Consider the following 44,177-nt stretch of genomic DNA (forward strand, 5'->3'; position numbering starts at 1 on the left):
CGTGGGCAAGAAGGGCGAGGTCAGCCTCCAGATGCGCGAGCTGGGCCGCATGTCCCCCGAGGAACGGCAAGTCGCCGGTCCCAAGCTCAACGCGCTCAAGGACGAGATCAACTCGGCGCTGGCCGCCAAGAAACAGGCGCTCTCGGATTTCGCGCTCGACGAACGTCTGCGCAGCGAATGGCTCGACGTGACCCTGCCCGCCCGGCCCCGCCGTCAGGGCAGCATCCACCCGGTGAGCCAGGTCACCGAAGAGGTCACCGCGATCTTTGCCGATATGGGCTTTGCCGTGGCCGAAGGCCCGCAGGTCGAAACCGACTGGTATAATTTCGACGCGCTGAACATCCCCGGCCATCACCCGGCCCGCGCCGAAATGGACACGTTCTACATGCACCGCGCCGAGGGCGACGACCGCCCGCCGCATGTGCTGCGCACCCATACCTCGCCGGTGCAGATCCGCTCGATGGAGGCCTCTGGCGCGCCCACGCGCATCATCTGCCCGGGCCGCGTCTATCGCGCCGATTACGATCAGACCCACACCCCCATGTTCCATCAGATCGAAGGCCTCGCCATCGATCGCGACATCTCCATGGCCAATCTGAAATGGGTGCTCGAGGAATTCTTCACCGCCTATTTCGGCACCGAGGTCAAAACCCGCTTCCGCGCCTCGCATTTCCCCTTCACCGAACCCTCCGCCGAGGTCGACATCCAGTGCAGCTTTGAAGGCGGCACCGTGAAAGTGGGCGAAGGCGACGATTGGCTCGAAGTGCTGGGCTCCGGCATGGTGCACCCGCATGTGCTCAAATCCGCCGGCGTCGATCCGGCGGAATGGCAGGGCTTTGCCTTCGGCATGGGCATCGACCGGATCGCCATGCTGAAATACGGCATCCCCGATCTGCGCGCCTTCTTCGACAGCGACCTGCGCTGGCTGCGCCACTACGGCTTTGCCGCGCTCGACGTGCCGACGCTGCACGGCGGGTTGTCGCGCTAGCACCCCCGGCCATCACCGCAGATCATCTGACGCCCCCAGGGCGCGCCCCGAAGGCCTGTCAGCCCATAAAGGCTTTCGTTACGCCCAAATTCCGCTAAACTACCCCGGCGGTCGGGCGGTTCCGGGCGTGTGTGTGGTGTCAGTTGTGAGGTGTGTATGACCTGGGGAGTGTTGAGTTCGAGCACATTTGGGGCAGCCTCGCCTGATGCGGACACAATTGGATATGATGAAGCCATCGAGAATTATTTCTATTCGGTCCTGACCGAGGACGAACAGAATGAATTGAATTCCGGGATGGGTGGCGTCCCTTGGACCAAGTTCAGCGATAAATTTGTAAAGGATCTGGGATGGCTCGCCGATCATGAGCGGCCAAAACGGTTTCGCTTGCAAAAAACCTATAAAGAGCTTTGCTCATTAATCTCTCTCGAAAACCGGCTTGCCGCTGTCGATAAACGGCTGAAAGACATCATCGAAGAGCTGGAGCCGGGGGTGCATCAATTCTGGCCCATCGAGTTGACCCAACCCAAGGATAAGCCCTACCCGGTGCCCTATTTCGGAATGGTGGTTCACAGCCATCTGAATTGTTTTCGGCTCGAAGAGTGCGATCCGGGCCATGCCGAGGACAAAAGCATCGGGGATCATATTCGGTATAGCATCAGAGGCAAATCGAGGGCCGACCTGAAAGGCGTCGCCATGTCGCGCACGGCCATCGGCTCGCACCATATCTGGCGCGAGAAATATTTGCACTCCCCTTGGTTTCTTCTCTCAGACAGGCTCGCTGCCCGCATTCAAGATGCCGGTCTCAAAATGCCCAAGCATTACCCGATGAAGGATGTCTGAAACGACACGCCCAACCATAGGAGGACCGCCGCGATGATCGAATGGGGCTCTTTGGAACTGCCGGAGTTGGACTATTGGGAAGGCGGGAGGGAAGTCGGTAAACATCACGCGGCAACCGGGCTGATCCACCGCCGCACCGGCGTGCGCGCGACTCATGCCACCTTACGGTATGAGGACAGAGGTCAAAACCGCGAGCTTCTTATCTATGCGCCGCCCGACGAAGAATGGCTGCTCCGGCTGCGCATCACGGGTGAAAATGGACTGCGCGGCCGTGTTGCAGCGCATCTCGGCCTTAGGAGTTTGCGCAACGAATTAACAGTAGATGAAAGGCTGGAAGCGATTTCGGCGTTTCTGCGTGACTTCGGCCAAGAGTATTTCTGCCAATTCATCCCCGAGCCCGGATTTGAAATGCCGGTCTGGACAGACGCGCGGCGTGACGCGGTCGTGATGATGATTTTCTGGCTGATGGAGGCAAGCATGCGCAACCCAAAACTGTCTGACCCTTACCCCTCCACCGTCACCTTCAAGGGCGATGTGCCCGATCTCTTCCTCGGCACCTATCGCAACCCGGCGTGGGAGCGCCTTTAGGCCATCCCCCCTCAAGGCACCGCAAAGCGGCCCGAAATGGAACTCACCCCCCGGTCCCCTCATTGACCCACATGAGGACATAGACACGGAGGGATCGAGATGAGCCTGTTCACCCATCGCAACCGGACGAAATCCGAACGCTCGCGCCGCACCTATGCGGCCTTTGAAATCGCCGATACGGTGATCGCCTTTCTCGCGGCCATCTGCTTTCTGATCGGCTCGGTGATGTTCATGTATGACGATTGGCACGGCGTCGCGCGCTGGCTCTTCGTGGCCGGCTCGGGCTTTTTCTGCCTCAAACCAACCCTGCGCCTCGTCCGCGAACTCCGCCTGGCGAGCATGGGCGACACCGATCATCTGGCGAAACGGTTTACGGTGTAGGGTCTCCCGGTCGCAAGCTTGCTATCAGCGCAATCCTCTCGCATCATAGGTGAATGAGTGTGTTTCGTTATCGTCACCATTACTTTGCCGAGTTACGTTTCTGGCCGCGTTATGCCGATATGTTCGCGATGCTCGACGGCAAGGCCCAAGGACTGCTTACCGCTGCCTCTCTCATGCTAGCAGCCTTCCTTCTTCTTTTCATAGACGACACCGTATTCCTGCATCTTGATTACGGTTTGCCCCTCTCTGAGGGCGAGAGTGCACAGAAATCGGGCCTGCTCTCATTTCTGGCGTTTTTCGGACTGTTATGCGTATCCGCGTCCACGCTCTTGCTGCTGCCCTTATCCGCCATCCGCGCCGATCCTGAGCGCCTGTTGACCGATAGAAAAATAGCCAAGTTCGAAGAATTTTTTGCCTCCGACACAGGCGAAATAGAACAGGAAGCGCGGATAGAGCAGTTCATCCGCCTTTACACCAGAACGGTCACAAGCCCGAGGGGCGACACCGGCCTGCCGCCGACCTTGTCACAGATGGGCCGCACGTGCGATGCAGCCGAGTTCGCGCTCTTCCGCTTTGTGCTTGAGATGGGACCTGTGGCCGACGCAGACGGGCCGCTGCCAGAGGCGGATCGCGCTGAATTCTTGACTACGGGATCCGAAGAACATCCTCTTTTTCTTCGCCGGGGCACAATTCACTCCTACCGTCGCGTCAAAGAAGAAGCGGATCAAATTTTCGGTCACCTGCGGGACACGGTCGAAGCGGCATTGCTGCGACGCCGGAACTGTTACCGACTGGCGCGCATACTCGTTCTCACCGCCTCATGCGCTATGTTCACAATTTTTTTGATCCAGGCAGTGGACGAACTAAGGCTTTCAATCTTATCGCCTGAGCCGGTCAATGAGACGATTTTGATTGCGCTGTAACACGCACTGTCGTCTTACCAACGCAATACCGACGTCTTACCGATGTGCGAATTTGCACCTCAGAACCGGTCGAGAAGTCTTTCTAGATAATTCCGCTCAATCTCGGGACGGTCGCCCTCGCCCGATCTGCGGCGGATTTCATCGAGCAATTCGCGGGCCCGGCGATAGACATCCTCGCCCTGAAGCAGATTGTCCTGGGTCCCGGTATGGCGGCCAAATCCCGGCTCGCGGCCAAGCGGATCGGCCCGTTGCTGCCCCGCCGCGCCCTCGGTTTCGCCCTGCCCGCCGGGCTGTTGGTTCTGCCGTTCCGCCATCGCCTCGCCGAGGCTGCGCATGCCTTCGCGCAGCGCCTCCATGGCCTGCGATTGCTGATCTATGGCCCCGGCCAAGTCGTTGTTGCGCAAGGCGTTTTCCGCCCCTTCCATGGCGTCACCCGCGCGGTCGAGCGCTTCGCGCGTGGCCTCATCCGCCGCCGATCCGCCGCCCGGCAGGTTGCCGCGTTGACGCTCCAGCTCACGGCGCAGCGCCTCTTGCCGTTCGGCCAGATTGCTCTCGCCCGAGGGCTGGCCTTCGCCCTGCCCCTGCTGGCTGCCCGGCGTCTGACCGCTGCCCTCGCCCCGGCCACCTTGGCCCTCATGGGACTGACCGCGCCCCTCGCCGCCACTGCGCCCTTCATTCTGCCCCGATTGGCCACTATTGGCCCCCGGATTGAACTGTTCCTGAAGGTCCCGAAACGCCTGATCCGACAGCCCCTGCTGCTCTCTCAACGTGTCCGCCAGACCCTCCATGGCCTCCTGTCCCTCGGACCCGCCCTGACCGCGTTCGGCCATCTGGAGATTTTCCATAAGCTCTTGGAATTCCTGCAAAGCCTGCTGCGCCTCGGCCATGCGACCCTGCTCCATCAGCTCCTGGATACGGTCCATCATATCCTGTAGATCCTGCTGGCTCAGCTCCATCGCATTGCGGTCCTGCTGCGGGCTGTCGAGCCCCTGATCCTCGTCGCGCTGGGCCTGCTGCATCTTCTGCCGGAGATAGTCCTGCGTGGCGTCGCGCAGCTCCTGCATGAGCTCGGCAATCTCGTCCTCGCTGGCCCCGTTGCGCATCGCCTCGCTGAGCCGTTCCTGCGCCTGCTGCATCCGCGCCAAGGCATCGCCGATATCGCCATCCTCGATGAGCACGGCAAGCTCCCACATCGCCTCGGCAATCTGGTCGCGCCGCTCGGCGGTAAAGGTGCCGCTTTCCATCGCCGTCTCCAGCCGCCGCAGGATGAACCGCAGCCGCAGATAGGCCGAGGCCGGGCGGAACAGCTTGTCCTCCGGCGCATGGGATATGGCCCGGATCACCTGCGCCACGCGACGGCCATTGTCCCGCGACCAGAGCAGATCGCGCCGCAGCTCGATCACCGCCGCCGCCACCGGATCAAAGAACCGCCGCGCCGGCAAGGGCATCTCATATGCCGCGCTCTGGCCTGTCTGCCCCGCCGCATCCTCGGCCTCGAGGGTCATCGTGACCGGCAGATGCGCCCAAGGGTGCTGTGACAGGTTCTCGACCAGCGTCTCGGAAAACTCGGCCCGGTCACCCGCGATAGGCAGCGGCAGGGTAAGCTCGATCGGCTCGCGCGCCTCGGGTGCTGTCGCGAGACCATAGCGCCGCTCGACCGCGTCCATATCGAGGCGGATGATCGCCTGACCACCGGTCACGCCATAATCGTCTACCGCCTTGAAAACCTGTTTCATTTGGCCGTCAAAGCTCGTCCGGCCCTCTTCGGGGATCAATGCGATTTGCGGGGCGAGATCGGGGCGCACGGCCACGACCCAGCCCTTGCCGCCCGGCCCGTCAATGCGCAGCTCGCCGCTCTGGGTCAGCGCGAAACTCTGCTCCGCATCGGTCGCCGCGCCAAGGTCCTCGGTCCGGCCCGAGACGGTTTCGGCAAGGCTCAGCGCGCCAAGCTCGCCATAGAACCGCAGGGTGATCCGGCTACCCTCGGGCACCTCAAAGGCCTCGGCCTGATCGGCGAGATAGAGGCTCGGCAGGCCGGTATAGGCGGGCGGCTCGATCCAGCCTTCCCAGACCGGTCCCTGCGCCAGCGCCGCGCCCGTGCCGCGCAGATCACGCACATCGCCGATCCGCCAGGCCGAGCCAAAGAGCATCGCCACCGCGAGGATCAACAGCGTGATATAGCGCAGCCCATGGGGATCGCGGCGCGACAGGCGCAGATCGGGCTGCACGGCCCGCGCGCCCGCCGCAGCCTCTTGCATCCGGCTCTGATGCCGGGCCCAGAGCGCCTCGGACGCCGCATCCCCCCGCCCCACCGCCTGCCGATCGGCCAGCGCCGCCAGCGGGCGCTGTGGGAGCATCGCATCCATCCGCGCCAGGGCCTCGCCCCGGCGGGGCCAGCGAAACCGCCATGCGCCCCAAGCGGCCAAGCCCAACGCCGCCAAAGCCGATCCCACCAGCAAGACCCAGAGAAATTCCAAAGGCAGCGCGTCCTGCAGCCCAAGCATCAGACCGCCCAGAAGAGCCGCGCAGAGGCACCATAGGGGCCAGAAACACCGCGCCACGCGCTCGGCCAGCATCCCCACCCATGTCAGGGCAAGGGGAAGCCGCAGGCGGCGCGTCACGGTCTCGGGCAGATCCGGCATATGTCCTCGACGGTCGCGGCGTGACGCGACCATCGCGTCACAACCATTCGGGGATGGTATCGCGATTTATCATCTCGTCAAAGCTCGGACGAGCCCGAATGACGGCGAATTGATGCCCATGGACCAGAACTTCGGGGATGAGGGGCCGGGTGTTATATTCGCTCGACATCACCGCGCCATAGGCCCCGGCACTGCGAAAGGCCACGAGATCCCCGGCGTTCAGCACCGGCAGGTTGCGCCCCTTGGCAAAGGTATCGCCGCTCTCACAGACTGGTCCGACCACGTCATAGGGGCGCTGTTCAGCGCCGGCCTGAGGCTCGATCACCGGCACGATATCGTGATGCGCGTCATACATGGCAGGGCGGATCAGATCGTTCATCGCGCCATCGAGGATGAGGAATTCGCGATCCTCGCCGGATTTCACATAGATCACCCGGCTCACCATCAGCCCTGCGTTCCCGGCCACAAGACGGCCCGGCTCAATCTCGATCTCACAGCCGAGATGGCCCAACTCTTCCTTGATCATCTTGCCATATTCCACCGGCAGCGGCGGTGCCTCATTGCCCCGCGCATAGGGAATGCCGAGCCCGCCACCAAGGTCGAGCCGCCGGATATCATGGCCTTCGGCGCGCAGGGTCTCAGTCAGTTCGGCCACCTTGCGATAGGCAAGGCGGAAGGGCTCGAGATCGGTAAGCTGGCTGCCGATATGCACGTCGATCCCAATGACTTCGAGCCCCGGCATCGCGGCCGCCTGGGCATAGACGTCGCGGGCGCGGGCAATCGGGATGCCGAATTTGTTCTCGCTCTTGCCGGTGGCAATCTTGGCATGGGTCTTGGCATCCACATCCGGATTGACCCGCACGGTGATCGGCGCCCGTGTCCCAAGCTCGAGCGCCACCTGGTTGAGCGCCGCCATCTCCGGCTCGCTTTCGACGTTGAACTGTCGGATGCCACCGGTCAGTGCGGCACGCATCTCGTCTCGGGTCTTGCCGACGCCGGAAAAGACGATCCTGTCGCCCGGCACCCCTGCGGCAATCGCGCGGGCATATTCGCCGCCCGACACCACATCCATCCCGGCCCCGAGCCGCGCCAATGTCTTGAGAATGGCCTGATTGCTCGCCGCCTTCATCGCATAGCAGACGAGATGGTCGACCCCCTCCAGCGCCTCGTCGAACAGACGGAAATGCCGTTCCAGCGTCGCAGTGGAATAGACATAGAAAGGCGTGCCCACGGCCGCCGCAATCTCGGGCACCGGGACATCTTCGGCGTAAAGCTCGCCGTCGCGATAGAGAAAATGATCCATAGGCTCGCGATTACGGCGAAACCCGTGGCGGATCAATGGAAAACGGCAGGCCCGCGCCGAAGCGATCGGGCCTGCCCTTTGTCAGCTAGGTCGAGCTCAATGCTTCTTTCTCTCTTCTTTTCGCTCCGCAGTCAGTTCAGAGAGAAGGCGCTTTGAGCGGCCAATCACCTGATCCAAAACAGGGGCAAAATCTTCGTTGTAGATGCCTCGACCGGTCGCCAGTTGATAGAGCATATGATGCGGGTTGGCGTTGCATTCGATGATCAGAGGGCCCTCTTCGGTCACGGCGATGTCCCAGCCGAAAACCCCGAAATTGGGATACAGCTGATGCGCCTGGGTTGTGATCTCGATCACCTTGTCCCAGTGGGGGATCTTCAACCCCCGAAAGGCACGCCCACTGACCGGATGGGTCAGCACTTCTTCGCGCGACGGCCCGGCGCCGCGACGACATTGCTGGATTTCGCCGGTCGTCGCATCGAGCTCGGCGATCATGCTGCCGCTTTGCCAGTAATTGTCCGACATCGCGTCAGGCGACGGGATTTTCCACAAGGCATAAAGCACATGAGGTGCGCCATCCTCGGCGAAAACCGTTGCAATGCGAAGCGTGCCCACGGCCTGACCGATCACAGCGGACAGGTCAGGGTGCTGAGCCACCGCGTCCTGCAGCAAAAAGCCGGAGCCATAGTCTTTTGCGACCGTCTCGGCAAAATCTGAGACAGGCGCCTGGCTGCCATTCGCCATGATGATTTCGTCGCGGCCTTCATCATAAGAGGTGATGAGGGCCGACCCGACGCTGCCAGACCCGACTGTGGGTTTCACGAAGAGCGGATAGCGTGCTTCCTGTCGCAGGAATGCGGACAAATCCTGCGCGCTGCGCAAAGTGGTGATATTCCCATGTGACCGGTGCTTTGACAGGGCGGCTTGCGTGCGCGTCGTGGAGAACCCAAGAGATTTAATGAGCGCGGAATAGAGGACCTTGTCGCTGATTAGGCTTCGCGCACGCAGGGTCATTTTCAGCGGCGAGAGGCGGCAGTTGAGCTTATAGCTGCCCTTCTCGCCAACAAATTGACGCTTCTGCGCAGAGTTCAAATCTGGGTGGTAAACGCCATTGCTGTAGTATTCGTCGAAACTGAGCTTGGTCGACCCGAAATTCAGGCTCAGCATTTCGCGCATCTGCCGGAACGGGCTCACCTTATGTTCGCGCGCCACCTCTACGATGAGTTCAGCCGCGGGGGATTTGGGCTTCTTCGCTTTCTCGAGAAGAGTTGCCTCCAGTACAGTATCCGACATTTTCACTCCTGCGCCATTCTAGGGGTTGGGTAGAATGTAGCCTGTGAATTTGTTCGAAATTGGGCAACAATCCGTAATAATCAAACCGGATTGATCACGATTTAAGATCGCCCCCCGAGGCCGAGACCGAAGGACCAGTTGCCCCGGCTCGCCGTGACTTCGGTGGCGCCATGCACGCCACCGCTGCCGACGCCGATGGTGGCGTTGATGCCGGGGCGGACGGGTTCACCATCCGCGCCGCAGGCTGCGAGGCTTGTCAGCAGGGCCAGAAGGCCAAGCGCTCTCATCCCAGTATCTCCTTCCAGCGGGCGGCCTGTTCGCGCACCCGCACCGGGGCCGTGCCGCCATAGCTTGTCCGCGAGGCCACCGAATTATGGACCCCGAGCACGTCGAATATATCACCGGTGATGTCCGAATGCACCGATTGCATATCCGCAAGGCTCAGATCCGGCAGATCGACGCCTTTGCCCTCGGCCATCGCCACCAGCGCGCCGGTGACGTGATGGGCATCGCGGAACGGCATGTCGAGCACCCGCACCAGCCAATCGGCCAAATCGGTGGCGGTGGAAAACCCGCTGCCCGCCGCAGCTTCGAGGCTCTCGCGGTTGGCGCTCATGTCCTTGACCATGCCTTCCATCGCCGCCAGTGCCAGCATCAGGTTGTCGGCCGCGTCAAAGACCTGTTCCTTGTCTTCTTGCATGTCCTTGGAATAGGCCAAGGGCAGGCCTTTCATCACCGTCATCAGCGCCACATTGGCCCCGAAGATACGCCCGATCTTGGCCCGGATAAGCTCTGCCGCGTCGGGGTTCTTCTTTTGCGGCATGATCGACGAACCGGTCGAGAACCGGTCGCTCAGGGTCACGAAACGGAACTGCGCCGAGGACCAGATCACCAGCTCTTCGGCCATCCGGCTCAGATGCATGGCGCAGATCGAGGCCGCCGAGAGGAATTCGAGCGCGAAATCGCGGTCGCTCACCGCGTCGAGCGAATTGGCCGAGGGCCGGTCAAAGCCCAGATCGCGGGCGGTCATCTCGCGGTCGATGGGAAAGGACGTGCCCGCCAGCGCCGCTGCCCCCAGAGGGCATTCGTTCATCCGCACCCGCGCGTCGCGCACCCGGCCCAGATCGCGGCCGAACATCTCGACATAGGCCATCATGTGATGTCCCCAGGTCACCGGCTGGGCGGTCTGCAGATGGGTAAAGCCCGGCATCACCCAATCGGCGCCCGCCTCGGCCTGCGACACAAGCGCACGCATCAGCGCCTGAAGCGCACCATCGACCGCATCGAGTTGATCGCGCACCCAAAGTTTGAAGTCGGTCGCGACCTGATCGTTGCGGCTTCGGCCCGTGTGCAAACGGCCTGCGGGCGCACCGATCACCTCTTTGAGCCGTGCCTCGACATTCATGTGGATATCTTCGAGCGCGGTCGAGAAATTGAACTCGCCGCTTTCGATTTCTGACAAGACGGTGAGCAGCCCTTCCCTCATCGCTTCGGCATCGCTATCTGAGACGATACCAGCGGCGGCGAGCATCGCCGCATGGGCGCGCGATCCGGCAATGTCCTGGGCCGCCATGCGCCTGTCAAACCCGATGGAGGCGTTGATCGCCTCCATGATCGCATCAGGGCCGGCGGCAAACCGGCCGCCCCACATCTGGTTCGAGGACTTTTGCGTCATAATATCGGACCTTTCGCCAAGAGGACTTTCGCCTATGTCTCGTTCCGCCCTCCTGTATATCGCCCTTGGCCTCTGTGCAATTGCAGCGGTGGCATTCCTCGCCCTGCGCGGCGCGGGCGACGCGGCCTCCGTCGATGGCGCGCCGTTGGGGCATGAGCCCGCTGAGATGCAAGCCCTGCTCGACGGCTCGATGAAAAAGCTGACCTTCCACAGCGCGGCAAAGCCGGTCCCCGAGGCGGTCTTCCTCACGGAAGAGGGCGGCGAGGCGACGCTCGCCGATTATCAGGGAAAATATCTGCTGGTGAATTTCTGGGCCACCTGGTGTGCGCCCTGCCGCAAGGAAATGCCAATGCTGGCGGCGCTGCAATCCGAGTATGGCGGTGAGAATTTCGAAGTGCTGACCATCGCCACGGGCCGCAACCCGCCGCCTGCGATGAAGGCGTTCTTTGCCGAGATCGGTGTCGACAACCTGCCGCTGCACCGCGACCCGAAACAGGTGGTGGCCCGCGCCATGGGGGTGGCGGGGCTTCCGGTGAGTGTACTGATCGACCCAGAAGGGCGAGAGATCGCGCGTATGCTAGGCGATGCCGAATGGGACAGCCCCAGCGCCCGCGCCATGATCGAGGCGCTGATCGCTCAGTAAGACGGCAGGGGCCGTTTGGGGGGGCGGACCGTCCTTAGCGGTCGCGGTCTTTGGTCACGGGCTTGGCCACCGTGCCCCGATCCGACGTCGACAGGGTGTTGTCGCGGGTGACCGCGTCACCTGCCGGACCGATGAACGAGCCTTCGGGCCACATGACCGGCAGGCTTGGCTCTGTCAGGAATGCCTGAGCAGGTGAGGCACCCACCAGACCTGCGCTCAAAAGAACAAATGCGAATCGCGTCATAATGTTTCTCCCCTAAATGATCTGATAGGGGGTCTTAGCCGCGCGGCGCCTGCCGCCTCTCGTCGCTTTCGAAATTGCGCCGCATTGTTCAGAATCGCACAGGATTTTCGAGAATCGAGCGCCTTCGCGCTAGGTCGCGTCAGCCAGCGCCTCAATCGCCGCGGCAAAGGCCTCTGGCGCTTCTTGCGGCAGGTTGTGGCCCACACCTTGCAGGATATGCCGCGCATAGGCCCCGGTGAACATTTCGCGGCTACGGTCCTCCTCTGTCGGTGGATCGACCCCGTCATCGCCGCCGAGCAGAACGACACTGGGCACGGTGATCTTGGGCTGTTTGGCCAAGCGCGCCTCGATCTCGTCATAGACCGGATCGCCCGGGACATCGCCCAAACGGTGCCGATAGGAATGCAGCACGATATCGACGAAATCGGGATTGTCGAACGACGGCGCGGTCGCCTCCCATGTCTTGGCTCCAAATTCCCAGCTCGGCGACCAGATCGACCAGATATGGTGGCAAAGCTCGGCGCGGTTGCGGATCAAGGCCTCCTGCCCGCGCCGGGTCTGGAAATAATAGATATACCAATAGCGCGCCTCTTCCTCGGCCGGGGCCGGCTGCCAGGCGTTGGCAATGTCCTGGATGTTATAGCCTTGGCCACAGCTGACCAATCCGCGCACCCGCTCGGGCCAGAGAGCGGCGACAATACAGGCCGCCCGCCCGCCCCAGTCATAGCCGCCGAGCAAGGCCCGCTCGATCCCCAACGCATCCATGAAGGCCAGCAAATCCACACCGATCGCCGCCTGCTGGCCGGACCGCATCCGGTCGGGTGACAGAAACCGCGTCGGACCATAGCCGCGCAGATAGGGCACAAAGCAGCGATAGCCGCGATCGGCGAGCGCCTCGGCCACCTCATCATAGGCCCGCGCATCATAGGGAAACCCGTGCAAGAGAATGACGGGATCGCCGGTTTCTGGCCCAATCTCATGGTAATGGATGTCGAGACATCCTGCTTCAATGGACTTCATCGGCTTATCCCTCGCGCACTCGTGACCCTGGTTCACTCAGGCCCTCTATATCAGGCGAGGACCGCCCCGTCATTCTCGAGCCTATCACGCCGATAATCCCGAGGGCTCTGACCGGTCAGAGCGCGAAACGCCTTGTTGAACGGGGCAAGCGAGGCAAAGCCGCAGTCATAGGCAATCTCGAGGATCGTCTTGTCGAGGTTTTCTGGCGCCAGCAGCGCCGCCTTGGCCGCATTGATCCGATAGCCATTCACGAAGGCGGGGAAGTTGCGATACCCCAGATCGCGGTTGATCGCCTTGCGCAAGCGATGTTCCGGCACGCCGAGCTCTTCTGCCATGCCGCCAATGGTCAGCCCTTCGCGCCGCCAGAGCTCTCCCTCCATGGCTGTCCGCACCCGTGTGACCAGCATGGCATCCGCCGCCGCCACATCGGCGGCAGGCACCGGGTCGCGCAGTGCCTCTTCTGCCCAAAGATCATGACCGGGTTCGAGCGCCCGCCCGGCAAAGACCATCATCATCACGAAGAGAAACGCCACATGGCCCGTGTCCATCCAAGGCGGCGGCAGCCCCGGCAGGTGCACGATCTCGATCATCCGCCAGCCGATGGCATAGACGAGGATGAGACTGGCAAAGATCACCCGAAACCCACGCCGACCTTCGACCAGATCGCCGCGCCTGCTGTGCATCAACACGGCGATCAGCCCGGCATAGAGCAGCAGCATGGGAAGTGCCTGCACATACCACGGCCCCAGATCGAACAGACAGGCCAGCGCCACGATCCCCGCGAGACCAAAGGCCGGGCCGGCAATCGCTCGGCGCTCGGGCCGGTCGAGAAACACGTCGAGGACGAACCATGTGAGAACCAGCGGCAGGAGAGCAGTAACCATCTCGGTGGCTTGGCGTGCAGGCTCGGGCCAGTCGCCGCTGATCGCCGAGGCCAGCGCCAAATGCGCGGCAAGGCTGAGCGCGAGTGCCCCCAATGACCAGGATTTTCGGCGCGTGGCCGGGTTTGCCCAGACAAGATAGAATTTCATCAAGGGAATGCTGATCACTGCCCCCCGCAGCATCAGATCCAGTTCCGCTGGCACAGCCCGCTCCTTTGTCCACCCGCGATCAGTATAGCCCGAATCCCCCTTCACTCTCGTCAATTTTTGGAAATCGAGTGCTATTCAAGGAATCGAGCAGTCCGCCAAGCGCCGCCCCCACTTGCGAAAAATTTGACCGCTGCCGCTTTTGCCCGCAGACTGGAGCGGTAAAGTGGGAGGTGTGTATGGACCCGGTTGTGTTCACTCTCGAGATGGGCGTCGTCATGGCGGCGCTCGCGTTCACGGTGTTTCTCTTCGTGACGGAAATCATTCGCGTCGATCTCGCGGCGATCCTTGTTCTCGTTCTCATCGGCATCCTGAGTTACGTGCCCGGTCTCGGCAATCTGGCCGATGTGAACCGGCTCTTTGATGGGTTTGCCTCAAACGCGGTGATCTCTATCATCGCGGTGATGATCGTGGGGGCCGGGCTCGACAAGACCGGCATCATGAACAAGGTCGCGGCACAGATCCTCAAGCGCGGCGGCAATTCCGAGACCCGGGTCATGCCCATCGTGTCGGGCACGGTGGGCTTCATCTCCTCCTTCCTGCAAAACGTAGGCGCGGCGGCGCTTTTCCTGCCGGTGGTCAGCCGTATTTCGGCGCGCACAGGCATCCCGCTGTCGCGTCTTTTGATGCCGATGGGGTTTTGTGCGATCCTCGGCGGGACGATGACGATGGTTGGCTCCTCGCCGCTCATCCTGCTCAACGATCTGATCGACACCGCCAACAAGGGCCTGCCCGCGGATCAGCAGATGGCGCCTTTCGGCCTCTTTTCGGTCACCCCGATCGGCGCGGCGCTGATCCTGACCGGCATTGCCTATTTCTTCTTTCTCGGCCGTTACGTCCTGCCCGGGTCGGGTGCGAAACCGGATGCTGGGGCCGGGCATGGCACTTCGGATTATCTCGAACGGGTCTATGGGCTCAGGGCGCAGGTGTTCGAGGTCGATGTTCCTGAATTCAGCCCCCTGGTGGGAGAGATCTTGGCGGATATAAACCTCAGGAACAATCTCTACATCATCTCAACATTCTATCGCGGCAAGGTTTCGATGGTGCAGATCCTTACCGCCGAAATTGCCGCCCCCTGCCGTCTCGCCATCATTGGCAAGGAAACCGTGGTCCGCGATTTCGCCATACGTTACGGGCTCACCATCCGGCCTGAATTGGACGTCTTTGCAGAGGAGTTTGCGCCCACCAATGCCGGCATCGCCGAGCTGGTGATCCCGCCCGATAGTAAGCTCATCGGCAAATCCCCTCGAGACCTCTTGCTGCGCAAAACCTATGGGCTGTCGCTGCTCGGGATCCACCGCGGCGAAGATACGCTCAGCCATGTGGAATATGGCGACCACAAACCGACCGCCATCGGGCTCGTGCCGTTTCAGGCGGGTGACATGCTCGTGGCGCACACCCGCTGGGACAATCTGATGCGGCTCAAACGGGATCGCGATTTCGTCGTGGTCACTGCCGATTTCCCCCAAGATGAGCTGCGCCCGCACAAGGTCGGCTGGGCGCTCACCTTCTTCCTGCTGTCGCTGTCGATGATCCTGTTTACCGATGTGCGGCTGTCGCTCTGCCTGCTCACCGGCGCCGTGGGGATGATCCTGAGCCGTGTCCTGTCCATCGACGAGGCCTATCGTGCGGTGGGCTGGAACACGGTTTTCCTCTTGGCGAGCCTGATCCCCTTGGGTCAGGCGGTGCAGAACACCGGCACCGCCGAATGGATCGCCCAACAGATTCTCGTGGCGCTTGACGGCTGGCCCATCTGGTCGCTGCAATTGGGCGTGGCCATCCTTGCCACCGCATTTTCGCTGGTCATGTCGAATGTCGGTGCGACGGTGCTGCTGGTGCCGCTTGCGGTGTCGATTGCCGTGGCCTCGGGCGCCAACCCGGCGGTCTTTGCGCTCACCGTGGCGATATCGACATCGAACAGCTTTATCATCCCGACCCATCAGGTGAACGCGCTGATCATGGGGCCTGCAGGCTATAAGGTCACCGACTTCATCCGCTCGGGCGGGATCATGACGCTGCTGTTCCTCGTCGTGTCGATGGTCATGCTCAATATCGTCTTCTGAGTTTGACCGCCCCGCCCCCAACCGGTAACAAAACCTAACCAGATTTTGCCAGAAGGGTCCGACCATGCCGGTGATCACCAATATTGACGATCTCAAACGCATCTATCGCCGGCGCGTGCCCAAGATGTTTTATGATTACGCCGAAAGCGGCAGCTGGACGGAACAGACCTTTCGCGCCAACACAACCGATTTCTCTGAGCTTCTGCTGCGGCAGCGGATCGCGGTCGACATGGGCAACCGCACGACCCGGACCCAGATGATCGGACAGGATGTGTCGATGCCCGTAGCTCTGGCGCCGGTGGGGCTCACGGGGATGCAATGCGCCGATGGCGAGATCAAGGCCGCCCGCGCGGCAGAGGCGTTCGGCGTGCCCTTCACCCTCTCGACCATGTCCATCTGTTCGATCGAGGATGTGGCGGAACACACGGAAAAGCCCTTCTGGTTTCAGGTCTACACGCTCAAGGACGACGATTTCATGCAGCGTCTCTTTGACCGGGCCAAGGCCGCGCAATGTTCGGCCGCGATGATCACCGTCGATCTGCAAGTGCTGGGGCAACGCCACAAGGACATCAAGAACGGCCTCTCAGCGCCGCCGAAACTCACGCCGAAATCCGTGGCCAACATGATGACCAAGGTGCATTGGGGGCTCGGGATGCTCGGCACCAAGCGGCGCTTTTTCGGCAATATCGTGGGCCATGCCAAAGGGGTCACCGACCCCTCGTCGCTGAGTTCCTGGACCGCCGAGGCCTTTGACGTTTCGCTTGATTGGGACCGCATTCGTACCTTCCGCAAGATGTGGGACGGGCCGCTGATCATCAAGGGGATCATCGACGAGCGCGACGCGCTCGAGGCGCTGAACGTGGGTGCCGATGCGATCATTGTCTCGAACCATGGCGGGCGGCAGCTCGACGGGGCGCTGAGCGCCATTCGCGCCCTGCCCCGGATCATGGATGCGGTGGGCGACCGGATCGAGGTTCATCTCGACAGCGGCATCCGCTCGGGTCAGGATGTGCTCAAGGCCGTCGCCATGGGGGCCAAGGGCACCTATATCGGGCGGGCCTTTGTCTATGGGCTGGGCGCGATGGGCGAGGCGGGGGTGACCCGCGCGCTTGAGGTCATCCACAAAGAGCTCGATGTATCGATGGCCTTTTGCGGCCACCGGGACATCAAGACCGTGGATCGCGACATCCTGATGATCCCGCGCGATTTCTCGGACAAGTGGCTCTGACTCGAAACCAAGTTCAGACGGCGATCCGCATCCCGTCCCGCCCAAGGCTAAGCCGTCCCTGCCAGGTTTCGCGCACGGCCGCCTCCCAAAGGGCGGGGGTCAGGGACGGGTCGGCCCCCGGCACGAAATGGGTCAACGCCAGATGATTAACCCCGGCGAGGCTGGCAATGCGCCCGGCCTCCTGCGCGGTGGTATGGCTCTGCATCAAATGCCGTTTGAGACGCCCATCGGTCAGGTTCAGCCCGGCGCAGAGCGCATCAACCCCCGCCTCGAGCAATGCCTCATGCACCAACAGATCGGCCCCTTCGGCAAAGGCGATCAACGGCTCAAAATAGGCGGTATCACCCGAGAGCACCGCGCGCTTGCCCATTGCCTCGAACCGCAAGGCATAGCTCTCAGTGATCGGAGGGTGATGATTGCGCAGCGCGTCGATACGCAACCCGCTATCGTCAAGCAGCAGACCTTCCGACATCTCTTCGATCTGCGCCAAGGCTGCGAGATCACAGCGCCCCTCGTCTTCGATCCGAAGATCGATGTCAAAGCTCATGGAGGCGAGAAAGCCCTCCCAATAGGCCCCAAGGCCCCGTGGCCCGATCACGCGGACCGGGCGGGTCAGCCCGCCAACCCAAGCCGTGTGCAGAAATGGCCCCAGTTCGAGGTAATGATCGCTGTGCAGATGGGTGATGAGGATCGTATCGACTTCACGCGGATGAACGCCCTGATCGCAGAGGCCGCGCGTCGCCCCGAGCCCCGCATCGACAAGGATAACCCGCTCGCCAATCCGCAACAGGTTCGAGGCCGGCATGTTCGAGCCGGGCGCAATCGCAGGCCCACCCTTCACCCCCAAGAGCGCCACATCAAACATCCGAATCATCTCCCCTCGCCCCGGCCTTGCCGCGCGCTGCACCCCGCGTGTCGACGCCTCATTCCGGCCCAAGCGCGATGATCGCAGATCAATTTGCCCCCGCAAGGCGGAATATCCCTTTTCAAAAGGGGTAAATTGGACTATCGGCACGGCTTCACGCGGGACTACAGCCTTGGAGGAGTCCCGCCCTATGTAGATGGAGAATACACATGGCTGGATCAATTCCTGATCTTCACGCCCAGGAACGCACGGGGACGGGCAAGGGCGCCGCTCGTGCAGCACGCCGCGAAGGCATGGTTCCGGGTATCGTTTTCGGTGGCGACGCAGAGCCCCTGCCGATCAACATCCCGTTCAACGAGCTGTTCAAGCGTCTCAAGGCCGGCCGCTTCAAGTCGACCCTGTTCAACCTCAAGGTTGAAGGCCAAGAAGACGTCCGCGTGATCTGCCGCGACGTGCAGCGCGACGTGGTCAAAGACCTGCCGACGCACCTCGACCTGATGCGCCTGCGCCGCACCACCAAGATCAACCTCTTCATTCCGCTGGACTTCACCAACGAAGAAGAGTGCCCCGCGATCAAAAAAGGCGGTGTGCTGACCACGGTGCGGAACGAGATCGAACTGATCGTGACCGCCGGCGATATCCCCGACGCGATCGAAGTCGACCTGACCAAGATCGAGAACATCGGCGACACCATCACCATCTCGATGATCGACCTGCCGAAAGGCGCCAAGCCGACCATCGAACGTGACTTCGTGATCTGCAACGTTTCGGCTCCGTCGAGCCTGAAATCGCAGGAAGACGAAGAGGATGATGCAGAAGAAAGCACAGAAGCCACCGAAGTGGCTGAAGACGCGGCAGAAGGCGGCGAAGAATAAGCCCCACCCGCGCTTCCCTCATTGGGACAGTGAGAACGCGGCGCCCCTCGGGCGCCGCGTTTGCGTTTGGGCCGCGGCAATCGATCAAGGATTGCGCCAAGACTGCGCGGCGAGGATCGGCATTTGGTGAAATTGGGTGAATATGGTGACCCCGGCAGGATTCGAACCTGCAACCTGCCCCTTAGGAGGGGGCTGCTCTATCCAGTTGAGCCACGGGGCCGTTGTCCCGATCCATAGCCGGGCGTGGCGAGAATGTCACCGGGCGATTGACCACTATCGCGGCTCTCTGTGACGCTTGATCCACAGCCACCGTTCGCGATAACATTTTCCAAGCATTTCCAGAAAGGTGACTGCCTTGGCCCGATCAGACAACCGCCCGCTCACCCTGCGCGATGTATCCGAGGCCTCTGGCGTCTCCGAGATGACGGTAAGCCGGGTGCTGCGCAATCGCGGCGATGTCTCTGCCGCCACCCGCGAACGGGTGCTGGAGAAGGCCAAGGAGCTTGGCTATGTGCCCAACAAGATTGCCGGCGCACTGGCCAGCCAGCGGGTCAATCTTGTCGCGGTGATCATCCCGTCGATGTCGAACATGGTCTTTCCCGAGGTGATGACCGGGATCAGCCAGGCGCTCGACGACACGCCTTTGCAGCCCGTCGTCGGACTGACGGATTACAGCCGCGAAAAAGAGGAAAAGGTTCTCTACGAGATGCTCTCCTGGCGGCCGTCGGGCGTGATCATCGCCGGGCTCGAACATTCCGAGGCCTCGCAGGCCATGCTCAAGGCATCGGGCATCCCGGTGGTCGAGATCATGGATGTGGATGGCACGCCGGTGGATTCGGTGGTGGGCATTTCGCATCGCCGCGCCGGGCAGAAGATGGCCGAGGCGATCCTCAAGGGCGGCTATCAGAATATCGGCTTTCTCGGCACCAAGATGCCGCGCGACCATCGGGCCAGAAAGCGGTTCGAAGGGTTTACCGAGGCGCTCGCCAAGAAGGGCGTCGAGATCATGGACCGCGAATTTTATTCCGGCGGCTCCGCCCTCGCCAAGGGACGCGAGATGACCCAGGCCATGCTCGAACGCGAGCCGGAGCTGGATTTCCTCTACTATTCCAACGATCTGATCGGCGCGGGCGGGCTTCTCTACCTGCTCGAGCAGGGCGTCGACATTCCGGGGCAGATGGGGCTTGCCGGGTTCAACGGGGTGAGCCTGCTCAAAGGGCTTCCGCGTGAATTGGCGACCATGGATGCCTGCCGCAAGGAAATCGGCATCAAGGCCGCCGAGATCATCGCGCGCCGGGTCGAAAACCCGGACCGGACCGAGCCCGAGCGCATCGTCCTGGAACCGACGATCAGCTATGGGGATACGCTGCGCCGTCCGTGACGACGCGTGTCAGGTGAAGGCGATCTCGACCCCGAGGCCAGCCAACACCGCCCAATAGTTCGGAAAGGTCTTGGACACGCAATCCGGGTCTTCGATGGTGATCCCATGGATGCGCAGCCCGGCCAGCGCAAAGCACATGGCAATGCGGTGGTCGGCATAGCTGTCGATGCGCGCAGGCTGCGTCTGTCCCGAAAGGGCGGGGTCGGCATGAACGATCAGATCGTCCCCCTCCACCGTGGCCAAATCGGCGCGAATGCGGGTTAGTCCATCGCGCAGCGCCTCGACCCGGTCGCATTCCTTCACGCGCAGATTGGCAATCCCGGTGAACCGCACCGGGCGCGTGTTGAACGCAGCCAGAACCGCCAGTGTCGGGATCGCGTCCTGCATCTGTGATCCCTCGATCTCAGCCGGCATATCGGGAAAGGCCGCGATCAGGGCGTGGGCCGCTGCATCGGGCTGGTTCATCGACGCGGGCTCGGCCCCGGTGTCGATCTCGCCCCCGGTCAGCACCTCCGCCGCCCAAAGATAGGTCGCCGCGCTGGCGTCGGGCTCGATCGCGTAATCGGCCGCGCGATAGCCGCCCGGCTGGATGACGATCCTGTTCTCGGCCGGAAAGCTCACCTCGGCGCCAAAGGCGCGCATCACGGCGGCGGTGATCTGCAAATAGCCCACAGCGCCAATCTTGCCGCCCTCGATGTGAATGCGGGTCTCGTCCTTGGCCATGGCCGCAAGGATCATGATGGCCGAAATATATTGGCTCGACAGCGCGCCGCTCACCGTGACATCGCCGGTGCGAAACGCGCCCGTGCCCATGATCTCGACCGGGGGGCAGCCGGTGGGTGCCTTGGCCGCCACCCCGAGGCTCACCAGCGTGTCGATCAGGGGCGCAATCGGGCGTTTCTGCATATGTTCGTCGCCGGTGATCGTCACCGGCCCGTCGACAAGCGCCACCGCCGCCGTGAGAAACCGCACCGCCGTGCCCGCATTCCCAAGGAAAAGCGGGGCGTCGGGCTGGCGTAAACCGCCCTGCCCGGTGATCCGCAACGAGGTCTCGCTCAGCTCCTCGATCTCCACCCCCATTTGCCGCAGCGCGGTCATCATGTGGCGCGTGTCGTCGCTGCGCAAAAGCCCGGTGAGCGTGCTCGTGCCCTGTGCCAGCGCCGCCACCAGAAGCGCCCGGTTGGTCACTGACTTCGACCCCGGCAAAGTCACCGCCCCGGTGAGCGGTTCGGCAGGCGGGGTGAGTGTGGCTGTGTCACGTGTCATGGCGGTGATCTCTTGGGCATCTTCGGGGCAGGGTCCTGCGCCTGTCTGGCACGATCCCCGCGCCGGGGCAATCTCCGGGGCAATCTCTGGCCGGTTTCACCGTCGATATCCGCACGCCCTTGTAATCGGTCAGTGATCGCTCTCTAATTCCCTATGCTGTGAACGGTCCCTTGGTGAGGAGTGGTGGAGATGCGGCTCAAGGCGATAGCTTGGTGTTGCGGCGCGGTGCTGACGCTGGTTGGCTGTACCGTCGATCAAAGCCCCGGCCAGCTCTATCAGGCGGGCAAACCGCTTGGCTTTGCGGCCTACAAGGCGGGTGCGACGCCCGAGACGATCAAGCGCGATGATCTCAACTGCACGATCGAGGCCACGCAACGGGTGCCGCAGAACACCCAGATCCGCACCACCCCGACCTATGCCGTCCCTGGACGCAGCTATTGCCGTCAGGTCGGCGGGCAAACGCGGTGCAGCATCACCCCGCCGGTCATCTATGGCGGCAACACCTATTCCTACGATGCGAATGCGGGCCTGCGACGAGCCGCCAAGAACCAGTGTATGGCCGATCTGGGCTACCGCCCCGCTCAGATCCCGCCCTGCGCAGAGGGGATCACGCCCCAGCACCTCAAATCTCCGGGCAAGGGCTTTCCCCGCCTGACACGCGAAACCTGCTTTATCGCGTCAGAGAGCCAGTATTTCATCGGAGAGCCGTGAAGCAACAGCCGCAACTCCGAACAACACACAAACAGCACAAAGGCAGGGCCTCCTTTACATCAATGAGCCGCCGCTTTGCGTGATTGCTATTTGGATGCCCGGATGTATGGTTAGCCACTGGTAACAAGTATTTAGTGTAACGTGGTAGTGTATGCATGTCGCAGCTTAAACTTAGCATGGAGGCTCAGAATCCGTCCGGATTGTTTGAGAGCCTCTTATCAATTGGTCAAAACCTTCCGGGAAAACTCGGGTATATTTGCTATCGAAAATTAAAACGCCGATACCGATATCGCAATGCGCAGGCTTGGCAATTGCTGGTCGACGATCTCGGGCCGGGCGACCTGTGCATCGATCTTGGGGCAAATCTCGGCGTCGTCACACTGCAGCTTGCAGGAACCGGCGCCGATGTCATCGCTTTCGAGCCCGATCCTGACACCTTCGCGATGCTTGAGACCAATGTCGGCGTCGGAGCAAATGTTACCCTCGTACAAAAGGCGGCTGGTCATAGGTATGATCACCTGCCTCTCAAACGCTCGAAACGGCTGCATGAGGATTTCGACAGGTTCTCCGAAGCTTCCTCTCTCGTCCGACAAGATGCCGCGATGGACCTTGAAAATACCGTTGAGGTCGAGGTCGTCGATTTCCCCAAGTTTCTGGCAGGTTTGAATCGTAATGTCAGGCTGATCAAAATGGACATCGAAGGGGCGGAGTGGGACCTTCTCCAAGCGCTGCTCGATCATCCGGTCCTGGGCCGGATCGACTGTATCTTTGTCGAGACCCATGAGTGGATGAACCCGGCCAAATACATGCCCTTGGCCGCCCAGCTTCAGAAGCGTGCAGAAGATATGGAGCGCCCCTATCTCAACCTATTCTGGCACTAGCAGAGGCAAATGTGACAGCAACCCAACGCACAGGGCGTCACTTGGCGATCCCGGAAGGACTCGAACCCTTATCTTACCCAGCCGCAGATGTTAATACCTGCTAAGCTGCTATTTTTGCACGCGAATGTTCACGCTTCCCCGGTAGTATCAATGCGTACTATGCATACACATTAACATCGCGCGAGGTAGCCGCCTTTAATCCCGTCGGATTTAGACTGCAATGAGAGGCGAACGCTCTCATATTAAGGGCTGTAGAGAGCCTCTCATTGCATGCCGCTAAGCGGCATTGACCTAAGCCCTTTAACGGACGCCTTGTACCCGGCGCCTTCCTTGTTATGGGGTCATCTGCTGTACAGCGTCAGGGATCACTTCAGGGCACTTCAACATTCCCAATGGCACGTCGGCGGGCATTTAGCCTTGAAAAGCAAACCAAAAGCTCATAGCAATGCAGCCATGTCAAGCAGCGCCCTCATATCATTCAACGATTGAATTAACCCCTTCTGGGGCTTTTCAGGGTCGCGTCCATTATTTTCAGAAGCTACAGCCTGCAAAGCTCCATCTGACTACTTGTTATTCGGATGGCCTACATGACAGTTAAAATTCCCTTCCTCACCCGAGTCCGCTACTTTTCGTTGGAGAGCGACCGCGTTGAAGAACGCCTTACATCCCACCTAGAGCATCTGCGAAGCGCCAAAGCCAATCACCACGACATCGATCTAAGCGTGGCAGACGAAACGAAGATCAAAAGGCGTGCGAAATTCATTCGCTACCTCCGCAAAGACTATCTTTCGCCCCGCTCGTTGAGATGCGAATCCTTGTGCAAATTGCCAATCTTGATGTGAGGGGATGTTTTAAATGGCAAATTGGTACACCGCCGATCTTCACTTCAATCACACCAACATCATCCGGCATTGTTCACGCCCTTTCGCTTCATCAGCGGAGATGGACAAAGAGATTTTACACAGGATGCAGTGTGTAGGGGACGAGGATCACCTTTGGATTCTTGGGGATTTCGCATTCGCTAGAAATGCTGTAAGCAGACGCTATGTTGCAGACCTGTTCGAAGCCATTCCAGGACATAAACACCTCGTTAGGGGCAACCATGACCACAAGAGCACAAACAATCTTCCGTGGGCATCAGTACAGGATTTGGTCGAAATTAAAGACCAAGAGCAGAATCTAGTGCTGTGTCATTATCCGTTGATCACTTGGAATAAAGCGCGCTATGGGACCCTGCATCTGTTTGGCCATGTTCACAATGAATTTAAGGGGTATAAAGGCGCTGTCAACGTCGGGGTGGATTGTTGGAACTTCAGACCATTAAGTCTGTCAGAGATCAATTCTCGAGCTAAACAGTTTGCATCCCAACCAAAACCTTAGATTGACAGCAGTTAACCCCCCCAAAAAGCGCTGAGCCATTATCAATCCTGATCGTCGATTTTTATTCTTCTCCATGCGCGACCTTGACGACAGATTCAATCGATGGTCTTCGGGCTAGGCTTCATCATAGAAACCTCGCAGAGTTGCCCCTCCCCAAAGCATAAACGAAAATCGAAAGATGAGAACATGGACGTCTTAGAGAAACGGAAAAAAACATTAACAGAAAGATTCACAAACCCCTCTCTTTCATTTCTTCTAATACTGTTCTTGGCCCTAGCCTTTATCGTTACGTCTCTGGCTACAGTCACGCCTTATATTTTGAAATATTATGGCTTCATTGACGTGCCTCCTCCGGCTGAAAATCACTGGGGGAGTCTGGGTGATTGGTATTCAGGGGTTCTGGGAATATCAGTAGGTTTTGCAGGGACGGCCATCGCAATTTGGTTAGCCTACCGAGTGGAGGCACTATCGAGTCATCAGGCGAAATTAGCGCAAATACAAACAGTAATAGACATGGCGAAAGAAGAAGGCTCTATTTCTCGGCGATGTGATTGGGCAAGAATAGCTGGAAATCATATAGATCACCTTTTTTCTACAATTCAACGGCTAATCTCAAATGACCTGGAATATGGACGTGAACAGGATGCGCTGGATAAGGAAGAGCCGAATGAAACATGTGACTGGAGCACGGAACATGGCGATTTGCCAATTTGCCCTATAAGAAAACAGTACATACAGAAAGCCGAGATTGAGTATGAAGAAATATGGCGATCGCTTCGCGGATTGGAGGCGGTGCTATCGGCTGCGGCTATTCAATTCTCACCGGCTGAAATTGCTCGGGCGCTAAATGAGGGCCTAGGGAACTTACCCCATCGCCTGATGCCCCACTTAAAAAAGTTTATCGAATTTCAGAACGCTAAAGATCCTGAAAATATCGATTCGTATCTTAAGCAGTTGGCTAGCATCACTTATGATGCCATTTTGCGATCAACCGTATCGGAGGCGGCACGTCCAGATCTAGAAGTCGAGTCGCACCTATCTTGTATCCGGTTCCTTATTGAAGCGAACCATGCAAGGGGCCATATGAATTCCCTAGAAATCGTCTACCATAGGAACTACCAAGCGGATCGTTCCGCGTCTGTATGGGATACTCTAGCATTGTGGGGTAAAAGCCGCTTAGGTGATATTTTCGATATGGACCCTTATTCGAAATACCTCCCCCGTACTGAGTTTTTTATAGACCACGATGAATCCGTGGTAATATATTTCATCCCAGCATTCGTATCTGCCGTCATGGAGGTGCTTAACCCCGTAAAGATTGCAGACGAGGCTTTGGAGCAAGGAGACATGAAGGTACTCTTGGATTCCGGCGATTTCATTCCAGAGCGACTACAAGATATTGTACGCGCACCCTTAACAAATTTAGCCAAGAGAGATCCGTCGTTTTATCGATGCCTTACACGACTCCGGCCTGCTGCCTATGCGCAAGTTCATATTTGCGTTAAAGATCATACGCCGGATGAGGCGAAATATACTCAGCACCCGAAAGTAAGGCTCCGAGGGGGGCCGCCCGTCAGGCTCGAGACTCGCGGCGTGGGCTCTCCACCAAGGAATTGATCCGGCTCTTATAGTTAGGGAACGGAGTATTTGGTATTTGACCCAGCCCCCTTGAAATCAGGCCAGTAAGAGATCGAAGATGGTGTAGGGCAGAGCAATGCCCTTGTGCCGAACCTGGATGCGTCCATCGGGGAACTCGTAGGTGTCGGCGTATTTGCCAACCAGCCGCTCAACGTGTCGGAGGAGGACCGCACCCTCACGATGAAGCAGCCTGCGCGGTGTGCGAGGCGCAGGTGAAGATAACCTAGACCTGGCGCGAGGAGCGAGATATGGTGAGAACAGAAAGGGACTAACACATGACCCAGGGCTTTACGTTCATTGATTTGTTTGCGGGAATCGGCGGCCTTCGGATCGCGATGGAAAGCATTGGCGGTCATTGCGTCTTTACGTCTGAGTGGGACAAGTTTGCACGGCAGACCTATGAGACAAACTATCGTGACAATCGCCCTATCGCAGGCGACATCCGGGACGTTGATGCAGTTGACATTCCGCCGCATAATTTGCTCGTGGCGGGGTTCCCATGTCAGCCGTTTTCTCTTGCAGGGGTCAGTAAGAAGAACTCGCTGGGGCGGCAGCATGGCTTTGCATGTGAGACACAAGGCACGCTGTTCTTCGATGTGGTCAGAGTGCTGAAATATCACCGTCCGGAAGCGTTTCTCCTTGAAAACGTCAAGAACCTGAAGAGTCACGACAAAGGCAAGACTTTTGAAGTAATCATGGGTGCGCTTAAGGAACTTGGCTATTCTGTCGACACTCGGGTGGTCGATGCGCAGCACTTTGTGCCGCAACACCGCGAGCGCATTGTTATCGTAGGGTTCCGTGAGAAGACTTCCTTCCGATTTGATGACCTGGTTCTACCGGAAAAGGGACGGGTCAGGCTCGGCGATATCTTGCATCCTGAAGACGGCAGCGAGAAGCCGGAAGGGCACTTCACGGAAGGCTCAGAGGCGGCTGTGAACCCTAAGTATATCCTGAGTGACCATCTCTGGGGCTACCTCCAGGCCTACGCAGCAAAACACAAGGCGGCCGGGAACGGATTTGGTTGCTCTGTCGTCGGTCCTAATGATGTGTCGCGAACTCTTTCGGCTCGTTATCATAAGGATGGGTCTGAAATCCTCATTGAGAGGGGGGCAGGCGAGAACCCGAGGAGACTGACACCTCGCGAATGTGCACGCCTCATGGGCTACCCGGACACTTTTAAAATTCCTGTGTCCGATACACAGGCATACCGTCAGTTTGGGAATAGTGTCGCAGTCCCGGTTTTTGAAGCTGTCGCCCAACTTATGGCCCCCCATATCGCTTTCCTTCTCGATACGCCGATGAAAGAGGCCGTTCCTGCCTGACGTTCACGACACGCAGCCTCGAAGACGCAACATGGCGGCGATAAAGGCGAAAAAATCGAAGCCGGAGATAATCGTTCGAAAAGGCCTCCATCACCTCGATTTCAGAAACCTTCTGCACGACCCTGAGTTGCCGAGAATGCCAGATATCGCTCTCAAGCGCTACCGAGCAATCATTGATGTAGAAGTTGCTTTTCCACGAGCACGATTGTAGCCCTTTCAGGCTCCCGGAAACGTGCAGAGAATTCTGGCAGAAGGAGATTTGGGCAAATGTGGATTGGGGCCGGCGCAACCTCAATGAACAGAGGGACTTGGACTCGCGCAGTGCTATCGTCTGGGAATGCGCGCTTAGAGGTACCGGCAGGCTGGATATATCCCATTTATTCGATCAGCTTGAGAAATGGCTGACATCAGATATTGAATTTGGAGAGTTTCGAGGATGGGACATTCATTTGCATCGTTGAAAGAGCTGGTCGACGTGATGCGAGCATACGGGGTGACCCGTTTTTATGCGAAGCGGCTTGCTCCAAATGACAACTCAAAAAATCAAGTTTATCTCGGCGGTGGCTTCGAAGCTCTGAACGTGCTGCCCCATGCTGAGGTCGAAACGGATTTCGAGCAAAGAGCCGGATCAGTCCGCCGACGAGACAAGGCTTCCGTGAAATTTGAATGGCTTCACTCCGAAGGTTCTTCACGGGCTCCCGATGCGCAGTTGATACTCTATCCAAACTATCCCGAAGTCCGGATGTCCGGGTTCCTTCGGGGAGCGGCTCGTGCGCCAAATAATCTCATGACCAGCCGGGATCCCGGAAGGGTTCTGTTTTTCGGCGTTGTCCCATCCGGATTGATACTTGGGTATGTGTCCACAGTGCAAAGCGGCGTTGTCAGGGAACTCGACACAATCGGTGACCTGCCCGAAATTGGCGTTTTCCTGAACCTCACCAAACTCGTCTCTGGATCCGGCAGGAACCCGAAATCTGAGCTGCTGTCTGAACTAAGAAAAATTCATCAGAAGGGGTGGATCGCTGGACAACGCATGCACCCCGATGGTGAAATAAGGTCGTATGCCGCTCCGAATGGCGGCGGTTATACCCTAGAAGCTGAATTGGGCATAATTCCTAATGGAGTGGCCGAGCCGGATTTCCTAGGATGGGAGCTGAAACAATACGCAGTTCGTGATTTTGCTTCGCTCCGGGCGACATCGCCGGTGACCCTAATGACACCAGAGCCGACGGTTGGCCGCTACTCCGACGATTTTCACGGGTTTATGGCTTCCTTCGGCTACGATGATACAAAAGGCCGGCCGAACAGAAAAAATTTTGGGGGCATCTATCGAAACCTTGCGCCTGAAAGTGCCCGAACCGGCGTTAGGATGGTGATTGAGGGTTACGATGCAGCAAGGGGAAAGATCGATGATCTTGGTGGTAAAGTTCTTCTTGTAAACGGAAAAAACGAGGTCGCTGCCGGCTGGGAATTCGCCAATCTTCTGAACCATTGGAAGAGAAAGCACGCCCAGGCTGCATATGTTCCGTCAGAATCAAGCGGCACGCCCAAGAATTACCGATACGCCGATCGAGTGCAATTTGGGACGGGGACTGACTTCTTCATGTTCATGAAGCTTATCCATGAAGGAAAGGTATATCTCGATCCCGCGATTAAAGTTGAGAACGGTAAGATCAAGAAGCGAAACCAGTTTCGGGTCAACCACAGGGATTTGGCGGATCTCTACGTTCGTTTTGAAACGCTGACGCTCTGAAATCGGCCGCAAATGCTTCAAGGCTCCAGCGCTCCCAGTGTGTGGTGGGAGACGCCGTTACAGATTACTGAAAGATCTCTTTGGATGCCGCTGATGCGAAGACATCGGCATCCTTGGATACATAACGTTGAGCAATACTTTCGCCTTTCTGGACGATCGTGCCGACCTCAGTCGCCGCTCTTTGAAGATCCGCCACGGAGAAATTCATGGACACGTAAGTGCCCGACAAGGAGAAATCCCCTTTCTCCGATCTGCGGGACCCGATCCGAAGATACTTCGAGCCAGAGCCGATCACAAAATGGCCATTTCTTCTTGCAAGCTGACTGGTGACATAGAGACCGAACCCAGAGTTCTTCCATGTGTCATCTGCCGTTTCAGAGCCGGCTGTATTTAAACTTTCCTGTAGGTGGACGCCGGAGGTGCTTGGCAGAACTGCGAGGCGAAGGGCCTTCAAGTCGTCTCCAATGTTTGAGAATTTCTCGTTCCGCTGCAAAGACCTCAGGATGCCGATGCCATTGTCAAAAATTGAGAGCTCGACCGTGTCTCTCATGGGCCAATATTGACCGGTAATCCACATCGTGTCTCCGTTACCGTGTTCCAATGCATTTCTGACGATTTCACGAAGGCAATACTTCATAAGGTCGAAAAGGTTGCCCCTCGTGTCACGCGCGATCAGACTGGCCATTCTGCCAACGCGTTGATCAGCCAATCCGCCATAGCTCAAGGAGCTTTTTTCGGCATCATTACGCCATTTGGCCAAGTCAACTGCTTGGAGTGGCAGATAATTCGCTCCGCCAAGTGCCTGACGGCGGGGAACGTCGACACCACATTTCTCGAAGAAACCAACGTTCGCGGCATAACCGTTAGGTTCTGCGCCTTTGTAGCCCGCGACAATCCCTCGATCAACCGCGCTGCGAATGTGTCTGGATAACAAGAGCATTCCGGAAGGCGTCGCAAACCCAATTCCACTGAAGTCCAATTTAATCGGATAATCTGATCGTAACATGTTACCGAATTCAATTATTGCCAGTTCGTCTTGGAAAGCTGGAACTTTCACCACCTTCGCAGCTGCGGTGTGGGTCGCTGGGGCTGGGGCTGAAATTGGTGCAATTGAGTCGTTCGTGGAAAGAGGCAATGTTCCTTTCCGGGGCTTGGCTTCGGATAGCTGTTGGAAAAAGGCAAAGTCGCTCGCACAGAGCAGAGTTCGGTCAAGAAAAGAGTTGAAGCTTTCACAGCTTGTCTCGGGCAAAAAAACGCAGCTGTGACAGGCGGAGTGATTCCCGGACGCTCCATCGCTCGCGAGACCGCCGCTACACAGCGGATCTGCTGAGCAAAGTTCTTGGGAGCTCACGGCCCGCAAGAAACTATGCTCAAATCGCGATGGAGCAGCCTGACGAGATAGCCCACCCATGGTGCCGTCGGCATCGGAGGTGGATGTGTAGATCAGTAGGCCCGCCATGTCCGAGCTGGCGTAAAGCCGTTCGCGGAGTGATGTCGACGAGTATCCGCTTTCCAAAGAAAGTTCAGAAATGAGTGCATGTGCAAGGGTGTGTATCAATATGTAGCGGGCACTTAATTCCTCTGGAAGGCTTACTGGCTTCTCTCCTATCGCAAGCTTCGCTTCCATCCACTGCAATTGAAGGCCTCGGATATGAGTTTCCACCGCCGGAGAAGTTTCCCAAGTTTGCACTGCCGATTGGTCAAGAGCGACGAAGATGCCCTCACCGTTAACTTCTATTCCGGGCAGCCAATCTTTCGGGCTTTTTGAAAGGGGCAAAGGTTCTGGCTCCCCTGCGACTGACGCTTTCAGGCGGGTGAAGCCAGTAAGCGCGCGGACTTCGCGTAGCCGTTCAACACTTGAAATAAAGGACACGAGCCCACGTAGAGTTTCGGGAACTTTCTGAGCCGCATTAAGAAGGTCTTTCTTACCGAACTCTATGCCGCGTGTGTCCTTCGTAAGCATTTGAAATTCAGCCATCTTAAGGTCAGCTGTAGCATCATCTGCGTCTTCGTTCTTAGCTTTGAAATACAAATCACAAATTTCGTCAGCACTTTCGTTGCCATCCCAGCTTGGCAAAACCAAATTCTGAACAATGGCAAGCAGCACATTCCGTTCATGGTGGATGCTTTCCATCGTGCTGAGGTTTGCGCCCAACCGGTCGTAGAAATGAGCTCGCCAATCCGGCAACGTGATCGCGCTCTCGACTACTGGAAAATAGGTGTTGCTCGCGCCTCTTTGTGTAACCCTTGCGGGTGCTCCACACCCGGTCTCGTAGTCACCGAGCCAAGGACGGCCTCCTCGGCATGCGTGTCCAGGTATGCCATTCGGAGAGAAAGCCTCCGCGATTGACCTTGTCTCAGAGCAACCTGTGCATTTGAGCCGCAATCCGTTGATCCCAGCGCCAATGGTAACCAACTTCAGGAGTGGTTGTCTGCAGTCGGGTTTGTGGTTGATCCAATTATCCCACGGAAAATCATTGAGGTGGCCATGCTCGCAAATAGCGACAAAACGCACGGGCACAACCGCGGGTCGGTCCACGCAATGGCCGCAGTGGAGACTATCTCCACCGCGTGACGGAGCCCACATTCCTGATTTCTGTATCACGTGGCAATCTGGGCAGGATTGCCAGTCCGGGAAGCGATGCACCGGAAGGACGCGATCACGCTTTTCGTTCTGGAAGGTGTATTGGCCGATCAATGGGGGGCGAAAACCTTTGATCCCGAGTTTGGCTTCCAGACGCGGTTCCCGGATCAGATTTGGGTCATTCAGCCCTTTGTTGGGACCGCTGTAGCCGTCCCATGCTTCGAGACCCTGCATGACGCCGGAAAGAAGTGCCCCAGATGGAAGTCTGAAATCGACAATTGAACCGGGCCCAAAAGGCCCGATGATCTGACTCCTGCGAACGGTTCCAACCTCTTTCATGCCATGGCCCTCAAGTCTCTCGCTATAAAATCACAAATTTGGTGGATGCTTCCACCGACCGCAGTGTGTTCGGTGTCGCTCTTGCGAGGCCTTTCGAAAAATTCGAGGCTTGGCTTTCTGCCGCTTTTTCAGCGGAAATCAACAGCGCTGCGTCTGACCAGTCGTCCCAATAGCCCTTCAGATTTCCGCGGCGGATCCAGTTTTCGAGGAACTCCATGAGTTCTTTCCTCGTGGCCGCGGCTTCAAGCTCGTCGACTATTGAAACACGCGCACAAATCCTGTCGATCATATCTTCGAGCTGTGCTCGATACTTTTGAGCCTCATTTGGCGAGTATAGCATTTCGGGAACAAGATGTCTGACCATTGCCACGAATGGCGCGTGTAGAGCTTTGTCCCTCGCTCTTGGAGCGAATGGTGTCACGCCGGTGGCTTCGACATCACGATAAAGCGCTCCATGCCACGTTGGAAAGTTCTCGTAGCGGCTTCGGTCTCGCATCTTGTTGGCGTTGTAAAGCGTTACCACTAAACCCGGAACGTTGGAGCGTCCAACGCGGCTCGTTGCCTGGATATATTCAGCAATAGTTTTTGGTTGACCGTTGACGAGCATCAGACCGAGGCGCCTGATGTCCATTCCAACCGAGATCATGTTCGAGGCCAATACAATGTCGGCTGCCGCGCCGCTGCTTCGGTCCAGCTCGAGCTCTTTCAGCTTGTCTTTGATTTCGTCTGATTTTACCCGGCTTGTCAGTTCTGTGGGCGGCTGCAAGTGTCTTTCTGTTTCCGCACGACGCTCTGAAATCAGCTGAATGCTGTGTGTAACATCGTCTTGCATGATGATCGACGCGCTGCCGAGTTCCCGCAGCGAGTTGAAATAGCCCACCAGCGTCCAATACTTGTCCGCGTCTGCCCCGACGAAGCTCGGATCGGAAGCCGCCTGCAAGAGAGAGGCAGAGATTGCCTGATAAATGTAACTGGCCGTCCGCCCGGCCGACGTTATACCCACATAAAGACGGCCCGAGTTGCTCTTTTTGGTAAATGCGAACCCGGAATTCGACTGGTCGATGCCCGGTGGGGGGAATTGAAAAGATTCCCGGCAAAAGAGTGATCGGATCTGATCGTCTGCCCGCCGGATTGTCGCCGTGGAGCCGATGATTTTTGGCCTATGCCCTTTGTGAGAACAAAGCGCGTCGATGGCTGTTTCGAAAAGCCCCGCCATAGTTCCCAATGGCCCAGAGATCAGATGCAGTTCGTCCTGAATGATCAGATCCGGTGGGTTTCGGTGGGCGTCCGCTAGTCCGAAAAGCCTGCCGGTTTCTGGTTTGCTAACAATTTGGACGAACTTGTCTGCCGTGCCAATCAGGAGTGAAGGAAGTTCGCGGTAGACGTCTTCATCAACCGTCCAAAAGGGTAGGTGTCCAGCGTCACCGTTGGCTGAACAGGTCAGATCCGTGCAAGTTGCGAGAACTCTTTCGCCGTTATCGTCCACAGACCAATCGAGCTCCACGCCGCAGATGGGACAATCCGCTACCTGCGCAGCTGAACCATCTTCGCCGACCCTTTCCACTTTATTCGGGCTGGTGTCCTTTCCAACCCAAAGACCGATTGAGATAGTAGCATCCGATTGGAAATGATCAGGAAGTTCAATGCCCGGACATTTTTCATCCCCGCGGCGCAGGATGTCGCATGCGAGGATCATGGACGCCGCGCGTTGAAATTGCTGAGCGGTCAGCAGCCTGAGCGTATAACGCATAAAAGCCGTTACGCCGGCGCCCTCTGCGGCGCCGCGGGCTTTCAGCCTACGTAAGAAAACAGTGTATGCAGCGAGGAGAAGGTATGCTTCCGTCTTGCCGCCGCCGGTGGGGAACCAAAGCAAGTCCATAACCGCGCGGTCTGTGACCGTTGGGTCGCTGGTAGATTTCAGACACAGAAGGCTAAACGCCAATTGAAATGGTCGCCAGGCAAGAGGCCGGATTTCTGGGTCGCCTCGACGTTTCCATTCGTTCTGGAGCCAGAGAGCTCGGTTGGCGAGCCTGAAGGCCAGCAGGGCTTCGGGATCGTTGACCAGTAGCTCTGCACCTTCCAACATTCGATTCAATGCTTGCCGGCAGGTATCTAAGTGCCTTCGGGCGGTTTCATGGTGTTCAGAAGGTAGGGAGGTGATCCTTAGTTCATGTGAAGCGATCCAATCAGAGTAGCATTGGCAAAATTCAGAGAGACCGTCCGAGATTTCAGAGCCGCCAGCTTCGGACAGCCATTGCGATCCAAGAACCGAATTTTCTCCTCGGTCGACGAGATTGCCGAAAAACTCCTCATCGCCACTTGCGCTCGCGATTGGAACTTCCACCGTTGGCAACCATTCCGAAGACAGCGTAACCGCGCTCTCCTTATCCTGCCTCCAACTCACGGAACAGGTGTGGCCGACCGCATATTCCGGGGCGCCTATATAGAGCATGGAATTCGACTGTATTTCCGGGTCAGCGCTTTTGGGAAACACGGACGGTTTGGGCACAATGAGACCAAAATCAGGATCCGCCGTTATCTCAAAACCAACCTGATAAAAGTTTGCCGTATCACGCGCAACTGTGTCTGCCGACTTAGAATTCGTCTGCTGGTTAACCAGCATGACCGTTACGAGGAAGAGGTTCTGATGCCTTTTGCACCGCAACCAATACCCCAACCCGGGTATCTGCGATATTGGTTTGATTTCACTTGGAGTGTGATCGTTCACTTCTACTGAGAAGGTTTCACGCTTTTGGTGCCGATGCCAATCAAAGCGGTTTCCTTTGCTCGAGGGTTCCGTCGCGTGCGCTTGGTAGGTGCCAACCGAGACCGAAATCTTTATCAGTGTTTCGTCGCCGTGCTTTGGCGCAACCGCAAACGAAACTCCCATGGAACTTGGTCGAAACGTATTTGGTGGAGTCTTGTTTGATGTTTCGTCATCGTCATCGTTGACTATCGTGTCATCGTCAGGCTCGATGCTCGAAACGGGGGTCTTTTGAGCATAGAGTATTCCGGAAAAATATACCTCGGCTGGGCTGTCGCGAAGAATTTCATCTTCGCCATATGGGCCCACCAAGTCTTCATTCAGACGGTCCACAACACGCTGGCGTGCATCCAAATGCTTTTCACAAATGGTCATGCATTCCCCTTTTCACTGAATTGGGAGCCGCTTCTAGCGGTGCCCTGTAGAATCGGCAGGAGCGAAACTCCCATTGGTTTTCCATCTCGCCGCGTTGCTACTACGGTGGTCGATCCCGCAATCCTCAAGGAACCAAGGGGAAGACTGAGGGCTCCATCTGCCAGATAGTTGAGGTTCCCCGCGAGAGGGTCTTTTACTATCGCGACAGCTTTTCCGTTCTGGAGGATTAAATGCCACTCAGAATCGACACTCTCTCTTCTAAAAGTGCAGCGGGGCTGATCAAAAGTTGCTTCCCAGATAGCGTCGACCACGTCCCGGCCGGGCAGAGGCGATAGGCCATCATTCCCCGAAAGCGCCAGTCCGCCGTCTCGCCCGGAAATCCACCTACTTCCGTCTGGCCGCGTGCTTCCGAAGACCGGACGCGTTCTTCCGAGATGAAGTCGTCTGGATGCTCGACTGCCGGCGACGAACAGGACACGCGCTTCTTCGTCCCAGTCTACGTCTTCATGATCCGGGATGGGCGGCATCAGAAAGAACACGTCTTCCGCTTCTTTGCCTTTCGCGCCATGGACTGAGCCGATCAAAGGGCCTGACTGTCCGATGTAGTCATGAGCGATGAGTATATTACTTTGTTCGATCTTAACGATTAGGTCACTCAGTCTTGGGACAGCTCTGCCCGTCCCAGCCACGCTCTTCAGAAGATCATAGGCTTCATCTGACGTCCATCCAAAGGGTGCTGGAGAAAGCGCATCCATTCGCTGCTTGACATCGATTTGTGTCAGCGGTTCGCCGACTGTCTTTCCAGCACAAATAGCACCAACTAGTGGCTCGATTACTTGAGTGTAACCAGACAACTTCAGCCGGTGTGGTCGGCCGCGCAGCGACAAACGTGCCGAAGCCCTTTCTGCCGCCATGCGACTTCGGGTCAGTATCAGATTGTCAAAGCTCCACGGAATGCGCTGATCCAACAAACTTGCGCCTTGCGTCGACGCCGCGTTTTTAAGCATCTCGCGCACTAAAAGGTAACGTTCTTTGGCAGGCAATCCCGTGTTGCCTAGGGTTTCTCGCGCGTTGCGGGCAAATGTCCTTAGTTTGGACGACCCTGCGCGGTGATTGAAGTTGAGCTCAAGCTTCTGCCAGTTTTCAGAAGCTGAAAAATGCGAGTGCAGATTGCTGGCGGATGGCGAGGTCTTCTTGCTTTGATCAGACCATGCTCCATAGATGGCCTGTGCCCAATCTCCGAAAACTGTGACGCCTACTGATGCAGGTAACGCTGCAACAAGCTGAATGCAGAGTTCCAGCCGGATGCCGACAACGTCTTGAGCTTCGTCGATGATCAGATGCCCAATCCGTCCGATCCAATCGACCAATCGCTGTTCTCGGGCAGAAAGCAGACCTGATGCTCGGAGTATAGAATGGTCAAAACCACCTGACGTGGCCTGATCTTCGATAGAACCGATCAGATGCCATGCAAAAGCATCAAGAGTGAAAGATTGTATTCCTGCGCCATACACCTGATCGGCAAGAGCAGATGTGACCCTTTCAGAGATTTCTTGTGCGGCGACCCGAGTAAACGTAATCAGGTGGATACTCGCAGGGCTTACACCGGATTTCACCAACTCGATAACACGCGCACTCGCCGTGTGTGTCTTGCCGCACCCGGGGCCAGCAGTAACGACCAGTCGGGCGTTTTGACCTTGAGAAACAACAAGCTGCTGGCTGACATCCAAGCCGCCCTTTTGAGAGGCAGGAGTGAACGTTTTTGACAAATCCCTGAGGATTTCGTCCGCAATGTTTGAGAGCTTCGCGTCCGGCTCACAGCCCAAGTGCAGCAGAGCCTTTTTCAAGACTGGTGAAGGAGATACTGAAGGCGACCATATGCCATCATCGACCAGCGCCGCGATTGACTGTATTTCCGCTTCCGAAATATTGGGTCCAAAAACGGTCGATTCCTGCTCGAGAGTAGTATCGGTTGCAATTCGGCGAAGAAGCCCAAATGGCTCTCCATCCTCCGGAGTTCCCCCAAGAATTACCATGTTTTTTTCATCAAGCGCTATGGCCCGGCGTTCAAGCTGGAGGAGCATCGGCTCTCCAAAGGAGGTCCATGCACCAATGTCTCCGGCAAGAACTAGGTCATCAAGAACTTCGATTGCCAAGGTGTGGGCAAACTCTCTCTCGATGCCAAGTGTCTGCGCTTTGACCGCAAGCACCGTGGTGGACTTTGATCGTGATAGTGATCCAAGTGAAAATAACTCGTGCCGCAGAAAATCAGCGAGAATCTGTTTTGGTGTCATTTGATTTTCAAATATTTCCTGCTCCAATTCTAAGGTCACAGTTTCAACAAATCAGTTGCCCTTCAAGGATTTTTTGATTGAATTTCATGTGGTGCTTATAAGACAGTGTTCCTCGGAGAGACCAGCTTATGCCCGAATTGGCAGTACATGGAACAACTTAATTTATTTGAAGAACGGTTAAGCGAGCATTTTAAGGCCCTTTCAAGAGATCGGGGCGAAGAGCCGATTTTCCTGATTGAGCATGGGCTTTTGCCGGCAGAGATTGCCGAGCTCATTCGTGCGGTAGGAGCACGTGGAAGTGCAGAGGGTTTCAGGTCAGAAGCCTGGCGGCCATACCGACTTTCACTCGGGGTGGCACTCACCGAATTCGGCTATCAGTATCGAGGCGCAGGGACGGAATTCTGGGGGTTTGCTGAGCGCGGACTGGGGGCGGAAATTGGTCTCGGCGAGCGGCCAGAAATAACGGCGACCTTCACGTTGCTGAGCAGGGATTATAATATCGCTAGTCCGCTCAATGATCGTTGGTCCGAAGCCTTTGGCCACATTGCGTGGCCTATCAGGAATGCGTTGGTCTCGCGCGAGATCCATAGCCCGCTTGCGCGCCTCGTAACGGGCACTCTTCGGGCTTGCGGCTCAGTTGTGTTCAATGCTGGATTTGTGTCCAATCTGCGAGAAGTCGCTGCCGGACTGACTTCAAAACGATTGGAAGCATGGCTCTCAGACGAAGGCCTCGCTCTTTCCGTTGTCAGAGCGCTCGCTGATGGGTCTGTCAAAGGCCTTCAGGTTGAACAGACTTTCCTAGAGCGGCTTGAGCGAGATCTCCGCGGAAACCGGGAGGTCCGGCGGCTGACACTGGCGGCTCGTGCTGCAAGACAAGCCCATGATCACGGACCACGTAAGCTTCCGAAGCCACTCTACCAATTGCTGATGCTTGAGGATGAGCCTGTGGGACTCGCAGTTCGTGGGCCTTCTCTTGATGCGGTGCAGCTGGCGTACGTCGACACACTTACCGGAGGCGAGGCGAGGGACGCAATCCTGAGCGTTGCCGGACGATCTGTCCCATTTCGAGAGTTTCTCTCCGGAGGATTGATATTCCTTGGCCGCCCGCGAGAATTGCCGTCTCCGGACCTCAACGGAATAACCGATATCAGCGAGATTATAGAGCGCCTTGTTCTGCCGTCAGAAAAACTCCTTTTCGTCGATGTGAAAAGCGATGGCTATCAACCTCAGCTCCTATCAGGCTCGCGGCTCTCAGACGATGCCGCGTTTTTCGAATTGCGCTTAGCCGACGCAGACCCGGAGGACTGGGGCGCCGCGCTCTTTGGGATGAGTGCAAATTCATCGGAGGGTGCCTCGAAGCTATCGGCACATGGGATACTAATTGCGCAGAAAGAACTCGTCGAATTTTTCGGTGGAACAACGCTTGTTCAATCAGGTGAGGAAATGTCCCAGATTGAGGGACATGACCTTTGGGTAAAGGCGCAGCTCGGATCTGTGGATTTGGAGGTCCGATCTACCACCGATGAAGTCTTGTCCGCGCGTGCTCTTCCTTTTGGTGATTGGGTTCGCGTAGAAGCAGCAGACGAACCGTGTAGCCTTCATTTTTCGGACGGCCGTATCAAGCAAGTCGCGAAGCTTGCGTTCAGGCCTGCCAATAGCGTCGAGCCGCTTCGGATAGATGTTTCGCCCGAACAGCTTACATTGAATGACGTTGGAGCTGGGCTGGGCTCACTCGAGGTAAGGGCGCCTTCAAAACTGGATGGAGCGACCGTTCATGTGACGCTGATAGATGTCCATGGGAACCACATCAACAGCGAAGTTTACGTTGAAACTCTCCCAGCAGTTGTCGGCTTCTCGCTCGATTCAATGAGCCAGATCCGAGAGGCCGCTCGAAGATGGAGCTTTTCCGGAAAAATGGTGACGATCGAGGCCAAGGTCAACGACCTCGTATCAACCTCTCGCTTGCTACGGTCCCGAAGTCTCGACTGGGACTTCGATAAAAGCCAGAGAACATGGACATCTGACGACGGCCGAAGCGTCCCAAGCATTACCTTTGATGCCAGCGGCAACCCGGTTTCACCCATTCCAAAAGGTGAGAGATACGATTTGTCGGCGGAACTTTTGTTACCAGACGTTGAAGGTGACCAACGACTGACTTTGGGGCGGTTCTTTGTCAACTCTGAGCATATAGGTCTGACCGCCCTCGGAGCTGCATGCTCGCTTCGCATCCGAAAGAACAGAAACTCTGTAGATGAGGCCGACGGCTTGATCGCAGCCTCGGAAGCGCTTGTCGCTTGGCAGTCCGCGAATGCCACAAGTTTGGTAGCTGATGGCATTCGGCGTCGGGTCTGTGCATCCGTAGAAGCTGGAATTATAGAAGCAGTTTGCGGTCAAGACTGGCTTGCGGCCGAAAGAAAGTTGGATTTGTCAAGTTCAGGTTTTCATGGAAGTCTGGTTCGCCTCGCAATGGAGCGAAAGCTTGCTGCCGGAAACGACAATTTCGATGAGCTATCTGAAGAGCAGTTGAGAATGCTTTCGAGGCTTCTCCTGATTGAGTTCAGAAAAGTTCTCCCATCGGTGTCGGTGCTTGTCATCCCGGATGGAGAGGAGTGGCCGGCATTGGATGATGCCGTCAACGAAGCTTGGACAAATCTCGCGTCTCAATTGAAAAAAGCCAACGGCACATCTGTTGACGGTGACTGCATCGTTTTGGACGGCCAGTGGCAAAGGGCGGTAAAGGATGCACGGGAAGCCGACCTTATGCGCCCACTCGCTCGCAAGATCCTACCTGTGACCCGGTCAATAGGCCTACTTCAGTTACCGTATTTGGACCTCGGCTTTGACGACCTTATTTCGGAATTGAATAGCCGCCACATTGACGTGCAGCGGACCGGTCGTCACATTCCGCCCGAAGCCTTGCGATCGCTCTTGTCGCTTTTTCTTCGACCTCCTCAGACCGTTGAGAACCCCGACTGGCGGAACCTATTGGCGCGTTTCGCTTCTGACCGTTTTACAGCTCGGGCTGTGCGATACGCCGCGCTACGATATCGCGCAGTTCATTGAGGGCGCTGAGAGATGGATGATTATACAGATTTTCTCGTAAGCGCATTGGCGCTCCGACGGGTTCGGGATGCTGCGTCCTGGGAAAGACTGGGAGCGCTGGGTGTTGCCGCCGACCCCTATGAGCACCAGATTCAGAATGTCCTGACAATCCTTGATGCCCCGGACATCAGGCACTTGATCGCGGATGAGGTTGGGTTGGGGAAAACTGTTCAGGCGCTCATGGTACTGAACGTACTTAAACGTGAGGATCCTTCATTACGGGTTGCCATAGTTGCGCCTCGAAGGATCAGCTATCAGTGGCAGGTCGAACTCTCGGCTCGCGGGCATATTTCCGCAGAAATGTGGACTGAAGACACAGCATTCGAAACCATTGGCGGCGGCGGATACTTCCACATAATCAAGAGTGACCTAGTCAGGCCGACACCGATAGTGCCAGACCCTGCCCACTATGATATGTTGATAGTTGATGAACCGCACATTTTGAGCCTCGAACAAGCGAGGTTTCTCTCTGGCCTCTGCCGTTCCGGGCGAAATGGCAGCAAGTTCCGACATGTCCTTCTACTGACAGCGACTCCACGACTGGGTAGCCCCGACTGGGCGCGAGCGGTATTTGGGATGATTGAAACGGATCGCGCGAACCTTGCAAATCAATCCGGACAGGAGATGGACGACGTCCTGAAAGAGCTCGGTCGCGACTGCTACGAGATGGTCTCCAGCAACAGAATCTCTGCTGAAGCCGCAATGTGGGCGGTAACCAAGAATCGTCGCATCTTGCGCCAGACCCGGGCCGCATGGCCGAATACCGCTCCCAAGCGCAGGATCAAGACCATACTTTCCAAGCCAAACGACGCTGAAATGGCGCGCGTCGATTTGGCAAACAAGCGCCTCGCTCAAGAAAATCTGTCTCGCAATCTTCAAGTTGAAGGCGCCCCTTTGCATCCAGCAAGACAGCTTTTCTGGGCAAGGGAAACCATGCTTCGTGCTCTCAGACACGACACGTTTTCTGCCCTCCAAGAAGAAACCCGTAATTGTGTCGACGCTTCGTTAGTCGACCATGGAGACACTCTCTTCGAGGACCTTTGCGATTTGCTGCTCAATATCTGGGAGAGGGATGCAGAACGGCGCGTTATCATTGTTGCCGGGGACACACCGACCGTAGACAGTCTGAAGACGAGGCTGTCCCGAATGTTCCCTGAACTTGAAGAAGATGATCTGATCGCGACGATGCGAGGTGGCCAGAAGACGAGCATGGTGGACGTCGTTGGCGCGGTTCACAGCGGCGCAAGGCTTCTTGTTCTTGAGGAGGTGGTCGAAGCGGGGCTAAACTTGCACCATTTCGCTGACGAGCTGATTTTCTACAACCTGCCTTGGAGCATTGCGAGGGTCGACCAACTCATTGGTCGATTGGATCGATTGCGTCTAGGCGGGTTCAAAAGGGCTATGGACGGGAAATCTGTGGGAGAAATCACGATCTGGCGAATGGTGCTAGAGCAATCACCGGATCATCGAGTTTTGAGGACCATGGATCGGCTCGGCGTTTTTGATGCTCCATTGCCCTATTTGGAGGATGAGACAATCTCGCGTCTTGAAAACGCCATAGCACGAGCGGCAAGTGGTTTCTCGGAAAACAACGAAAACGAACTGTCGCTACTAGGGGAACTGAGCTCCGGGGTGGAGCAATCAAAGCAGCTGCTGTCAATGGAAGCGCTCCCTCAAGTGGCCCCCAAGGAATTGCTGAAATTCGTACTGATTGGAGAACGGGATGCCGTCGAAGTCCTGAATATTTTGTCAAACGCCGGTGCGTTTCGCGCTCCCCCTTTGTCAAGCGCCGACATGGAAAAGGTCCGCTTGCTCAAATACCCACCATTCGTCACGGAGTTTCCATTGGTCTTGGGCGACATGGATGAAAGAAACGGGGAAATTTTACGAACTACACGCTCGCGTCTCAATGACCCCAAAAAGGACGTAATGCTGAAAGGAGACCAGGTCGGACGAAGAGCACGTTTCTTTTCCACGGGGGATGCTCTGCATGATGATCTGATAGGCCAACTGTGTTCCAAAGCTGAAGCTCGGACTGCTTCTCCGCCGCAACATCCGATTGGTATTCAACTGCCAAATGGAGCACTCCTCAACGCTTATGTAGGCAGCACAGTAGCAATTTCGGTAGCAGTATTCCTCCCGGGATCAGACTTGCTTACCCCGCGCCTTAATGAGCTGGAAGATGACCTATGGGAGCATGGTCGTGTCGACGGCTTAAGACGCATAGATGAATGGCTGCTCGCCGGTCTTGAAGCTGATCGCCGATGGCTGCGGCTTCGTTTCGACGCATCTCTCTATCTCGAGGCTACGGTGATCCAAGATGGCGGAGAAATCAGCGATCTGGATTGCGGTAGTCTGAAAGAGCTGCTCGCCGGCCAAGGCACCCCCAGAGCAGGTGCCAAATCTCCGCGCTTGCCAAAATGCGAACAAGCCACCGAGGTATTTTCGAGTCATTTCAGAAAGTTCCAGCAGTCAGAAAAGGGTAGGCTCGTAGAGAAAAGGGTAAAAGTGATCAAAGATTTTCAGGCCCGGTCAGCAGTCTTGGCAGCTGACACAGAGGTCTTTGTCAAAGGTAGTGTTCTAACGGCAGAGCGCCTTGCTCAGCAAAAAAACGCGACCCAAAACTCCGATTTACAGCAGATGCTTGCCGGACAGATCGCAGCAGAGAAGCGGCGAGTTGAAGCGCGAAGGCAGGCGGCCGACTTGCGTACCAAGCTATTGTCTCAAGATGTTGCAAAGATGTATGGCCATGGCGCTCCGATCGTCGCTCGCAGCTTGATTAGGCTCTTCGCGGCCGATTGATTAGTAAGTCCAAGAGTGTTCGGGGAAGAAAAGGACGGCTCGAGCATGTGCAAAATTGGCTCTGTCTCAGCTTTGATGCGACTTCGGCGGTCCTCCTTATCAGGACGCTTTAAAAACCCGGGCTCTGAGCAGATTGATGTTCGCCCACATACATCTGGTGCCCGAGGGTCTTGAAGCGGTTGATCTGTCCCACGGTCTGCCCGTTCGGCCATGGTTCCCGAAGGGCAGCGGCGTCCGCAGCTTGATCTCGCCGAGGTCCGCAGACGAAAGCGCCGAGCAAGCTCTCCTCCGCCTCATCCAACCATGTTTTTAACGCGTCTTCACGAGCATTGCGCACCATATCCGTGATACCAGTCCGTCAGCCGACCGGCTGTGGCAACGGCTGGCAATGCGGCCTCGATCCTTGCGACTGAAAGGTGCTTTCCACTGAAATTTTGATCTGCTACATAAGCGGCGTGGATACGGCCCCGTAGCTCAACTGGATAGAGCAGCTGACTTCTAATCAGCAGGTTGAGGATTCGAGTTCTTCCGGGGTCGCCACACCCCTACCTTTGCTTCATCGATTGTGCAGTCAGATTTTCGTCTATCTCGGGTGGTTGTAGCCGCCCGAAGCCCGAGCTACTCCCCATCGGCCGGACAGGATCTGGAGTAAATGAAGTTATTCCGTGCGCCTTACAATGGGTTCTGTTGCACAAAGCGCCTGAGGAGATTCATCTGTGAATCCACCGTGGCAGCTGGACCACATGACCAGACCGATAGCCCCGGCTTACAAGACCCGGAACTGGCCGAGCTACAATAAGGCGCTCAAGCGTCGAAGCTCGCTGATGATTTGGTCGATCCCGCAATCAATTGTGTGAACAGGCGTGCAAAATTGACCCCGTAGCGGGGTGATCGGCGTCCAAAAATGACCCCCTTACACTGATGTGGAT

At 57.5% G+C, this 44,177-nt stretch carries 32 protein-coding genes, 2 tRNA genes and 1 pseudogene (1 of these 35 only partly in view); 21 read left to right on the forward strand and 14 right to left on the reverse strand.

Annotation, left to right across the window (positions count from 1 at the left end):
* The 5 genes from pheS to WA237_RS12745 all read left to right on the forward strand — a co-directional run.
* On the forward strand, window positions 1-988 hold the 3' portion of the coding sequence (pheS, locus tag WA237_RS12725; protein ID WP_336098044.1) for a phenylalanine--tRNA ligase subunit alpha. The gene continues 83 nt to the left of window position 1, outside the view; only the last 988 of its 1,071 coding nucleotides appear in the window; the start codon falls outside the window, past its left edge; its stop codon occupies window positions 986-988.
* A 156-nt stretch (window positions 989-1,144) separates the two neighbouring features.
* Window positions 1,145-1,828, forward strand: a complete 684-nt coding sequence (locus WA237_RS12730; RefSeq protein ID WP_336098045.1) for an imm11 family protein — start codon at window positions 1,145-1,147, stop codon at window positions 1,826-1,828.
* 33 nt (window positions 1,829-1,861) lie between these two features.
* Window positions 1,862-2,416: a hypothetical protein gene (locus tag WA237_RS12735; protein ID WP_336098046.1), complete on the forward strand. Its 555-nt coding sequence runs from the start codon at window positions 1,862-1,864 to the stop codon at window positions 2,414-2,416.
* Window positions 2,417-2,515: 99 nt separating this feature from the next.
* Window positions 2,516-2,797 (forward strand): YrhK family protein, encoded by a 282-nt coding sequence (locus WA237_RS12740; protein ID WP_009813749.1) that lies wholly within the window; start codon window positions 2,516-2,518, stop codon window positions 2,795-2,797.
* Between the two features lie 53 nt (window positions 2,798-2,850).
* Window positions 2,851-3,720, forward strand: coding sequence for a hypothetical protein (locus WA237_RS12745; RefSeq protein WP_336098048.1), 870 nt, complete (start codon window positions 2,851-2,853; stop codon window positions 3,718-3,720).
* A 59-nt stretch (window positions 3,721-3,779) separates the two neighbouring features.
* Here WA237_RS12745 and WA237_RS12750 read toward each other — a convergent pair whose 3' ends face one another.
* The 5 genes from WA237_RS12750 to argH form a co-directional block, all read right to left on the reverse strand.
* Window positions 3,780-6,362: a TIGR02302 family protein gene (locus tag WA237_RS12750; protein WP_336098049.1), complete on the reverse strand. Its 2,583-nt coding sequence runs from the start codon at window positions 6,360-6,362 to the stop codon at window positions 3,780-3,782.
* A 37-nt stretch (window positions 6,363-6,399) separates the two neighbouring features.
* Window positions 6,400-7,665 (reverse strand): diaminopimelate decarboxylase, encoded by a 1,266-nt coding sequence (gene lysA, locus WA237_RS12755; RefSeq protein ID WP_336098051.1) that lies wholly within the window; start codon window positions 7,663-7,665, stop codon window positions 6,400-6,402.
* 96 nt (window positions 7,666-7,761) lie between these two features.
* Entirely contained in the window at window positions 7,762-8,955 is a 1,194-nt protein-coding gene (locus tag WA237_RS12760) for a sugar-transfer associated ATP-grasp domain-containing protein (RefSeq protein ID WP_336098052.1), read from the reverse strand.
* Between the two features lie 101 nt (window positions 8,956-9,056).
* Complete coding sequence (locus WA237_RS12765; protein ID WP_216016141.1) at window positions 9,057-9,242, reverse strand: hypothetical protein; 186 nt, start codon at window positions 9,240-9,242, stop codon at window positions 9,057-9,059.
* The gene (argH, locus tag WA237_RS12770; protein WP_040617972.1) at window positions 9,239-10,630 is read right to left on the reverse strand and encodes an argininosuccinate lyase; all 1,392 of its coding nucleotides are present in this window, start codon (window positions 10,628-10,630) and stop codon (window positions 9,239-9,241) included. Before argH ends, WA237_RS12765 begins: the two co-directional genes overlap by 4 nt.
* Before the next feature lie 34 nt (window positions 10,631-10,664).
* On the opposite strand from argH, the gene WA237_RS12775 reads away from it, so the two are divergent.
* The gene (locus tag WA237_RS12775; protein ID WP_336098056.1) at window positions 10,665-11,273 is read left to right on the forward strand and encodes a TlpA family protein disulfide reductase; all 609 of its coding nucleotides are present in this window, start codon (window positions 10,665-10,667) and stop codon (window positions 11,271-11,273) included.
* A gap of 34 nt (window positions 11,274-11,307) precedes the next feature.
* Here WA237_RS12775 and WA237_RS12780 read toward each other — a convergent pair whose 3' ends face one another.
* The 3 genes from WA237_RS12780 to WA237_RS12790 form a co-directional block, all read right to left on the reverse strand.
* Window positions 11,308-11,517 carry a hypothetical protein gene (locus WA237_RS12780; RefSeq protein ID WP_336098057.1) on the reverse strand — a complete coding sequence of 70 codons (210 nt, stop codon included), beginning with the start codon at window positions 11,515-11,517 and terminating at the stop codon, window positions 11,308-11,310.
* Between the two features lie 129 nt (window positions 11,518-11,646).
* On the reverse strand, window positions 11,647-12,537 hold the full coding sequence (locus WA237_RS12785) for an alpha/beta fold hydrolase (protein ID WP_336098058.1): 891 nt from the start codon (window positions 12,535-12,537) through the stop codon (window positions 11,647-11,649).
* A 50-nt stretch (window positions 12,538-12,587) separates the two neighbouring features.
* A complete protein-coding gene (locus WA237_RS12790) occupies window positions 12,588-13,622 on the reverse strand; it encodes a helix-turn-helix domain-containing protein (RefSeq protein ID WP_336098059.1) in 1,035 nt (344 codons plus the stop codon).
* A gap of 182 nt (window positions 13,623-13,804) precedes the next feature.
* On the opposite strand from WA237_RS12790, the gene WA237_RS12795 reads away from it, so the two are divergent.
* Window positions 13,805-15,688, forward strand: coding sequence for an SLC13 family permease (locus tag WA237_RS12795; protein ID WP_336098060.1), 1,884 nt, complete (start codon window positions 13,805-13,807; stop codon window positions 15,686-15,688).
* A 64-nt stretch (window positions 15,689-15,752) separates the two neighbouring features.
* Entirely contained in the window at window positions 15,753-16,916 is a 1,164-nt protein-coding gene (locus tag WA237_RS12800) for an alpha-hydroxy acid oxidase (protein ID WP_336098061.1), read from the forward strand.
* Window positions 16,917-16,929: 13 nt separating this feature from the next.
* On the opposite strand, the gene WA237_RS12805 is transcribed toward WA237_RS12800, so the two are convergent.
* Window positions 16,930-17,790 carry an MBL fold metallo-hydrolase gene (locus WA237_RS12805; RefSeq protein WP_336098062.1) on the reverse strand — a complete coding sequence of 287 codons (861 nt, stop codon included), beginning with the start codon at window positions 17,788-17,790 and terminating at the stop codon, window positions 16,930-16,932.
* Between the two features lie 200 nt (window positions 17,791-17,990).
* Here WA237_RS12805 and WA237_RS12810 point away from each other — a divergent pair, with 200 nt between their 5' ends.
* The gene (locus WA237_RS12810; protein ID WP_040617971.1) at window positions 17,991-18,656 is read left to right on the forward strand and encodes a 50S ribosomal protein L25/general stress protein Ctc; all 666 of its coding nucleotides are present in this window, start codon (window positions 17,991-17,993) and stop codon (window positions 18,654-18,656) included.
* Between the two features lie 143 nt (window positions 18,657-18,799).
* Here WA237_RS12810 and WA237_RS12815 read toward each other — a convergent pair.
* Window positions 18,800-18,876, reverse strand: a tRNA-Arg gene (locus tag WA237_RS12815).
* Between the two features lie 135 nt (window positions 18,877-19,011).
* Here WA237_RS12815 and WA237_RS12820 point away from each other — a divergent pair.
* Window positions 19,012-20,037 carry a LacI family DNA-binding transcriptional regulator gene (locus WA237_RS12820; protein ID WP_246557662.1) on the forward strand — a complete coding sequence of 342 codons (1,026 nt, stop codon included), beginning with the start codon at window positions 19,012-19,014 and terminating at the stop codon, window positions 20,035-20,037.
* Window positions 20,038-20,046: 9 nt separating this feature from the next.
* Here WA237_RS12820 and aroA read toward each other — a convergent pair whose 3' ends face one another.
* Entirely contained in the window at window positions 20,047-21,303 is a 1,257-nt protein-coding gene (gene aroA / locus WA237_RS12825) for a 3-phosphoshikimate 1-carboxyvinyltransferase (RefSeq protein ID WP_336098064.1), read from the reverse strand.
* A gap of 189 nt (window positions 21,304-21,492) precedes the next feature.
* Between aroA and WA237_RS12830 the strand changes: the two genes are divergently transcribed.
* The 7 genes from WA237_RS12830 (at window position 21,493) to WA237_RS12855 (ending at window position 28,988) form a co-directional block, all read left to right on the forward strand.
* Complete coding sequence (locus tag WA237_RS12830) at window positions 21,493-22,014, forward strand: hypothetical protein (protein WP_336098066.1); 522 nt, start codon at window positions 21,493-21,495, stop codon at window positions 22,012-22,014.
* 155 nt (window positions 22,015-22,169) lie between these two features.
* Window positions 22,170-22,895, forward strand: coding sequence for an FkbM family methyltransferase (locus WA237_RS12835; RefSeq protein WP_336098068.1), 726 nt, complete (start codon window positions 22,170-22,172; stop codon window positions 22,893-22,895).
* Window positions 22,896-23,750: 855 nt separating this feature from the next.
* Window positions 23,751-24,275, forward strand: coding sequence for a metallophosphoesterase (locus tag WA237_RS12840; RefSeq protein ID WP_336098070.1), 525 nt, complete (start codon window positions 23,751-23,753; stop codon window positions 24,273-24,275).
* A 186-nt stretch (window positions 24,276-24,461) separates the two neighbouring features.
* A complete protein-coding gene (locus WA237_RS12845) occupies window positions 24,462-25,892 on the forward strand; it encodes a hypothetical protein (protein WP_336098072.1) in 1,431 nt (476 codons plus the stop codon).
* 296 nt (window positions 25,893-26,188) lie between these two features.
* Window positions 26,189-27,235: a DNA (cytosine-5-)-methyltransferase gene (gene dcm / locus WA237_RS12850; RefSeq protein WP_336098073.1), complete on the forward strand. Its 1,047-nt coding sequence runs from the start codon at window positions 26,189-26,191 to the stop codon at window positions 27,233-27,235.
* Entirely contained in the window at window positions 27,228-27,446 is a 219-nt protein-coding gene (locus tag WA237_RS18665; RefSeq protein ID WP_442970265.1) for a hypothetical protein, read from the forward strand. Before dcm ends, WA237_RS18665 begins: the two co-directional genes overlap by 8 nt.
* A gap of 225 nt (window positions 27,447-27,671) precedes the next feature.
* Window positions 27,672-28,988 (forward strand): MvaI/BcnI family restriction endonuclease, encoded by a 1,317-nt coding sequence (locus WA237_RS12855; RefSeq protein ID WP_336098074.1) that lies wholly within the window; start codon window positions 27,672-27,674, stop codon window positions 28,986-28,988.
* A gap of 64 nt (window positions 28,989-29,052) precedes the next feature.
* Here the strand turns inward: WA237_RS12855 and drmB are convergent, their stop codons facing one another.
* From drmB to WA237_RS12870, 3 genes are read right to left on the reverse strand one after another with little or no spacing between them, the layout of a single operon-like run.
* Entirely contained in the window at window positions 29,053-31,911 is a 2,859-nt protein-coding gene (drmB, locus tag WA237_RS12860; protein WP_336098076.1) for a DrmB family protein, read from the reverse strand.
* A 22-nt stretch (window positions 31,912-31,933) separates the two neighbouring features.
* Window positions 31,934-35,050 carry a helicase-related protein gene (locus WA237_RS12865; protein WP_336098078.1) on the reverse strand — a complete coding sequence of 1,039 codons (3,117 nt, stop codon included), beginning with the start codon at window positions 35,048-35,050 and terminating at the stop codon, window positions 31,934-31,936.
* Window positions 35,047-37,383, reverse strand: a complete 2,337-nt coding sequence (locus WA237_RS12870) for a UvrD-helicase domain-containing protein (RefSeq protein ID WP_336098079.1) — start codon at window positions 37,381-37,383, stop codon at window positions 35,047-35,049. The genes WA237_RS12865 and WA237_RS12870 overlap by 4 nt, the downstream gene beginning before the upstream one ends.
* A gap of 108 nt (window positions 37,384-37,491) precedes the next feature.
* Between WA237_RS12870 and WA237_RS12875 the strand changes: the two genes are divergently transcribed.
* The 4 genes and pseudogenes from WA237_RS12875 to WA237_RS18670 all read left to right on the forward strand — a co-directional run.
* The gene (locus WA237_RS12875; RefSeq protein ID WP_336098081.1) at window positions 37,492-40,407 is read left to right on the forward strand and encodes a hypothetical protein; all 2,916 of its coding nucleotides are present in this window, start codon (window positions 37,492-37,494) and stop codon (window positions 40,405-40,407) included.
* 12 nt (window positions 40,408-40,419) lie between these two features.
* A complete protein-coding gene (locus WA237_RS12880; RefSeq protein WP_336098083.1) occupies window positions 40,420-43,248 on the forward strand; it encodes an SNF2-related protein in 2,829 nt (942 codons plus the stop codon).
* A gap of 463 nt (window positions 43,249-43,711) precedes the next feature.
* Window positions 43,712-43,788, forward strand: a tRNA-Arg gene (locus WA237_RS12885).
* A gap of 203 nt (window positions 43,789-43,991) precedes the next feature.
* Window positions 43,992-44,099: pseudogene (locus tag WA237_RS18670) on the forward strand (IS5/IS1182 family transposase); the annotation flags it as partial.
* Window positions 44,100-44,177: the final 78 nt, after the last annotated feature.

This window comes from Roseovarius sp. CH_XMU1461 (assembly GCF_037027165.1).
GTDB lineage: Bacteria > Pseudomonadota > Alphaproteobacteria > Rhodobacterales > Rhodobacteraceae > Roseovarius > Roseovarius nubinhibens.

Excerpts from the sequence above, each read along its gene's own strand:
- WA237_RS12785 (WP_336098058.1), bottom strand. The coding sequence starts at position 12,537 with ATGAAGTCCATTGAAGCAGGATGTCTCGACATCCATTACCATGAGATT.
- WA237_RS12845 (WP_336098072.1), top strand. The coding sequence starts at position 24,462 with ATGGACGTCTTAGAGAAACGGAAAAAAACATTAACAGAAAGATTCACA.
- WA237_RS12765 (WP_216016141.1), bottom strand. The coding sequence starts at position 9,242 with ATGAGAGCGCTTGGCCTTCTGGCCCTGCTGACAAGCCTCGCAGCCTGC.
- WA237_RS12745 (WP_336098048.1), top strand. The coding sequence starts at position 2,851 with ATGAGTGTGTTTCGTTATCGTCACCATTACTTTGCCGAGTTACGTTTC.
- lysA (WP_336098051.1), bottom strand. The coding sequence starts at position 7,665 with ATGGATCATTTTCTCTATCGCGACGGCGAGCTTTACGCCGAAGATGTC.
- WA237_RS12780 (WP_336098057.1), bottom strand. The coding sequence starts at position 11,517 with ATGACGCGATTCGCATTTGTTCTTTTGAGCGCAGGTCTGGTGGGTGCC.
- WA237_RS12740 (WP_009813749.1), top strand. The coding sequence starts at position 2,516 with ATGAGCCTGTTCACCCATCGCAACCGGACGAAATCCGAACGCTCGCGC.
- WA237_RS12750 (WP_336098049.1), bottom strand. The coding sequence starts at position 6,362 with ATGCCGGATCTGCCCGAGACCGTGACGCGCCGCCTGCGGCTTCCCCTT.
- WA237_RS12865 (WP_336098078.1), bottom strand. The coding sequence starts at position 35,050 with ATGACCATTTGTGAAAAGCATTTGGATGCACGCCAGCGTGTTGTGGAC.
- WA237_RS12735 (WP_336098046.1), top strand. The coding sequence starts at position 1,862 with ATGATCGAATGGGGCTCTTTGGAACTGCCGGAGTTGGACTATTGGGAA.
- WA237_RS12730 (WP_336098045.1), top strand. The coding sequence starts at position 1,145 with ATGACCTGGGGAGTGTTGAGTTCGAGCACATTTGGGGCAGCCTCGCCT.
- argH (WP_040617972.1), bottom strand. The coding sequence starts at position 10,630 with ATGACGCAAAAGTCCTCGAACCAGATGTGGGGCGGCCGGTTTGCCGCC.
- drmB (WP_336098076.1), bottom strand. The coding sequence starts at position 31,911 with ATGAAAGAGGTTGGAACCGTTCGCAGGAGTCAGATCATCGGGCCTTTT.
- dcm (WP_336098073.1), top strand. The coding sequence starts at position 26,189 with ATGACCCAGGGCTTTACGTTCATTGATTTGTTTGCGGGAATCGGCGGC.
- WA237_RS12835 (WP_336098068.1), top strand. The coding sequence starts at position 22,170 with ATGTCGCAGCTTAAACTTAGCATGGAGGCTCAGAATCCGTCCGGATTG.
- WA237_RS12800 (WP_336098061.1), top strand. The coding sequence starts at position 15,753 with ATGCCGGTGATCACCAATATTGACGATCTCAAACGCATCTATCGCCGG.
- WA237_RS12760 (WP_336098052.1), bottom strand. The coding sequence starts at position 8,955 with ATGTCGGATACTGTACTGGAGGCAACTCTTCTCGAGAAAGCGAAGAAG.
- WA237_RS12810 (WP_040617971.1), top strand. The coding sequence starts at position 17,991 with ATGGCTGGATCAATTCCTGATCTTCACGCCCAGGAACGCACGGGGACG.
- aroA (WP_336098064.1), bottom strand. The coding sequence starts at position 21,303 with ATGACACGTGACACAGCCACACTCACCCCGCCTGCCGAACCGCTCACC.
- WA237_RS12880 (WP_336098083.1), top strand. The coding sequence starts at position 40,420 with ATGGATGATTATACAGATTTTCTCGTAAGCGCATTGGCGCTCCGACGG.
- WA237_RS12805 (WP_336098062.1), bottom strand. The coding sequence starts at position 17,790 with ATGATTCGGATGTTTGATGTGGCGCTCTTGGGGGTGAAGGGTGGGCCT.
- WA237_RS12840 (WP_336098070.1), top strand. The coding sequence starts at position 23,751 with ATGGCAAATTGGTACACCGCCGATCTTCACTTCAATCACACCAACATC.
- WA237_RS12855 (WP_336098074.1), top strand. The coding sequence starts at position 27,672 with ATGGGACATTCATTTGCATCGTTGAAAGAGCTGGTCGACGTGATGCGA.
- WA237_RS12830 (WP_336098066.1), top strand. The coding sequence starts at position 21,493 with ATGCGGCTCAAGGCGATAGCTTGGTGTTGCGGCGCGGTGCTGACGCTG.
- WA237_RS12775 (WP_336098056.1), top strand. The coding sequence starts at position 10,665 with ATGTCTCGTTCCGCCCTCCTGTATATCGCCCTTGGCCTCTGTGCAATT.
- WA237_RS12875 (WP_336098081.1), top strand. The coding sequence starts at position 37,492 with ATGGAACAACTTAATTTATTTGAAGAACGGTTAAGCGAGCATTTTAAG.
- WA237_RS12795 (WP_336098060.1), top strand. The coding sequence starts at position 13,805 with ATGGACCCGGTTGTGTTCACTCTCGAGATGGGCGTCGTCATGGCGGCG.